General features: G+C 26.3%; 66 protein-coding genes, 5 tRNA genes and 1 pseudogene (2 of these 72 running past the window's edge). 45 read left to right on the top strand and 27 right to left on the bottom strand.

Features of this window, described 5'->3' with window-relative positions; translation table 11 throughout:
• The 3 genes in view from AELL_RS12325 to gpmI are tightly spaced (at most 10 nt apart) and all read right to left on the bottom strand, a layout consistent with a single transcriptional unit that may run on beyond the window.
• Window positions 1-124 carry the beginning of a transglycosylase domain-containing protein gene (locus AELL_RS12325; RefSeq protein WP_118918233.1) on the bottom strand. The gene continues 1,856 nt to the left of window position 1, outside the view, so the window shows 124 of its 1,980 coding nt (coding positions 1-124); the start codon lies at window positions 122-124; its stop codon lies off the left edge, out of view.
• Between the two features lie 2 nt (window positions 125-126).
• Entirely contained in the window at window positions 127-822 is a 696-nt protein-coding gene (locus tag AELL_RS12320) for an ATP-binding cassette domain-containing protein (protein ID WP_192941199.1), read from the bottom strand.
• A gap of 10 nt (window positions 823-832) precedes the next feature.
• Complete coding sequence (gpmI, locus tag AELL_RS12315) at window positions 833-2,308, bottom strand: 2,3-bisphosphoglycerate-independent phosphoglycerate mutase (RefSeq protein ID WP_118918232.1); 1,476 nt, start codon at window positions 2,306-2,308, stop codon at window positions 833-835.
• Between the two features lie 67 nt (window positions 2,309-2,375).
• Between gpmI and mraY the strand changes: the two genes are divergently transcribed.
• From mraY to AELL_RS12205, 22 genes are all read left to right on the top strand, one after another.
• Window positions 2,376-3,437, top strand: a complete 1,062-nt coding sequence (gene mraY / locus AELL_RS12310) for a phospho-N-acetylmuramoyl-pentapeptide-transferase (RefSeq protein ID WP_118918231.1) — start codon at window positions 2,376-2,378, stop codon at window positions 3,435-3,437.
• A gap of 9 nt (window positions 3,438-3,446) precedes the next feature.
• The gene (murD, locus tag AELL_RS12305) at window positions 3,447-4,625 is read left to right on the top strand and encodes a UDP-N-acetylmuramoyl-L-alanine--D-glutamate ligase (protein ID WP_118918230.1); all 1,179 of its coding nucleotides are present in this window, start codon (window positions 3,447-3,449) and stop codon (window positions 4,623-4,625) included.
• A 35-nt stretch (window positions 4,626-4,660) separates the two neighbouring features.
• Window positions 4,661-4,736: transfer RNA gene (locus AELL_RS12300), tRNA-Phe, on the top strand.
• Between the two features lie 15 nt (window positions 4,737-4,751).
• A tRNA-Thr gene (locus tag AELL_RS12295) sits at window positions 4,752-4,828 on the top strand.
• Window positions 4,829-4,889: 61 nt separating this feature from the next.
• Window positions 4,890-4,974, top strand: a tRNA-Tyr gene (locus tag AELL_RS12290).
• 10 nt (window positions 4,975-4,984) lie between these two features.
• Window positions 4,985-5,061, top strand: a tRNA-Gly gene (locus tag AELL_RS12285).
• Window positions 5,062-5,281: 220 nt separating this feature from the next.
• Entirely contained in the window at window positions 5,282-6,490 is a 1,209-nt protein-coding gene (gene tuf / locus AELL_RS12280) for an elongation factor Tu (protein ID WP_118918229.1), read from the top strand.
• A gap of 11 nt (window positions 6,491-6,501) precedes the next feature.
• Window positions 6,502-6,672: a 50S ribosomal protein L33 gene (gene rpmG / locus AELL_RS12275; protein ID WP_118918228.1), complete on the top strand. Its 171-nt coding sequence runs from the start codon at window positions 6,502-6,504 to the stop codon at window positions 6,670-6,672.
• 41 nt (window positions 6,673-6,713) lie between these two features.
• Window positions 6,714-6,789: transfer RNA gene (locus AELL_RS12270), tRNA-Trp, on the top strand.
• Between the two features lie 82 nt (window positions 6,790-6,871).
• A complete protein-coding gene (gene secE / locus AELL_RS12265; protein WP_118918227.1) occupies window positions 6,872-7,054 on the top strand; it encodes a preprotein translocase subunit SecE in 183 nt (60 codons plus the stop codon).
• Window positions 7,055-7,063: 9 nt separating this feature from the next.
• Window positions 7,064-7,591 carry a transcription termination/antitermination protein NusG gene (gene nusG / locus AELL_RS12260; RefSeq protein ID WP_118918226.1) on the top strand — a complete coding sequence of 176 codons (528 nt, stop codon included), beginning with the start codon at window positions 7,064-7,066 and terminating at the stop codon, window positions 7,589-7,591.
• A gap of 94 nt (window positions 7,592-7,685) precedes the next feature.
• Complete coding sequence (rplK, locus tag AELL_RS12255) at window positions 7,686-8,111, top strand: 50S ribosomal protein L11 (RefSeq protein WP_118918225.1); 426 nt, start codon at window positions 7,686-7,688, stop codon at window positions 8,109-8,111.
• Window positions 8,112-8,190: 79 nt separating this feature from the next.
• The gene (gene rplA / locus AELL_RS12250) at window positions 8,191-8,889 is read left to right on the top strand and encodes a 50S ribosomal protein L1 (protein WP_118918224.1); all 699 of its coding nucleotides are present in this window, start codon (window positions 8,191-8,193) and stop codon (window positions 8,887-8,889) included.
• A gap of 164 nt (window positions 8,890-9,053) precedes the next feature.
• Window positions 9,054-9,542 (top strand): 50S ribosomal protein L10, encoded by a 489-nt coding sequence (gene rplJ, locus AELL_RS12245; protein ID WP_118918223.1) that lies wholly within the window; start codon window positions 9,054-9,056, stop codon window positions 9,540-9,542.
• 48 nt (window positions 9,543-9,590) lie between these two features.
• Entirely contained in the window at window positions 9,591-9,962 is a 372-nt protein-coding gene (gene rplL / locus AELL_RS12240) for a 50S ribosomal protein L7/L12 (RefSeq protein WP_014475174.1), read from the top strand.
• 169 nt (window positions 9,963-10,131) lie between these two features.
• Complete coding sequence (rpoB, locus tag AELL_RS12235) at window positions 10,132-14,280, top strand: DNA-directed RNA polymerase subunit beta (RefSeq protein WP_118918222.1); 4,149 nt, start codon at window positions 10,132-10,134, stop codon at window positions 14,278-14,280.
• Window positions 14,270-18,796: a DNA-directed RNA polymerase subunit beta' gene (gene rpoC, locus AELL_RS12230; protein WP_118918221.1), complete on the top strand. Its 4,527-nt coding sequence runs from the start codon at window positions 14,270-14,272 to the stop codon at window positions 18,794-18,796. The genes rpoB and rpoC overlap by 11 nt, the downstream gene beginning before the upstream one ends.
• A 243-nt stretch (window positions 18,797-19,039) precedes the next feature.
• Window positions 19,040-19,222: a hypothetical protein gene (locus tag AELL_RS14380; protein WP_226805990.1), complete on the top strand. Its 183-nt coding sequence runs from the start codon at window positions 19,040-19,042 to the stop codon at window positions 19,220-19,222.
• Window positions 19,223-19,288: 66 nt separating this feature from the next.
• A complete protein-coding gene (locus tag AELL_RS12220) occupies window positions 19,289-19,576 on the top strand; it encodes a YciI family protein (RefSeq protein WP_118918219.1) in 288 nt (95 codons plus the stop codon).
• A gap of 140 nt (window positions 19,577-19,716) precedes the next feature.
• Window positions 19,717-21,036: a tyrosine-type recombinase/integrase gene (locus tag AELL_RS12215; RefSeq protein WP_226805989.1), complete on the top strand. Its 1,320-nt coding sequence runs from the start codon at window positions 19,717-19,719 to the stop codon at window positions 21,034-21,036.
• 19 nt (window positions 21,037-21,055) lie between these two features.
• Window positions 21,056-22,426 (top strand): DUF3696 domain-containing protein, encoded by a 1,371-nt coding sequence (locus tag AELL_RS12210; protein WP_118918217.1) that lies wholly within the window; start codon window positions 21,056-21,058, stop codon window positions 22,424-22,426.
• Window positions 22,419-23,405 carry a hypothetical protein gene (locus tag AELL_RS12205; RefSeq protein WP_118918216.1) on the top strand — a complete coding sequence of 329 codons (987 nt, stop codon included), beginning with the start codon at window positions 22,419-22,421 and terminating at the stop codon, window positions 23,403-23,405. Before AELL_RS12210 ends, AELL_RS12205 begins: the two co-directional genes overlap by 8 nt.
• A gap of 217 nt (window positions 23,406-23,622) precedes the next feature.
• Here AELL_RS12205 and AELL_RS12200 read toward each other — a convergent pair whose 3' ends face one another.
• Entirely contained in the window at window positions 23,623-23,913 is a 291-nt protein-coding gene (locus AELL_RS12200) for a hypothetical protein (RefSeq protein ID WP_118918215.1), read from the bottom strand.
• A gap of 596 nt (window positions 23,914-24,509) precedes the next feature.
• Here AELL_RS12200 and AELL_RS14375 point away from each other — a divergent pair.
• Window positions 24,510-24,908 carry a hypothetical protein gene (locus tag AELL_RS14375; RefSeq protein WP_152031920.1) on the top strand — a complete coding sequence of 133 codons (399 nt, stop codon included), beginning with the start codon at window positions 24,510-24,512 and terminating at the stop codon, window positions 24,906-24,908.
• Between the two features lie 4 nt (window positions 24,909-24,912).
• Entirely contained in the window at window positions 24,913-25,563 is a 651-nt protein-coding gene (locus tag AELL_RS12190; RefSeq protein WP_118918213.1) for a hypothetical protein, read from the top strand.
• Window positions 25,564-25,634: 71 nt separating this feature from the next.
• Here the strand turns inward: AELL_RS12190 and AELL_RS12185 are convergent, their stop codons facing one another.
• From AELL_RS12185 to AELL_RS12175, 4 genes are all read right to left on the bottom strand, one after another.
• Entirely contained in the window at window positions 25,635-26,555 is a 921-nt protein-coding gene (locus AELL_RS12185; protein WP_118918212.1) for a DUF6414 family protein, read from the bottom strand.
• A gap of 2 nt (window positions 26,556-26,557) precedes the next feature.
• The gene (locus tag AELL_RS14330; RefSeq protein WP_164967262.1) at window positions 26,558-26,695 is read right to left on the bottom strand and encodes a hypothetical protein; all 138 of its coding nucleotides are present in this window, start codon (window positions 26,693-26,695) and stop codon (window positions 26,558-26,560) included.
• On the bottom strand, window positions 26,688-27,098 hold the full coding sequence (locus AELL_RS12180) for a hypothetical protein (RefSeq protein ID WP_118918211.1): 411 nt from the start codon (window positions 27,096-27,098) through the stop codon (window positions 26,688-26,690). Before AELL_RS12180 ends, AELL_RS14330 begins: the two co-directional genes overlap by 8 nt.
• A 73-nt stretch (window positions 27,099-27,171) precedes the next feature.
• Window positions 27,172-27,882 carry a hypothetical protein gene (locus AELL_RS12175; protein WP_118918210.1) on the bottom strand — a complete coding sequence of 237 codons (711 nt, stop codon included), beginning with the start codon at window positions 27,880-27,882 and terminating at the stop codon, window positions 27,172-27,174.
• 329 nt (window positions 27,883-28,211) lie between these two features.
• Here AELL_RS12175 and AELL_RS12170 point away from each other — a divergent pair, with 329 nt between their 5' ends.
• The 6 genes from AELL_RS12170 (at window position 28,212) to AELL_RS12145 (ending at window position 31,160) form a co-directional block, all read left to right on the top strand.
• Window positions 28,212-28,541, top strand: a complete 330-nt coding sequence (locus AELL_RS12170) for a hypothetical protein (RefSeq protein ID WP_014473649.1) — start codon at window positions 28,212-28,214, stop codon at window positions 28,539-28,541.
• Window positions 28,542-28,615: 74 nt separating this feature from the next.
• Window positions 28,616-29,227, top strand: coding sequence for a hypothetical protein (locus AELL_RS14370; RefSeq protein WP_226805988.1), 612 nt, complete (start codon window positions 28,616-28,618; stop codon window positions 29,225-29,227).
• Window positions 29,224-30,048: a metallophosphoesterase family protein gene (locus tag AELL_RS12160; protein WP_118918209.1), complete on the top strand. Its 825-nt coding sequence runs from the start codon at window positions 29,224-29,226 to the stop codon at window positions 30,046-30,048. Before AELL_RS14370 ends, AELL_RS12160 begins: the two co-directional genes overlap by 4 nt.
• A gap of 1 nt (window position 30,049) precedes the next feature.
• Window positions 30,050-30,529: a hypothetical protein gene (locus AELL_RS12155; RefSeq protein WP_118918208.1), complete on the top strand. Its 480-nt coding sequence runs from the start codon at window positions 30,050-30,052 to the stop codon at window positions 30,527-30,529.
• A gap of 54 nt (window positions 30,530-30,583) precedes the next feature.
• Window positions 30,584-30,883 carry a type II toxin-antitoxin system RelE/ParE family toxin gene (locus AELL_RS12150; protein WP_118918207.1) on the top strand — a complete coding sequence of 100 codons (300 nt, stop codon included), beginning with the start codon at window positions 30,584-30,586 and terminating at the stop codon, window positions 30,881-30,883.
• Complete coding sequence (locus AELL_RS12145; protein WP_014473653.1) at window positions 30,876-31,160, top strand: addiction module antidote protein; 285 nt, start codon at window positions 30,876-30,878, stop codon at window positions 31,158-31,160. Before AELL_RS12150 ends, AELL_RS12145 begins: the two co-directional genes overlap by 8 nt.
• An 89-nt stretch (window positions 31,161-31,249) precedes the next feature.
• On the opposite strand, the gene AELL_RS12140 is transcribed toward AELL_RS12145, so the two are convergent.
• Both AELL_RS12140 and AELL_RS12135 read right to left on the bottom strand, forming a co-directional pair.
• On the bottom strand, window positions 31,250-32,203 hold the full coding sequence (locus tag AELL_RS12140; protein ID WP_118918206.1) for a nuclease-related domain-containing protein: 954 nt from the start codon (window positions 32,201-32,203) through the stop codon (window positions 31,250-31,252).
• Window positions 32,204-32,290: 87 nt separating this feature from the next.
• A complete protein-coding gene (locus AELL_RS12135; protein ID WP_118918205.1) occupies window positions 32,291-32,668 on the bottom strand; it encodes a hypothetical protein in 378 nt (125 codons plus the stop codon).
• Window positions 32,669-32,757: 89 nt separating this feature from the next.
• On the opposite strand from AELL_RS12135, the gene AELL_RS12130 reads away from it, so the two are divergent.
• On the top strand, window positions 32,758-33,201 hold the full coding sequence (locus AELL_RS12130; RefSeq protein ID WP_118918204.1) for a hypothetical protein: 444 nt from the start codon (window positions 32,758-32,760) through the stop codon (window positions 33,199-33,201).
• 17 nt (window positions 33,202-33,218) lie between these two features.
• Here the strand turns inward: AELL_RS12130 and AELL_RS12125 are convergent, their stop codons facing one another.
• From AELL_RS12125 to AELL_RS12075, 11 genes are all read right to left on the bottom strand, one after another.
• Window positions 33,219-33,710, bottom strand: coding sequence for an SHOCT domain-containing protein (locus AELL_RS12125; protein ID WP_118918203.1), 492 nt, complete (start codon window positions 33,708-33,710; stop codon window positions 33,219-33,221).
• A gap of 72 nt (window positions 33,711-33,782) precedes the next feature.
• Window positions 33,783-36,272 carry a hypothetical protein gene (locus AELL_RS12120; RefSeq protein ID WP_118918202.1) on the bottom strand — a complete coding sequence of 830 codons (2,490 nt, stop codon included), beginning with the start codon at window positions 36,270-36,272 and terminating at the stop codon, window positions 33,783-33,785.
• Window positions 36,269-36,889 carry a hypothetical protein gene (locus AELL_RS12115; RefSeq protein ID WP_118918201.1) on the bottom strand — a complete coding sequence of 207 codons (621 nt, stop codon included), beginning with the start codon at window positions 36,887-36,889 and terminating at the stop codon, window positions 36,269-36,271. Before AELL_RS12115 ends, AELL_RS12120 begins: the two co-directional genes overlap by 4 nt.
• The gene (locus tag AELL_RS12110; RefSeq protein WP_118918200.1) at window positions 36,886-37,185 is read right to left on the bottom strand and encodes a hypothetical protein; all 300 of its coding nucleotides are present in this window, start codon (window positions 37,183-37,185) and stop codon (window positions 36,886-36,888) included. The genes AELL_RS12115 and AELL_RS12110 overlap by 4 nt, the downstream gene beginning before the upstream one ends.
• A 10-nt stretch (window positions 37,186-37,195) precedes the next feature.
• Window positions 37,196-37,768 carry a hypothetical protein gene (locus AELL_RS12105; RefSeq protein WP_118918199.1) on the bottom strand — a complete coding sequence of 191 codons (573 nt, stop codon included), beginning with the start codon at window positions 37,766-37,768 and terminating at the stop codon, window positions 37,196-37,198.
• Between the two features lie 5 nt (window positions 37,769-37,773).
• The gene (locus AELL_RS12100; RefSeq protein WP_118918198.1) at window positions 37,774-38,577 is read right to left on the bottom strand and encodes a P-loop NTPase family protein; all 804 of its coding nucleotides are present in this window, start codon (window positions 38,575-38,577) and stop codon (window positions 37,774-37,776) included.
• An 11-nt stretch (window positions 38,578-38,588) separates the two neighbouring features.
• The gene (locus tag AELL_RS12095) at window positions 38,589-39,299 is read right to left on the bottom strand and encodes a P-loop NTPase family protein (protein WP_118918197.1); all 711 of its coding nucleotides are present in this window, start codon (window positions 39,297-39,299) and stop codon (window positions 38,589-38,591) included.
• Between the two features lie 118 nt (window positions 39,300-39,417).
• Window positions 39,418-39,786 (bottom strand): hypothetical protein, encoded by a 369-nt coding sequence (locus AELL_RS12090; RefSeq protein ID WP_118918196.1) that lies wholly within the window; start codon window positions 39,784-39,786, stop codon window positions 39,418-39,420.
• Window positions 39,787-39,902: 116 nt separating this feature from the next.
• Window positions 39,903-40,244, bottom strand: a complete 342-nt coding sequence (locus AELL_RS12085; protein ID WP_118918195.1) for a hypothetical protein — start codon at window positions 40,242-40,244, stop codon at window positions 39,903-39,905.
• 129 nt (window positions 40,245-40,373) lie between these two features.
• Window positions 40,374-40,577, bottom strand: a complete 204-nt coding sequence (locus AELL_RS12080) for a helix-turn-helix transcriptional regulator (RefSeq protein WP_118918194.1) — start codon at window positions 40,575-40,577, stop codon at window positions 40,374-40,376.
• 11 nt (window positions 40,578-40,588) lie between these two features.
• Window positions 40,589-40,846, bottom strand: a complete 258-nt coding sequence (locus tag AELL_RS12075) for a hypothetical protein (protein WP_118918193.1) — start codon at window positions 40,844-40,846, stop codon at window positions 40,589-40,591.
• 350 nt (window positions 40,847-41,196) lie between these two features.
• Here AELL_RS12075 and AELL_RS12070 point away from each other — a divergent pair, with 350 nt between their 5' ends.
• Together AELL_RS12070 and AELL_RS12065 are read left to right on the top strand one after the other, a co-directional pair.
• Window positions 41,197-41,598, top strand: a complete 402-nt coding sequence (locus AELL_RS12070; RefSeq protein WP_118918192.1) for a helix-turn-helix domain-containing protein — start codon at window positions 41,197-41,199, stop codon at window positions 41,596-41,598.
• A 180-nt stretch (window positions 41,599-41,778) separates the two neighbouring features.
• Window positions 41,779-42,315 (top strand): hypothetical protein, encoded by a 537-nt coding sequence (locus AELL_RS12065; protein ID WP_118918191.1) that lies wholly within the window; start codon window positions 41,779-41,781, stop codon window positions 42,313-42,315.
• 215 nt (window positions 42,316-42,530) lie between these two features.
• On the opposite strand, the pseudogene leuB reads toward AELL_RS12065, so the two are convergent.
• Both leuB and AELL_RS12055 read right to left on the bottom strand, forming a co-directional pair.
• Window positions 42,531-43,594: pseudogene (gene leuB, locus AELL_RS12060) on the bottom strand (3-isopropylmalate dehydrogenase).
• Between the two features lie 20 nt (window positions 43,595-43,614).
• Window positions 43,615-44,409: an SDR family NAD(P)-dependent oxidoreductase gene (locus AELL_RS12055; RefSeq protein ID WP_118918190.1), complete on the bottom strand. Its 795-nt coding sequence runs from the start codon at window positions 44,407-44,409 to the stop codon at window positions 43,615-43,617.
• A 148-nt stretch (window positions 44,410-44,557) separates the two neighbouring features.
• Here AELL_RS12055 and AELL_RS12050 point away from each other — a divergent pair, with 148 nt between their 5' ends.
• The 3 genes from AELL_RS12050 (at window position 44,558) to AELL_RS12040 (ending at window position 49,213) form a co-directional block, all read left to right on the top strand.
• Entirely contained in the window at window positions 44,558-46,441 is a 1,884-nt protein-coding gene (locus tag AELL_RS12050; RefSeq protein WP_118918189.1) for a methyl-accepting chemotaxis protein, read from the top strand.
• Between the two features lie 130 nt (window positions 46,442-46,571).
• Window positions 46,572-46,961: a PAS domain-containing protein gene (locus AELL_RS12045; protein ID WP_118918188.1), complete on the top strand. Its 390-nt coding sequence runs from the start codon at window positions 46,572-46,574 to the stop codon at window positions 46,959-46,961.
• Window positions 46,962-46,969: 8 nt separating this feature from the next.
• Window positions 46,970-49,213 carry a methyl-accepting chemotaxis protein gene (locus tag AELL_RS12040; RefSeq protein WP_118918187.1) on the top strand — a complete coding sequence of 748 codons (2,244 nt, stop codon included), beginning with the start codon at window positions 46,970-46,972 and terminating at the stop codon, window positions 49,211-49,213.
• A gap of 36 nt (window positions 49,214-49,249) precedes the next feature.
• Here AELL_RS12040 and AELL_RS12035 read toward each other — a convergent pair whose 3' ends face one another.
• Both AELL_RS12035 and AELL_RS12030 read right to left on the bottom strand, forming a co-directional pair.
• Window positions 49,250-49,927, bottom strand: coding sequence for a response regulator transcription factor (locus AELL_RS12035; protein ID WP_192941198.1), 678 nt, complete (start codon window positions 49,925-49,927; stop codon window positions 49,250-49,252).
• A gap of 24 nt (window positions 49,928-49,951) precedes the next feature.
• Window positions 49,952-50,944 (bottom strand): prephenate dehydratase, encoded by a 993-nt coding sequence (locus tag AELL_RS12030; RefSeq protein WP_118918186.1) that lies wholly within the window; start codon window positions 50,942-50,944, stop codon window positions 49,952-49,954.
• Window positions 50,945-51,094: 150 nt separating this feature from the next.
• On the opposite strand from AELL_RS12030, the gene AELL_RS12025 reads away from it, so the two are divergent.
• Both AELL_RS12025 and AELL_RS12020 read left to right on the top strand, forming a co-directional pair.
• A complete protein-coding gene (locus AELL_RS12025) occupies window positions 51,095-52,231 on the top strand; it encodes an MFS transporter (protein WP_118918185.1) in 1,137 nt (378 codons plus the stop codon).
• Window positions 52,232-52,242: 11 nt separating this feature from the next.
• Window positions 52,243-52,629: a VOC family protein gene (locus AELL_RS12020; protein WP_118918184.1), complete on the top strand. Its 387-nt coding sequence runs from the start codon at window positions 52,243-52,245 to the stop codon at window positions 52,627-52,629.
• On the opposite strand, the gene AELL_RS12015 is transcribed toward AELL_RS12020, so the two are convergent.
• Window positions 52,626-52,895 carry a hypothetical protein gene (locus AELL_RS12015; protein WP_118918183.1) on the bottom strand — a complete coding sequence of 90 codons (270 nt, stop codon included), beginning with the start codon at window positions 52,893-52,895 and terminating at the stop codon, window positions 52,626-52,628. The genes AELL_RS12020 and AELL_RS12015 overlap by 4 nt on opposite strands.
• A gap of 1 nt (window position 52,896) precedes the next feature.
• Entirely contained in the window at window positions 52,897-53,493 is a 597-nt protein-coding gene (locus AELL_RS12010; RefSeq protein ID WP_118918182.1) for a nucleotide-binding protein, read from the bottom strand.
• Window positions 53,494-53,720: 227 nt separating this feature from the next.
• Between AELL_RS12010 and AELL_RS12005 the strand changes: the two genes are divergently transcribed.
• The 7 genes from AELL_RS12005 to AELL_RS11975 form a co-directional block, all read left to right on the top strand.
• Complete coding sequence (locus tag AELL_RS12005; protein WP_118918181.1) at window positions 53,721-54,443, top strand: DUF4198 domain-containing protein; 723 nt, start codon at window positions 53,721-53,723, stop codon at window positions 54,441-54,443.
• 8 nt (window positions 54,444-54,451) lie between these two features.
• Complete coding sequence (cbiM, locus tag AELL_RS12000; RefSeq protein ID WP_118918180.1) at window positions 54,452-55,057, top strand: cobalt transporter CbiM; 606 nt, start codon at window positions 54,452-54,454, stop codon at window positions 55,055-55,057.
• Window positions 55,051-55,539, top strand: a complete 489-nt coding sequence (locus AELL_RS11995; protein WP_118918179.1) for a hypothetical protein — start codon at window positions 55,051-55,053, stop codon at window positions 55,537-55,539. Before cbiM ends, AELL_RS11995 begins: the two co-directional genes overlap by 7 nt.
• A complete protein-coding gene (locus tag AELL_RS11990; protein ID WP_192941197.1) occupies window positions 55,536-56,183 on the top strand; it encodes an energy-coupling factor transporter transmembrane component T family protein in 648 nt (215 codons plus the stop codon). Before AELL_RS11995 ends, AELL_RS11990 begins: the two co-directional genes overlap by 4 nt.
• Window positions 56,180-56,830, top strand: coding sequence for an energy-coupling factor ABC transporter ATP-binding protein (locus AELL_RS11985; RefSeq protein WP_118918178.1), 651 nt, complete (start codon window positions 56,180-56,182; stop codon window positions 56,828-56,830). Before AELL_RS11990 ends, AELL_RS11985 begins: the two co-directional genes overlap by 4 nt.
• Window positions 56,831-57,025: 195 nt before the next feature.
• Window positions 57,026-57,469: a cache domain-containing protein gene (locus tag AELL_RS11980; RefSeq protein WP_118918177.1), complete on the top strand. Its 444-nt coding sequence runs from the start codon at window positions 57,026-57,028 to the stop codon at window positions 57,467-57,469.
• Between the two features lie 113 nt (window positions 57,470-57,582).
• Window positions 57,583-57,671 carry the 5' portion of a methyl-accepting chemotaxis protein gene (locus AELL_RS11975; RefSeq protein WP_118918176.1) on the top strand. Its footprint extends 1,786 nt past the window's final position, so 89 of the gene's 1,875 nt are visible here — the first part of the coding sequence; its start codon is at window positions 57,583-57,585; its stop codon lies off the right edge, out of view.

The raw sequence follows: 57,671 nt of genomic DNA, 5'->3' as shown, positions 1-57,671 counted from the left end.
TTTGTTTTGGTGAATAATTTACAACTGAATCAACATCGTGTTTAATCTCTTCATATAAATTATAAAGCCAACCAAAAACGGCCAATCCAGCAATAACTAAAAGACCAAAAATATATTTCATCATAATTAATTCCTAAAATTTTTATTTTTAAAAGTTGAGTTAATCAATCTTTTTGTGTAATCTTCTTTTGGTGAAGATAAAACAATATTTGTTAAACCATTTTCAATAACTTTTCCATTTTTAATAATAACTATCTCGTTACAAATATCTTTTATTGAATCTATATCATGGGTAACAAAAAGTATTAAAACATTTAATTGTTTTTTTAAATCATTGATAATATTAATGATATTGTTTTTGTTCTCAAAATCTAAAGCAGTTGTTGGTTCATCAAGTAAAAGTATTTTTGCATTTCTACTTAAGGCAATTGCAATTACAACTCTTTGAATTTGTCCACCACTTAGTTGAGGAGGAAATTTATTTAATATTGATTTATCTAAATCTAAAAGTTTTAATACTTCTTCTTTTTTTTCTTCACTACAAAAAAATTGATTTTTTATTTTTGTCATTGATGACAAAGAGGTAAAAGGATTTTGAGGAATAAAAGCAATTGTGTCATAATTTAATTCAAAATCAGAATCTATATCTTTATCAATTTTCATTGAACTTGGAAGAAGATTCAATAAAGCTTTTAGCGTTAAAGATTTTCCACTTCCACTTTCACCAATTAAAGCAGTTGAATTAGTAATATTAAATGATAAATTTACTAATGTTTTCTCATTTGTATAAATTTTTAAATTTTTTATATTTATATATGACACAACAAATCTTTTATATTAATGGTTCATCCATCTCTTGAGGGATTTCTAAATTCATCAATTTTAAAACTGTTGGAGCAATATTATTTAAACTACCAGTTTTAACCTCTTTAACCCCATTTGCATAAACGAAACAATAAACATCTCCAACAGTATGATTAGTTAGAATATTTCCATCTTCATCTTTCATCATTTCGCAATTTCCATGGTCAGATGTTAATACAATATTGTAATTTTGTTTTTTTGCTAGTTCAAAAATTAAACCTAATTCAAAATCAACAGCTTCAACAGCTTTTACAGCTGCATCAAATACACCTGTATGTCCAACCATATCACCATTTGCAAAGTTTACTACAATAAAATCTGTATTATTATTCATAGCAGTTCTAACAGCATCTCCAACTTGAGGTGCAGACATTTCAGGTTGTAAATCATATGTTGCAACTTGAGGTGAAGGAATTAAAACTCTTGTTTCATTTAACATAGGTTCTTCAACCCCTCCATTAAAGAAAAATGTAACGTGGGCATATTTTTCTGTTTCAGCAGTATGAAGTTGAGATAAACCAGCATTTGAAATTACTTCAGCTAAAGTATTTTTTGGAGATTCTTTAGGAAATAAAACAGGAATAGGCGTATTTTTATCATATTGTGTCATTGTTGCAAGATTTAATGAACCTTTAAATGTATCAAATTCATTAAAATTTTTATTTGCAAAAACAGAAGAAATTTCTCTCATTCTATCACTTCTAAAATTACAGAAAATTATTCCATCATTCTCTTTTATACCTTCATATCCTTCAAATGCAGTTGGAACAATAAACTCATCAAAGATTTGGTTTTCATATGAATCTTTTAAATAAGATGAAATGTCACTTGTAGTTAAAGGAGTTGCAAATGTTATTGCATCATAACCTTTTTTAACTCTATCCCATCTATTATCTCTATCCATTGTATAATATCTTCCAGCAATAGTTGCAATTTTTATATATTCATCACAAATCTCTAAAATTTGATTTATATATTTTTGTGCACAATCAGGAGCTACATCTCTACCATCAGTAATAATATGTATAAATACTTTTTTATTGAATTCTTTTGCAATTTTTGCCATTGCAATAATGTGGTCAATATGAGAGTGAACACCACCATCACTTAATAATCCTAAAAGATGAATATTGTTTGAATTATTGATTGTAGTTTTTAATACTTCATTATCTTTTAAAGTGTTTTTTTCAATAGCAATATTTATTTTTACTAAATCTTGATATAAAATTCTTCCACTTCCAATAGTCATGTGTCCTACTTCACTATTTCCCATTTGTCCATCTGGAAGACCAACAAAATTTCCATAAGTGTGAATTAAAGAGTATGGGACATTTTTAAATAAATAATCATATGTTGGAGTATTTGCACTGAAAAAAGCATTATATTCATTTGATGAGTTATATCCAATTCCATCAGTTATTATAAGTAGCGTTTTATTTGTCATTATTTAAACCTTTTAAAAAGTATTATATATTATAATCGCGCAATTATATCAAAATCAAGGTTCAAGTTTGTTTTATTGGTTTTACAGACATCTAGATATCAATATCTTTCAATACATTTCAGTTAGAGCTGGAATGAGTTTTTTTATAGCTTTTGTTTTAACAATGTATTTAATGCCAAAATTTATTCGTTGGGCAAGAGCAAAAAAAGCTTCTCAACCTATATATGAATATGCTCCCGAAACGCATCAAACAAAAGTAGGGACACCAACTATGGGTGGAGTTGTATTTATATTTGCAACAATTATTGCAACAATATTAACAGCAAAATTAAGTAACTATTATGTTGTTGGTGGATTACTTTGTTTAGCACTTTTTTCATTAATTGGTATACAAGATGATTATTCAAAAATATCAAAAGAAAAAAATTCTGCTGGTTTAAGTGCTAGAGCAAAATTGATGTTACAATTTCTTTGCGCAGCAATTATCTCATTTATAGCTTATCATTATGGACATTCAAGTGAATTATATACACCATTTTACAAATATCCAGTTTTTGATATGGGAATTTTAGCAGTTGTATTTTGGATGTTTATTATTGTTGGTACATCAAATGCTGTTAATTTAACTGATGGACTAGATGGTTTAGCAACAGTTCCATCAATACTTGCATTTTTTACATTATCAGTTTTAGCTTATGTAACAGGTCATGCAATATTTTCAACTTATTTATTATTACCAAATATTCAAACTGTAGGTGAATTAGCAATTATGGGAAGTGCAATATGTGGAGCTTTGATTGGATTCTTATGGTTTAACTCTCATCCAGCAGAGATATTTATGGGGGATTCAGGTTCTTTACCTTTAGGTGCATTTATGGGTTACATGGCAATAGTTGCAAAATCAGAAATATTATTATTAGCAATTGGATTTATATTTGTATTAGAAACAGTATCTGTAATATTACAAGTTGGTTCTTATAAATTAAGACAAAAAAGAATATTTTTAATGGCACCTATTCATCACCATTTTGAAAAAAAAGGTTGGAAAGAAAATAAAATCATTGTAAGATTTTGGATTATTGCATTTATGACAAACTTAGTAGCTTTATTAAGTTTAAAAATCAGATAAAGAAAAGTAATGAAAATAGATAATAAAAAAATAAGAATTTTAGGTAAAGGTATTACGGCATTAGCTTTAAAAGATAAATTTCCTAATGCTGTATTATATGATGATAAAGATTTTGATACTTATGATAAAAATTCTGATGAATTAACAGTTGTAAGTCCTGGAATTCCACCTTATAATCAAATGGTTTTAAATTCAAATAATGTGATTAGTGACTATGATTTATTTCAAGAAATTATGCCTTTTTCTATTTGGATATCTGGAACTAATGGAAAAACAACTACAACACAAATGTGTCAACATTTATTAAATGAGTATGATTCAGTTTGTGGTGGAAATATTGGAATACCATTAAGTCATCTAGATGAAAATAAAAAGATATGGATTTTAGAAACTTCATCTTTTACATTACACTATACTCATAAATCAAAACCTAATATTTATTTATTATTACCAATTACTGAAGATCATATTACTTGGCATGGTTCTTTTGAAGAGTATAAAAATGCAAAATTAAAACCACTTGAGTTAATGAATGAGAATGATGTAGCAATTATCCCATCTGAATTTAAAGATTTTAAAACAGATGCACATGTAATTACTTATAATAATAGTGATGAATTGTGTAATCATTTTGGTTTTGAAAAATCTAAAATAAATTTTAAAGAACCATTTCTTTTAGATGCAATATTAGCAATGGCAACTAGAAAGATTATATTTGATGAAATTAATTACGATTTAATAAACCAATTTAAAATAGATAAACATAAAGTTGAAGAATTTTTTGATAAAAAAAATAGATTATGGATTGATGATAGTAAAGCAACAAATGTTGATGCGACAATAAATGGTTTAACTCCATATAGAAAAGATAATTTACATCTTATATTGGGTGGCGATGATAAAGGTGCAAATTTAAGACCTTTATTTGAAAATATTAAAGAACTAGATTTAACTGTTTATGCTATTGGAAGTAATACAGATAAAATAGTTGATTATTGTAAAGAATATTCAATAAATGTTGAAAAATGTGATTTTTTAAATATTGCAGTTGAAAAAATAAATAACAATATGAATAAAAAAAGTATAGGAATATTGTCTCCAGCTGCCGCTTCATTGGATCAATTTAAGTCTTATGCTCATAGAGGTGATGAATTTAAAAATTTAGTAAACAGTTTAAGTTTAAATTAATAAATTAGCTAGTATAATCACACTCCAATTTCAGTGGTTCGATAGCTCAGTCGGTAGAGCAAAGGATTGAAAATCCTTGTGTCGACAGTTCGATTCTGTCTCGAACCACCATTTTTATTTTTTGGCGCTGGTGTAGCTCAGTTGGCTAGAGCAGCTGATTTGTAATCAGCAGGTCGGGGGTTCGACTCCCTTCACCAGCTCCATTTTTATGTCGTGCGTAATCTTTTAAGAACAGCGCTTGACCAGAACAATAATATTTTAATCGGTGAGGTTGGAGAGTGGTCAAATCCTGCGGACTGTAAATCCGCCGCCTACGGCTTCGAAGGTTCGAATCCTTCTCTCACCACCACGCAAATGTTGCGGGAGTAGCTCAGTTGGCTAGAGCTTCTGCCTTCCAAGCAGACTGTCGCGAGTTCGAGTCTCGTCTCCCGCTCCATTTATTTTTATTGATTACTGGGAGCTGAGTTATAAGCACAGATTTTTTATAACTCTATAATAATTTATCTCCCATTAAAGTTTTTTTTAGTATTTTTTAAATATAATACGCAACACGATTTTATTTTTAATAAAATTGATAATAAATCCCCTCTGAATAGAGAAGCCTAGTGGCTTATCTACTCAGAGGGCAATAACCAAAAATTTAGAAGGGGAATTCTATGGCAAAAGAAAAATTTTCAAGAAATAAGCCACACGTTAACATCGGTACAATTGGACACGTTGACCACGGTAAAACTACTTTAACAGCTGCTATTTCTGCTGTTCTTGCAGTTAAATATGGTGGAGAGATGAAAGATTATGATCAAATCGACAATGCTCCAGAAGAAAGAGAAAGAGGAATTACTATTGCTACTTCTCACATTGAGTATGAAACAGATAAAAGACACTATGCTCACGTTGATTGTCCAGGACACGCGGACTACGTTAAAAACATGATTACTGGTGCTGCTCAAATGGACGGAGCAATCTTAGTTATTGCTGCAACAGATGGACCAATGGCACAAACAAGAGAGCACATCTTATTATCTAAACAAGTTGGGGTTCCATATATCGTTGTATTTATGAACAAAGAAGATCAACTTGACCCTCAAGATAGAGATGAAATGTTAGAATTAGTTGAAATGGAAATTAGAGAATTATTATCTACTTACGATTTCCCAGGTGATGACACTCCAATTATTGCAGGTTCTGCATTCCAAGCATTAGAAGAAGCTAAAGCAGGTTCTGTAGGTGTATGGGGAGAAAAAGTTGTTGCTTTAATGGAAGCAGTAGATACTTATATTCCAACTCCAGAAAGAGATGTTGACCAAGATTTCTTAATGCCAGTTGAAGACGTATTCTCTATCTCAGGAAGAGGAACTGTTGTTACTGGAAGAATTGAAAAAGGAACAATCAAAGTAGGTGAAACTATTGAGATCGTTGGATTCTCTGATACTAAAACAACTACTGTAACAGGTGTTGAAATGTTCAGAAAAGAAATGGAACAAGGTCAAGCTGGTGATAACTGCGGTATTCTTTTAAGAGGTATCAAAAAAGAAGAAGTAGAAAGAGGACAAGTTTTATGTAAACCTAAAACAATTACTCCACATACTAAATTCAGATGCGAAGTGTATATCCTTTCTAAAGAGGAAGGTGGAAGACATACTCCATTCTTCTCAGGATATAGACCACAATTCTATGTAAGAACAACAGACGTTACAGGTTCTTGTACTTTACCAGAGGGTGTAGAAATGGTTATGCCTGGTGATAACGTAGAAATGACAGTTGAATTAGTTGCTCCAATTGCTCTAGACAAAGGTACAAAGTTTGCTATTAGAGAAGGTGGTAGAACTGTAGGTGCTGGAGTTGTTGCTGAAATCATTGAATAAGGATTTAGTAAATGGCAAATGCAGTAAGAATTAAAATTGGATTAAAATGTCAAGAGAGTGGAGATATTAACTACACTACTTGGAAAAACCCAAAAACTCACACTGAAAAGTTTGAAGTTAAAAAATATTGTCCAAGATTAAAAAAACATACTTTACACAAAGAAGTAAAATTAAAATCTTAATATAAAAGACTTGTAGTTTTCTACAAGTCTTTTAACCTAGTAGGTCAGTAGCTCCAATGGTAGAGCGCCGGATTCCAAATCCGATGGTTGTGGGTTCGAATCCCCCCTGGCCTGCCACTAAATTTTTTTAAAAGAAGCACTCTCTTTTTTTGAAAGAATTTAAAAGCTTAAATAGTAGTAATCAAAATTGGAGCCAGTTGTGAATAGATTTAAAAATTATTATGCTAATGCAAAAGCAGAATTACTAAAAGTAATTTTTCCTATAAAAGAACAAATTAGATCAGCATATTTATCTGTTTTTATTGTAGTAACTGTAATTACTTTGTTCTTAGCTCTAATTGATGGAATAATGTCATTAAGCTTATCTTCAATAATAAATTAAGGGAACGAAATGGCACATAAATGGTATGCAATACAAACTTATTCTGGTAGTGAATTATCTGTAAAAAAAGCTTTAGTTAAATTAGCTGAAGAAATGGCAGATGATAGAATAGCTGAAGTTTTAGTTCCAACTGAAGATTTAATTGAAATCAAAAAAGGTAAAAAAACAATAGTTGAAAGACCTTTGTATCCTGCATATGCTTTTGCTAAAATTGATTTAGATACAGGATTATGGCATAGAATTCAGTCAATGCCAAAAGTAGGAAGATTTATCGGTGAATCTAAAAAACCAACTGCACTTTCTGAAAAAGATATTAATTTAATTTTAGAAAAAGTTAAAAATAGAGCAGCAGCAAAACCAAAAGTTTCATTTGATGAAGGTGAAATGGTAAGAATTAATGAAGGACCATTTGCAAACTTTAACGGAATAGTTGAAGATTTTGATATGGTTTCGGGATTATTAAAATTAAATGTTTCTATCTTTGGAAGAAACACTCCAGTGGAAATATCTTATACTCAAGTAGAAAGAGTTATTTGATATTTCAAATATAGGCATTAGGCAAAAAAACTAGCTTCTTAAAATAGTTTTCTTGCCTAATGTCTAATCATTAAAAAATTTTTAAAGGAATAGCATGGCTAAAAAAATTCAAGGGCTAATTAAATTACAAATACCTGCGGGTGCTGCAAATCCATCACCACCAGTTGGACCAGCATTAGGTCAAAGAGGTGTTAACATTATGGAATTTTGTAAAGCTTTTAATGAAAAAACAAAAGAGAAAGCAGGGTATAGAATCCCTGTTGTTATCACTGTTTATACTGACAAAAGTTTTACATTTGAATTAAAACAACCACCAATGACAGATTTAATTAAAAAAATCTCTGGTGTTAAATCAGGTTCAAGTAATCCACTTAAACAAAAAGTTGGAAAACTTTCAAAAGAGCAAATTATGGAAATCGTTGATTTAAAAATCAAGGATTTAAATACAGATGATAGAGAAGTTGCTGCAAAAATTGTTGCAGGTTCAGCTAGATCAATTGGTATTGAAACAGAATTATAATAAACATTCTGTTTTAAATAAGTCTTACCACCGGACTCTATAATGGCGGTAGCAAAATAATAAACTTGCGGAGAAAAAAATGGCAAAAATTTCAAAAAGATATAAGGCATTAGCTGAAAAAATTGAGAATAGAAAATATTCTTTAACTGAAGCTTGTGCAGCAGTAAAAGAATTAAAATCAGCAAAATTTGACGAAAGTGTAGAAATCGCACTTAACTTAAATGTTGATCCAAGACATGCTGACCAAATGATTAGAGGTGCAGTTGTTCTTCCAAATGGTACAGGTAAAACTGTAAGAGTTGCAGTATTTGCAAAAGGTTTAAAATTGGATGAAGCAAAAGCTGCTGGTGCAGATGTTGTTGGAAACGATGATTTAGCTGAAGCAATTCAAGCTGGAAATATTAACTTCGACGTATTAATTGCAACTCCTGATTGTATGGGAATTGTAGGAAAAGTTGGAAGAATTTTAGGACCAAAAGGTTTAATGCCAAATCCTAAAACTGGAACTGTAACTATGGATGTTACTAAAGCTGTAAATGATGCTAAAGGTGGTCAAGTTACATATAGAGTTGACAAAAAAGGTAATATGCAAGCAGGAATTGGTAAAGTTTCATTCTCTGCAGAAGCAATTAGAGAAAATGCAGCAGCATTTATCGCAGCTATTAATAAAGCTAAACCTTCAACTGCAAAAGGAAGATATATTACTAATGCAGCTATATCGTTAACAATGAGTCCATCAATCATTTTAGATAACATGGAAATTATGGAAATTAGATAAGGTTTACCTTATCTAATTTTTTTTTAGCATTCAATAATGAAGATTAAATCTTTATTATTGAGTGTTATTCAAAGCACTGAAATAAAACTGAAGGCAGCTGGTAAGAAACACCTCCGTTTCTTGTAAGTCCCGCCTAAGTCGATGTTTTGAAGGGAGGAGAAAAAATGACTAGACAAGAAAAATCAGAAATTATTAATTTTTTAACAGAAGAGTTCAAATCTTCTTTAGCAGTTGTTGTTTGTGATTACAAAGGACTTACTCATAAAGAGTTAGAATCTTTAAGAAAAGAAGCTAGAGCTAATGGAACAAAAGTTCAAGTTGCTAAAAATACTTTAGTTACTGTTGCTGTTAAAAATGCAGAACTTGGTGATGTTGAATTAAGTGGTACAAATATTTTCTTATGGTCTGAAGATCAAATCTCAGCTTGTAAAGTAGCTGATAAATTTGCATCTGCTAACAAAGAAAAATTTGCTATTAAATCAGGTATCATTGAAGGTAAAATTGCTGACTTTGCTACTGTTAATGCGTTTGCTAAATTACCATCAAGAGAAGAACTTCTTGGTATGCTTGCATCTGTATGGATGGGGCCTGTTAGAAACTTTACTATTGGTCTTGATGCACTTAGAAGAAAAAAAGAAGAAGAGGCAGCTTAATTATTTAAGCTATTAATATTAAAATAAAAAAATAATAAGGAAAATGAAATGGCAATTTCTAAAGAAGACGTTTTAGAATTTATCTCTGGTTTATCTGTATTAGAATTATCAGAATTAGTTAAAGAATTTGAAGAAAAATTTGGTGTATCTGCTCAACCTGTAGCAGTTGCTGGTGGTGCTGTTGCTGCTGTTGAAGCTGCAGAAGAAAAAACTGAATTTGATGTTGTTATCTTAGATTCAGGTGACAAAAAAATCAATGTTATTAAAGAAATCAGAGCACTAACTGGTTTAGGATTAAAAGAAGCTAAAGATGCAGCTGAGCAAACTCCTTCTACAATTAAAGAAGGAATCTCTAAAGCTGACGCTGAAGCAGCTAAAGCAGCTTTAGAAGCAGCTGGTGCTAAAGTAGAAATTAAATAATTATTTATAATTATTGACTGTTATACAGGGTTTTCCCTGTATATAAGTTCAGCATCTTTGAGGGTTAAGGTTAAAATTTTGTGAAATTTTAACCTTATCCTTTATGGATGCTTTTGTGCTTTATATAAATAAAAAGCAAACTTAACCAAATTTTATAACAAGGCCGACAATGTTAAACTCTTTAAAATCTGGTAATAGACTTAGAGTTGATTTTGCAAAAAATCCACAACAAATTGAAATTCCAAACTTACTACAATTACAACAAACTTCATATGATACTTTCTTAATGATTGGTCAAGAAGATAGATCTGCTGCTGGAATTGAAAAAGTATTTAAATCTATTTTTCCAATACATGACATTCAAAACAGAATAACTCTTGATTACTTAGGTTCAGAAGTAGGTAAACCTAAATATGATGTAAGAGAATCTATGGTTAGAGGATTAACATATTCTATTCCTCTTAAAATCAATATCAGATTAACATTATGGGATTTAGACGAAAAAACTGGTGAAAAAATCGGTGTTAAAGATATGAAAGAACAATCTTTATTTATTAGAGAAATTCCTTTAATGACTGATAGAACATCATTTATTGTTAATGGTGTTGAAAGAGTAGTTGTTAATCAATTACATAGATCACCTGGTGTAATTTTTAAAGAAGAAGAATCTAATACAGCTGATAATAAACTAATCTATACTGGACAAATTATTCCAGATAGAGGTTCTTGGTTATACTTTGAATATGATGCAAAAGATGTATTATATGTAAGAATTAACAAAAGAAGAAAAGTACCTGTAACAATTTTATTTAGAGCATTAGGTTACTCTAAAGAAGATATTATTAAATTATTCTATCCAATAGTTAATATTAAAGTTAAAAATAATAAATTTTTAACTGAATTTAATCCTGACGATTTTATGGGAAGAATTGAATTTGATGTTAAAGATGATAAAGGTAATTTAGTTATTGGAGCTGGAAAAAGATTAACAGCTAGAAAAGCTAAAGCATTAATTGAAGGTGGATTAAAATTAATTGAATACCCATTAGAACAATTAATGGATAGAAGTACAGCAAACACTATTTATGACCCAGAATCTGGAGAAGTATTATTTGATGCGTTAACTAATCTTGATGAAATTAAATTAAAAAAACTTTTAGATTTAGGTTTTGATTCATTTGATATTGCAAATGATTTAGCACCAGGAATTGATAGCTCAATCATCAATGCATTTAAAGCTGATGCAGAGTCTTTAAAACTTTTAAAACAAACTGAGCAAATTGATGATGAAAATGATTTATCTGCAATCAGAATTTATAAAGTTATGAGACCAGGTGAACCTGTTACTAAAGAAGCTGCTAAAGATTTCGTTAAAAAATTATTCTTTGATCCAGAAAGATACGACTTAACAAAAGTTGGAAGAATGAAAATGAATCATAAATTAGGTGTTAATGTACCTGAGTATGTTACTACTTTAACTTATGAAGATGTTATCAAAACAGTTCAATATTTAGTAAAAGTTAAATCTGGACATGGTCATATCGATGATAGAGATCACTTAGGAAATAGAAGAATTAGAGCAATTGGTGAATTATTAGCAAATGAATTACATGCTGGTTTAATCAAAATGCAAAAAGCAATTAGAGATAAAATGACTACTTTATCTGGTACATTAGAAGATATTATGCCACATGATTTAGTTAACTCTAAAATGATTACTTCAACAATTACTGAATTCTTTACATCTGGGCAATTATCTCAATTTATGGATCAAACTAATCCATTATCTGAAGTTACTCACAAAAGAAGACTTTCTGCACTTGGAGAAGGTGGACTTGTAAAAGAGAGAGCTGGATTTGAGGTAAGGGACGTTCACCCAACTCACTATGGAAGAATTTGTCCAGTTGAAACTCCAGAGGGACAAAATATTGGACTTATCAATACTTTATCAACTTTCTCAAAAGTTAATGATTTAGGATTTATCGAAGCTCCATATAAAAAAGTTGTTGATGGTATAGTTACAAATGAAATTTCATACTATACAGCTACTCAAGAAGAAGGACTTGTAATTGCTCCTGGTTCAACAAAAGTTGATGAAAATGGAAAAATTATTGAACCTCTAATTGAAGTTAGAAAAGATGGTGAAATCTTACTAATGGAAAGAAGTAGTGTTGATTTAATTGACATCTCTTCTCAAATGGTTATGGGGGTTGCAGCTTCTTTAATTCCTTTCTTAGAACACGATGATGCCAACAGAGCACTTATGGGATCGAACATGATGAGACAAGCTGTTCCATTATTAAGACCAAATGCTCCAGTTGTTGGAACTGGTTTAGAAAAAATTGTTGCACGTGATGCTTGGGAAGCAATTAAAGCAAAAAGAGCTGGACTTGTAGAAAAAGCTGATGCAAAAAATATTTACGTAAGAGGTGAAGATGAAAACGGTGCTTTCATCGACCACTATATTGTAAATAAAAATGTAAGAACAAATAATAATACTTCATTTGGACAAAGAATTGGTGTTAAAGAGGGTGAATTTGTTCAAAAAGGTCAAGTAATTGCTGATGGTCCATCAATGGATAAAGGTGAATTAGCTGTTGGAGTTAATGCAATGGTTGCCTTCATGCCATGGAATGGATATAACTACGAGGATGCTATTATCCTAAGTGAAAGATTAATTGAAGAAGATGCATTTACATCAGTTCATATTTATGAAAAAGAAGTAGAGTGTAGAGAATTAAAACATGGTAATGAAGAGATAACTAGAGATTTACCAGGTGTTAAAGAAGAATCAATTGTTCATTTAGATAATTCAGGTATTGTAAAAATCGGTACTTATGTAAAACCAGGAATGATTTTAGTTGGAAAAGTTACACCAAAAGGTGAAATTAAACCAACTCCTGAAGAAAGATTATTAAGAGCAATCTTTGGTGAAAAAGCTGGTCACGTTATTAACAAATCTTTAGTATGTCCTACATCAATGGAAGGAACAGTTGTTGATGTTAAAGTATTTACTAAAAAAGGTTATGAAAAAGACGAAAGAGCAATAGCGGAAATTGAAGCTGAAAAATCTGAACTTGATTTAAAACACCATGATAAACTATTAATGCTTGATAGAGAAGAGATTTTAAAAATTAATGATTTATTATTAAAATCAACATTAATAAAAGACCTTGAATTAGACGAAGTTACATATAAAAAAGGTGAAACTATCCCTGTTGATGTGTTAAATAATGTTAATAGATTTGCAATGAAAAAAGTTGTTTCTTCTTATTCAAAAGAGATTGAAAAAACTTATAATGATATAAAAGAGCATTTCATTAAACAAAAAGCACAATTAAGAGATGAGCATGAAGAAAAACTTCAAATTTTAGAACATGATGATATTTTACCAAGTGGTGTTATTAAACAAGTTAAAGTTTATATTGCTACTAAGAGAAAAATCAAAGTTGGGGATAAAATGGCGGGAAGACACGGAAACAAAGGTATCGTTTCTAATATCGTTCCAAAAGTTGATATGCCTTACTTAGAAGATGGTTCTACAGTTGACGTTATTCTTAACCCACTAGGGGTTCCATCTAGGATGAATATTGGACAAATTCTTGAAGTTCACTTAGGATTAGTAGGTAAAAAATTAGGAGCTCAAATTCAAGAGATTTTTGAAGCTAAAAAAGCTGATTTTATTGCTGAATTAAGAACTAAAATGAGTGAAATAGCATCAGTTGCAAAATTAATGAATGGTAAAGCATTTATGGATTCTTTAAGTGATGAAGAATTAATCCAATATGGTCAAGATTGGGCAAAAGGTGTAAGATTTGCTACACAAATTTTTGATGGTGTAAAAGCTGAAGAATTTGCAAAATTATTTGAATTAGCAAAAATTGATACTGATGGAAAATGTGTTCTATTTGATGGTAAAACTGGTGATAAAATGAAGGAAAGAGTAAACGTAGGTTATATGTATATGCTTAAACTTCACCACTTAGTTGATGAAAAAGTTCACGCAAGAAGTACAGGACCTTACTCTTTAGTTACACAACAACCAGTTGGAGGAAAAGCTCTATTTGGTGGACAAAGATTCGGAGAGATGGAGGTTTGGGCACTTGAAGCTTATGGTGCAACAAATGTTCTAAAAGAGATGTTAACAACGAAATCTGATGACGTTGAAGGAAGAACAAAAGCTTATAGAGCGATAGCAAACGGTGAAAATGTTCCAAATTCAGGAGTACCTGAAACATTCTTCGTATTAACAAAAGAGTTAAAAGCTCTAGCTTTAGATGTAGAGATTTTTGGAGAGGTAGAAAACAATGAGCAATAATGAAAAAATGTTGTCACCAATTGAAATTAAAGAATTAGAAAGACCGCAAGATTTTGCGGCTTTCCAATTAAGATTAGCAAGTCCTGAAAAAATTTTATCTTGGTCTTGTGGTGAAGTTAAAAAACCAGAAACTATTAATTATAGAACATTAAAACCTGAAAGAGATGGTTTATTTTGTGCTAAAATTTTTGGACCAGTAAAAGATTATGAATGTCTTTGTGGTAAATACAAAAAAATGAGATACAAAGGTGTTGTTTGTGAAAAATGTGGAGTTGAAGTAACTTCATCAAAGGTACGAAGACACAGAATGGGACATATTGATTTAGTATCTCCTGTTGCTCATATTTGGATGGTTTCATCACTACCTACAAGAATTGGTACATTATTAGGTGTTAAACTTAAAGATTTAGAAAGAGTATTATATTATGAAGCATATATCGTAAGTGAAGCTGGAGAAGCTTATTATGATAATGAAAAAACTAAAAAAGTTGAAAAATATGATATTTTAAATGAAGAACAATATAGAACTATTTCTGATTTATTTGAACACACTGGTTTTGAAGCTAGTATGGGTGGACAAATTGTAAGAGATTTATTAGAAAATCTTGATTTATTTAACTTATTAACAGTTTTAAAAGAAGAGATGGAATCTACTAAATCTGAAGCAAAAAGAAAAACAATTATTAAAAGATTAAAAGTTGTTGAAAACTTCTTAAATTCAGGAAATAGACCTGAGTGGATGATGCTTACACAACTTCCAGTTCTTCCACCAGATTTAAGACCACTTGTTTCACTTGATGGTGGAAAATTTGCAGTTTCAGACGTTAATGACTTATATAGAAGAGTAATTAATAGAAATAACAGATTAAAAAGATTAACAGAACTTGATGCTCCTGAAATCATTATTAGAAATGAAAAAAGAATGCTTCAAGAGGCAGTTGATGCTTTATTTGATAATGGAAAAACTGCAAATGCAGTAAAAGGTGCAAATAAAAGACCTTTAAAATCTTTATCTGAAATCATCAAAGGTAAACAAGGACGATTCAGACAAAACTTACTTGGTAAAAGGGTTGACTTCTCAGGAAGATCTGTTATCGTTGTTGGACCTACATTAAATATGGACCAATGTGGTATTCCTAAAAAAATGGCTTTAGAGTTATTTAAACCACATTTAATGGCTAAATTAGAAGAAAAAGGTTATGCAACAACTTTAAAAGCTGCAAAAAGATTAATTGAATCAGAAGCAAATGAAGTTTGGGAATGTTTAAATGAAATCGTTGATGAGTATCCAATTTTATTAAATAGAGCTCCAACTCTTCATAAACTTTCAATTCAAGCATTCCACCCAGTTTTAATTGATGGAAAAGCTATTAGATTACACCCATTAGTTTGTGCTGCCTTCAATGCGGACTTCGATGGGGATCAAATGGCAGTTCACGTGCCTTTATCACAAGAAGCAGTTGCAGAAGCAAAAATTTTAATGATGTCTTCTATGAACATTCTTTTACCAGCATCTGGAAGAGCAATTGCTGTTCCTTCTCAAGATATGATTTTAGGTATCTATTATCTATCATTAGAAAAAGATGGTGTGCAAGGTGAACATAAATTATTCACTGATGTAAATGAAGTTAAAATTGCATTAGATATGGGTAAAATTGATTTACATGCAAAAATTAGAACAAAATTAAATGACAAAGTTATTCATACAACAGTTGGAAGATTAATTATTCATGAAATTTTACCTGATTTTGTACCAACAAATTTATGGAATAAAATTTTAAAGAAAAAAGATATTGGTTCTTTAGTTGATTATATTTATAAACATGGTGGTTATGAAGTAACTCCAAGATTTTTAGATAACTTAAAAAATCTAGGTTTTAAATATGCAACAACAGCTGGTATTTCAATTTCTATTGATGATATTAGAGTTCCTGAAACAAAAGTTGGACATATTGGTAAATCTAAAAAAGAGGTTATTGAAGTTCAAAAACAATTCTCTCAAGGTTTATTAACTGAGCAAGAGAGATATAATAAAATTATCGATATCTGGACAGAAGTTAATAATAAACTTGGTTCTGAGATGATGGAATTAGTAAAAACTGATAAAAATGGATTCAACTCTATTTATATGATGGCGGACTCAGGAGCAAGGGGATCTGCTGCGCAAATTAGACAGTTATCAGGTATGAGAGGACTTATGGCTAAGCCAGATGGTTCTATTATTGAAACTCCAATTATTTCAAACTTTAGAGAAGGTCTAAACGTTCTTGAGTACTTTATTTCTACTCACGGAGCTAGAAAAGGTCTTGCGGATACAGCGTTAAAAACAGCAAATGCTGGATATTTAACAAGAAAACTGATTGACGTTTCTCAAAATGTAAGAATTACAATTGAAGATTGTGGAACTCACGAAGGTATCGAAATTACAGATATTACATCAGGAAATGAATTAATTGAGTCTTTAGAAGAAAGAATTACAGGAAGAGTAATTGCTGAAGATATTATTGACCCAATTTCAAATGAGATTTTATTTGCTGAGGGTACATTAATAACTGAAGAAGATGCTAAAGTCGTAACTGAAGCAGAAGTTAAATCAGTTGTTATTAGAACTCCTTTAACTTGTAAAGTTGAAAATGGTTTATGTTCAAAATGTTATGGTCTAAACTTAGGTGAGCAAAGAAAAGCTAAACCAGGTGAGGCTGTTGGAGTTGTTGCTGCTCAATCAATTGGGGAGCCTGGAACTCAGCTGACACTTAGAACATTCCACGTTGGGGGAACAGCATCTGCTACTCAAACTGAAAGAGAATTAAAAGCTGATAAAGAAGGATTTATTAGATATTACAATATTAAAAAATATGTTAAATCTGATGGAAAAATCATTGTTGCAAATAGAAGAAATGCTGGATTATTATTAGTTGAGCCAAAAATTAATGCACCATTTAAAGGAAAAGTTACTGTTGAAACTTTACATGAAGAGACAATTTTAACAATTACAAATGGAACAGATACAAAAAGATATTATTTAAGAAAAAATGATGTTGCAAAAGCAAACGAGTTAGCTGGTATTTCTGGGAAAATTGAAGGTAAATTATATTTACCATACAGAGATGGTGAAGAAGTAGAGAAAAATGAATCTATCGTTGAAATGATTAAAGATGGATGGAATGTTCCAAATAGGATTCCATTTGCTTCTGAATTAAAAGTTGAAGATGGTGCTCCAATTACTTCAAAAATTATTTCTGGTTCAAAAGGTTTTGTAAAATACTATAAATTAACTGGTGATTATTTAGAAAGAAGACCTGATATTAAAGCAGGTGATGAAATCAATGAAAAAGGTGTATTTGCTGTAATCGTTGATGGTGATGATAGAGAAGCATTAAGACACTATATTGCTAGAGGTTCTTTAATTGTATTAAATGATAGTACAGAAGTTGAAAAAGATTCAATAATCTCTCAACCAGCAACAAGTGAGCAAGTTGTAATTGCAGAATGGGATCCATATGCAAATCCAACTATTGCAGAAAAATCAGGGATTATCTCATTTGAAGATATTATTCCAGGTGTAACTGTTTCTGAACAATTCGATGAATTAACAGGAACTTCTAAATTAGTTGTTAATGAATATATTCCAAGTGGATATAAACCAACAATTATTTTAGCAACAGATGACAAAGAGATTATTAGATACTCTTTAGACCCTAAAACTTCGTTAAACGTTGCAGAAGGTAAAAGAGTAGAAGTTGCAGATATTATTGGTAAAACGCCAAAAGCTACACAAAAATCAAAAGATATTACTGGAGGTCTTCCAAGAGTATCTGAGTTATTTGAAGCTAGACGTCCAAAAAATATTGCGATTCTTGCATCATTTGATGGTGTAGTATCATTTGGTAAATCTTTAAGAAATAAACAAAAAATTGTTATTTCTGATACAGCTGGAAATACAGCTGAGTATTTAGTAGAGAAATCTAAACAAATTTTAGTTCACGAAGGTGAGTTTGTTCATGCTGGTGAGGCTTTAACTGATGGTCAAATTTCTCCACATGATATTTTAAGAATTCTTGGAGAAAAAGCTTTACATTACTTCATCGTATCTGAAGTACAACAAGTTTATAGATCTCAAGGGGTAAATATTGCTGATAAACATATTGAGGTTATTACATCTCAAATGTTAAGACAAGTTTCTATCTTAGATGGTGGAGATACTAAATTTATCGTTGGAGATATGATTTCTAAAAAGAAATTCAAAATCGAAAATGAAAAAATTATAAAATTAGGTGGAAATCCTGCAATTGCTGAACCTTTATTATTAGGTATTACAAGAGCGGCTGTTACATCTGATTCTATTATTTCTGCTGCATCATTCCAAGAAACTACAAAAGTTTTAACAGAAGCTGCAATCAGTGCTAAAATGGATATGTTAGAAGATTTAAAAGAAAACGTTGTAATTGGTAGAACAATTCCAGTTGGAACAGGTTTATATAAAAACCAAAAAATTAAATTTTCTGAACAAGCATAATTTGAACAATAAGGCTTTTTAAGCCTTATTGGAATAACTACAATGGAAATTACTCTTTTACTTTTTATTTTTGTTTTGCTTGAGTTATTTGAAACTACTTGGCAAAAATCTAATACTCTACACGAATTATTACAGAACAATTTTTTTATATTTAAGAAAAATATATTTTTATACTTTATTTTTCATCCATCATTTTTTTATACAATTTTTTTATCTTTTTATTTTAATAATTTTGGATTTCTTATGAGTTCAATTTTAATTTTGAAATTTTTTGATATTAGTTTTAAATTAACACTAATGAAAAATCTTTTAAATGGAAAAGATATAAATGAGTTATTACAAATAAATGTAACTATTACTCCTTTTTTTAGATATTTGAACGTTATAATTTATCCATTAACATTTTTATTTGCAACTACTTTGTAATAATTTAATTTTGTCATTTTATTTTTATGATAGAATGCTAAAATTAAATAAAAAAGGATATATACCATGCAATATTTAGTAATTGCTTATGATAACGATAACGCTCTTGAAAGAAGACTAGCTGTAAGAGATGCACATGTTGAAGGTACTAGAAAATTAATGGCTGAAGGTAAAATTATTAATGCTGGTGCATTAATTGAAGATGAAGTAATGGTTGGTTCAACTTTATTAGTTGATTTTGCAACTGATGATGAAATTGACGAGTGGTTAGAAAATGAACCATATGTTAAAAACAATGTTTGGAATATGGACGAATTCCAGATAGTTCCTGTTAAATTGCTCCCAAAAAACTAATTATCTAATCAAATAAGCCCATAATATCGGGCTTATTTCTACTTTTGAATATCATATTACATCATACTAAATCATAATAAATTAGACTAAATCAAGTTTCTTTTAGGTAATATTTCAGGTACTATAAGAATTATTAAAAGATGAGTACCTTAAAAATGCCAAAAATATCAAAACCTCTTAGTGATACAGAGATTAAAAATACTAAATACACTACTGATGAAGAATTTGAGCTATTAAAGAAAGAATTAGAGAAATCTAATTCAAATGAAAAAGCAATAAGAAAAAATAAATTAGCAGATGGGAAAGGTTTGTATCTTATTATAAAAGCTAATGGCTCTAAAGTATGGAGATATGATTTTAGATATGGAAACAAAAATCTTAGTATGTCTTTTGGTGTTTATCCAGAAGTAACTTTAAAAGAAGCTAGAGAAAAACGAGAAGAAGCTAGGCAATTATTATCTAATCATATTAATCCCATTTCTGCGAAACGAATAAAAAAAGCTTCTGAATCTTTAACTTTACAAAATGTAGTTGATGAATGGATTGAATTAAGAAGAAAAAGTTCTAGTGAAGCAACAATTATTCAAAACACAAGAATTTTAAAAAATATCACAAATTGGTTAGGTAGTGTTGCTATTAAAGACATTAAAAGAGTTGATATTATAACTGCATTAGAAAAAATGCAAAATAAAGGAATTATTGAATCTGCTCATAGGCTTTTATCGATAATAAATAAAATATATATGTATGCAGTTACTAAAGAATATATTGAGAATAATATAATTGCAAATATAGATAAAAGTACGATTTTAGTTCCAAATAAAAAAGACACTCATCTTCCTGCATTAATAGAACCAAAAGATATAAAACAATTACTTTTTGATATAAATTCAATAGGTGAGAAATTAAGAAGTGATATAAGTACAGTATTTATATTTAAATTAATTCCTTATGTATTTGTTAGAAGTGAAAATATAAGGCTCATGTGTTGGGATGATGTGGATTTAGAAAAGGGTATTTGGGAAATACCAAAAGAAAAAATGAAAATGAAAGTTGATTTTGTTTGTCCTTTGCCTATTCAAGCAATAAAGATTTTAAAACAAATAGAACCATTTTCAAAATACAGAGGTAAATATGTATTTCCATCTCCATATAAAAATGATAGAGGAGTTTCAGGGGCTACATTATCTGATACATTAAATAAGCTAGGTTATCAAAATAAACACACTTTCCATGGTTTTAGAAGTATGTTCTCAACTATTGCACATGAACTATACAAAGAACATGGTTTCCACTCTGACATTATTGAAGCTTGTTTAGCTCATAAAGAAAAAAATAAAATTAAAGCAGCTTATAATAGAGAATCTAAATATAAACATTTTGACGAGAAAAAAGAATTAATTCAATGGTATGCTGATTGGTTAGATAAAATAATGAATAAAAGCAATAAAATTATATAATTAACCAAATATAAAAAGGATGTTAATGTTAAAAAGGATTAAAATAAAGAATTATAAATCTCTTATACTGGAGGATTATTTGGAACTTAATAATCTTACAATTATTTCTGGTATAAATAATGTAGGTAAAACAACAATTTTAAAATCAATATTAGATATTTACGATTATAGAAATAATAATAGTGATACATTATTATCTCCAACATATTTTCCTCCTTTAACAAGTTTTCAAACAAAAATAAATAATAATGATTTATCAAAAAAAATTGAATTTAATTTTAAGACATCAGAAATTAATGACCTTAATTCCGAAGTAAAAATGGAATACTATTTTGATACTGATTTAAAAGAAGGACAACTTTGTTATTTAAAAATTGAAAATTTTGTTAGAAATAAGTTAGATTCTAGTTTAGAAATTAGTAGAAAAAGCGTTAATGATAAATTTAATGTTGATGCATTTAATTTTTTGAGTCCTTATTATGTAAGAATAAAAGAGGATATGAAAGAAAAAATACCTACCCATTTTAAAGGCATTGCAGATTTTATATTTATTAAATCTCTACCTTTAGAAGGATATTTTTATTTAAATGATAATCCAAGTTTGTATGATTATTTTGAGATAGAAGAAAATGTTGATAAAGTAACTTTTGGTGTTTCTAAGAAAGTAGAAATGATAGTAAAGAGTATTTCTCAATTAAAATATTTAGAGCCTTTACGAAGTCATCCAAGAGAATATTATCATTTAATTGGTGGGCAAAATATAATGTTAAGTAATGGTGATAATGCAATTGATATTTTAGTAAAATTTCGAGATAAAAAAGTTTCTTATTTTAGGAAATTAAAAGATAAAGAATTAAAACATGAGACATTAAACGAAGGTTTAAATTATTGGTTTAAATATTTTTTTAATGAAGTAGATTTTAATATAAAACATGTTGTAGATGATGTTCTAATACAAATATTAATAAATGGTTTTTCAATAAACAATTCAGGATTTGGAATAAGTCAAATCTTACCTATTATTATTCAAGGATTGCTATTAGAAGAGAATGAGTTATTTGTTCTTGAACAACCTGAAATACATTTACATCCAGAGTTAGAAATGAAGTTAGCTACATTTTTATTGTGCTTAGCAAAAAACAATAGACAAATAATTGCAGAAACGCATAGTGAACATATTATAAATCAGATAATACTTGAAAAAATGGATATTCCTGAAATTGAAAGTCTATATAAAATTTATTTTTTACATCGTAATGAAGATAATGTAGAGTTTGAAAATATCGAAATTGATTCAGAAGGTGAAATTCTTAATTGGCCAGATGGTTTTTTTGATCAATATATGAATTTCACAAAAAAATTAATGAAAAAAAGAATTGGTATTGATTAATATTTCTATAGATCCTAATATATATATTTCAGAAATCTCAAAAATAAAAGAAAATAATTATTTAATAAGTGAGATTTTTGATAATATAAAATGTAAAACTATCAAAATTATTTATAATAAATATTTAGATCAATATAAAGAGTTAAGTGGATATAAAAATTTATTCAATATTGATTTAAATTCAAAATTAACTTTTAGTGAAATATATTTTGCTAGAAATAGCCATAAATTAAAATATATTAAAGAAGTATATTCATATCAAGATACAGATAATTGTTCTTTTATTGAAAAATTACCTAATGAAATACATGGTTTTATATCTAGTGCACTAAGAATTCAATATAATGATTATTACAATAATATAATAATTAGCAATAAAAATTCTGAAAGCGTTTGTGAAAATAAATTTGAGTTATTCAATAATATTGACATATTAAAGTGGCAAATGGATAAAAATTTAAGAATTATTAGCAATAATGAATTATGTCAAAAGATATTAGAAAAAGAATTCTTTTATTATTTAGATACTGTTAAAGTATTTTTGGGAATTAGATTAAAAGAAAAAAAGAATATTATTTTTAGTCAAAATTTTATTAATAGTGTAATTAAATGCGAGAAAGATTCAAAAAATTTTATCACTAGTTTAGTTAGAGGAATTTATTATCCAATGTATTTATTTTCTAATGGGCAATGTAATAGCCCATATATTATAGAAGCACATCCTCATAGTCCAAGATATAAAAAAGATAAAAATATTTATATTAACAAAAAACAAACGACTCTTTACGGAGTATACGTTTTAGCAATAAATGCAGTAACTAAAGCACAAGATAATAAATATAGAATTTTTTATGTATTTTTTAATGATATTTATATTATATTATCCTATACAGATGAACATGATTTTAACTATGATGATTTCAAGGTAGAAGAAAAAATCAGTTTTGAATCAATAGAGTATGTTATTAAGAGTAATTAAAGTTCTTTTTATAAAAAAAAGGTATAATTTTCATACTAAAAAGTATATATTTTAGTTAAAAAAGGTAAATTTATGAATCAATTAGACTTAGAAAGACCAACAATCATAAAAAAATAGAGTTGGATTTATATTTAAAAAGGTGTTCAGGGGTTATTCTCTGGGCACCTTTTTTTATTATTCCCTTAAATAAAAAACTTTTAAAGTACTTTATATAAAATTAACATTCTTTTTTCCAGTAATGTGATTTTGCTATTTCAACGTATTTATTTACAGATGATTCAGAATCTACACAAAGAGGATTCAAATTTACATAATATGCATCACCATCCTCAGCATGGATAATAATTTCTTCAATTTTAGTAATATCATTTCTGTGCCAAGCAGTATCATCCACTATTGCACCAATTACAGGAGAAATTTTCCAATTATATTCTTTAAAAACACAATTAGAGATAAGACCTCTTTCTTGAGAATGGCAATATATTGTTCTACGTAATATAACTTTCATTTAATTATCCTTTTTTTATTTTATATAATTGTTTATTTTATCATTATTATTATTATTTAGAATTAACAAAAATATTATACTTTTTCTCAAATTTTTTTGATTTATGTTTATAAATTGTTTACATTAGAGTAATTTCATTTTTTAATTAAATATTATAAATCAAAAAGAGATAGGTGAAAAATTAGAGATAAAGTAAAATAATCATATATTACATATTGTAATATTTTTGATCAGTTAAAAAATTATTATATATAATCTTCTTTCAAATTAAAAAAGAAGGAGAAAAAATGATTGCTAATTATTTAAAATTAAATAAAAAGCCCGGATTAAAAGAATTATTTCTTTTAATAATTTTATTGATATGTTCAATTTTAATAACATACGTATTTACTAGTATTGTTAAAACAAATTTTACATCATTTTCATTTAATATATTTGATGTTATTAGTATAGAACACTGGATAGGTGTTTTTTTATCAGGAGTATTTTTAATTGCTCTATTTAGACCGCTATTTTTGTCCTTGTTATTAAAAATCAAGGTAATTGATAATTATTATGCTTTGTTTCTTCACATAGTAAAGTATGGATTATTTGCTATGCCATTTTTTATATTGACAATTATGATTATGTTAAATAATCAAATTTTAGAAACGTATAACTTTGAGTATGAAAATAATTTAAAAGTTTTATTATGGATAACATTTTTTTCATTTTTTATAATATGGATAGCTTTTTTGGGGACTACTATAAAAAGTTCATTAATGAAAAATTATTCTTTTATTAAATCATTTGCAAAAAATTTACTTGCGTCAATATTAACTGGATTAATCTTATCAGGAATTTCTTTTCCTTATATACTTGATATCAATAAATATGAAGAACCTTTTTATAATAGTGTTTTAGCATTACATGTTAAAAAAAATAGAATTTCAACTGAGCAAAAAGAAATATTTTTAATAAAATTAAAAGAAAATAAAAAAGAAAGGATAAATTAATATAATGGAAACATCAAAACTTGAAAAATTTGCAAATATTAAATATTTACTGTTAATTGTATCATTTGTATTATTTTTAGATATTTTTTTATTAGAAAATAATTTTGAAAATATTTATTGTCTAAAATTAGATTTTTTTAAAAATAGTGTAGGATTTTTCTTAGTATTCTTATGTCTATACTCTTTTTATATTGCAATTGTATCAAAAATGATATTTGCTTTTTTTACTATGATAGTAGAATTAAAAGTTAAAAAAAAGAATAGTGCTTACTATATCGAATATTATAAATTATTGACAAAATCATTTAAAGATAATAATAGTGTAATGTTCAATTATACTCAAGAAAAATGGAAAGAACAAACTCAATTATATGAATCACTTTCTATTTATTATGGAACAGTTTGTTTATTCTTATTTGACTACTTATATTATAAAAATTCAATAATAGATTTATTTTTAAAAAAAATAACAACACATTTTTTACAATCTATAAATTTGATAGATACATTTATTTTTCTTATTATAATTGGTTCTGTTTTTTTCTTACTATTTCTTTTGCCATATTTTCTTTTAAAAGAATACCTAGAAGAGAGAGGTTTTATTCGAATTAATAATCTTATAAAAAAGGAAATTTTAGAAAAAAAATATAAATAATAGAAAATAATGTAATTTTTAATTAAGAAGTTTAGATAAAGTTGTTAATTTTTAACAACTTTATTATTTTTTTATAATTCAATATAAACAGCAATAGGATCAATAATAATTTCATTTGAAGCTTTACCAAATAAAGATAGTTCAATATTTGCTAAATGTTCAATAATATTAGATAATCCCTCTTTTAAATTCTTTCCTTCAATATTTTTAATTTCTAAAGTATTTTCTTTCAAAGTTTGTGTAATTATTCCTAAAATTACAATTTCTTTTTCTGATTGTCTCGAATACTTTTTAATTAAACTTTTCTCACTTTCTCTTAAATTCTCTCTGTTTAATGTAGAAGTAAATAAAAAATTATTAACTTTTTGTTGAATCTCAAAATCTTCAGAAAAGCCATAATTAGTAATCAATGATAAGTTTTTTAAGAAATCATCATCTCTTCTCAAATTATTTGTTTCAGCTAATTTAATTATATTTTCCTTTTTTCGTAATCTTTTAATTTCTTGGTTAAATTGATTTTGTTCTTTTTCTGATAAATTATTTTTATTTTGTAATATTTTTTCTATTTCTGATTCAATATTTAAATATGTAAGAGCTTCACCTAGTGAATTAAAATTTTCAAATAATTCATTAATTTTATTTATATCATTAAAAATAGCTCTTGCTTTTACTTTTACAAATGAAAATTTTTCAAAATCTTCATTTTCAAAAATTGTCTTTTCATCAATATTTAAAATATGCTTTCCTTTTAATAATTCATTTTCCAATAGAATAAAAGAATGATCATGTAAAAATCTTTTTTCAGTTGATTTTATAGTTGAATTAATAACATCTGCCATAATTCTACCACTAGCTAAAGGACCATTTTGTTTTGTTTCTTCACTTTCACTTGATTCATTTTCATTTAAAATATATTCCGTTATTCCTTCAAATAATTGAGAAGATAATGAATACATTTTTTGTTCATCTAAATATAAAAATTGTTTAAACATATTTACCTACTTTTCTTTTTTCTTTTATCTATAAAATCATTATAATATTTATCTCTAGTATTTTTAAAAGACCAAAAACTTATTCCTAAACCTATTATTGATATAATTACACTCATCCATATTAATATTGTTTCAAACATTACTATCCTTTAAATAAATAGCATTTACTCTATGAAAAACTGATGAACTTAAAAAAAACGAAGTTACTACTAGAATAACTGATAATTTTAAAAGAATAGACTTATCGATCATATTTGGTATTTCATCATTTAATATTCCTAAACAAAATAATACACTATAAGCTGCTATATAAACTATAGACATTCCATTTTGTATTGTTTTCCAATTTATATCATTTTTAACATGTTCTAATTCATTAATAATAGAAATATGTAATACTAAACCTAATGCAATAAAATCTGTTGCAACAAAAAAAGTTACATCTTCTTTATTAATGATTGATGTAATTAATAATCTTGATATTATAGGTATCATCCCAACTAAAACAGTATAAATAAACCATTTAATTTTTTTATTTGCCAAATTAACTCTTTGAATTAAATTATTTCAAATTATATAAAAATAATCTTAATTATTAATGTTGAATTTTCAACATTTAAAATATATAATATTTATTTATAAAATTTAAAAACTTGTTATATACCATATAGTTTTCTTTTATTTCAGAGACAGCTTTTTGATGCTGACCTAAAAAATCTTTTCCTACTATTGTGTCTTCAGAGTATTTAAATGTTTTTAAATTTCTTACACTTATCGTATGTCCAAAATCTTGGTAATTTTTATTTAAATCAAAATAATAAGGACCTACAACTTCGCAGATTGTGAAATGATAATCATCATGATGATTGTCAAATGAATGTTTTGGGATAAAAATTATATCTTTTGGTTTTGTATTTAACATTACAGATGAAAGCATTTTCATCCTACCTGCTGCTTCATGACAAGGTAAATGACTTTCATTGTATCCACTATTTGGATCTAAAGGATCTATATTCCAATATTTTTTTAATCCCAGTACATAATTCTTAATCCAACGATTTTTTTCTGTATCATCTGCATCATTATCTACTCCTATTAAATCTAATCCTTCAATTCCCCATCCTTGTCTTAGTTTTCCACATTGCCAAAGTTCACGATGTAAAAAATCAATATAATTATTTGTTTCATATGGAATTTGACCAAGGTCTGTATTCAATAATGTTTCTTTTAAAGATGTTTGATACATTTTATTAAAATTTGTAGGACAAGAATCTTCAATAATTCCTCCTTCATGACCTTTTGCAATTCTATAAACAAATAAATTCATTTTTCCCCCTAATAAAAAGTTTTAATTATTTTACTAAAAGAATTACTCATTTATGACTTTTTTTAATTTTTTATATTATTTGTCACCTTTAGTGAACAACGAGAGGTCAAATTGGGAATAAATTGCGTTAGAAATTTGTGACCACATTTGGCATACTCGCTTGGTTTCTTTTTTGATTATTTTAAATTACAAATATAAGATATTAAATTAGGTATAAATATTATTTAGAAGTTTTAATACGATATTATAAGGTAAAATGTAAGATATTTTTATTATAATACTATTTAATAAGATATTAATAGATAATTTATTAAATATAAGGCGATAATATGGATTCTTTATCATTGGCAAAAAAAAGAGCTCAAAAAGAGCAAGGCTTAGGACGAAAATCAAAATTAGATGATCATTTAAAAGCAATTGAATATTTGTTATATGAAGCAAATTTTAGTTTAAAACAAGTACAAAGTTTTTTAGAAGAAGATTGTAATTGTAAAGTTTCTTATTCTAATTTACAAGGATTTTGTAAAAGAAGATTTTCAAATAAAGATGTATCGAATAATATCAAAAAAGAAAATACTACTAATGAAGATATAGTTATTGAAAATAAAATTAATAAAGAAAAAAAAGTTCATGATATATTTGCAAATTTAAAGCAATAGTAAAAATATTATGAATAATTATTTATTTTAACTAAATCTTTGGTATTAAATATAGTGATTAAAGGATTTGAAAAATGTCTAAAACTAATGATAAATTAAAAAGAATATTAGAATCTGTTGATGATATTAATTTTATATTGAAAGAAAATGTTGAAGATAAGATTTTAAAAGCTGCACTTACGATGAATATAATTATTATTGCTGAACAATTTGTAAAATTAAAAGATGATAATGAATTTGATATATTAAAAAACTTTTCAAATGAAAATTTAAAAGCTATAGATAAGATAAAAGATTCTATTTTAAATGATTATGAAAACTCTAATATAAATGATTTTATTCAAAATATATTACCTGGTATTAAAAATTCAATAATGTATTTAAATAAATTTGGAATACAAATACTTATGAATGAAGAAAAAATCATTAATGAGAATAAATATGATTTAAATTCTATCTATAATGAAATTGATAGATTAGCAGAATTTGCAGGAATGAGAAAAATAGATAAATATAATTACACATCTAAAAATGATTCTCCTAGTGAATTGGGTTGCTTTGTATTTAGTAATTTACAAGAATGTGAATGGTTTATGCAGAATGTTAAAAAAATAACTTGGTTTGATCCTAAAGATGGTATTCAAGATATTCTTGAATATATAAAAAGTAAGAAAAATAAAAAATGAAAATAGATATATTAAGTGATGTACACTTTGATAATTACTTTTACAATAAATATAAAAGTGATGATGTAATCAAATTTTATAGCCAAATTATTGATTTTAATAATTGTGGAGATGTTTTAGTAATTGCAGGAGATATTGGTCATAATAATTTCCAAAATATAAAAATATTAAAGATTCTAAAAGAGTATTACAAAAATATAATTTGTGTTCTTGGAAACCATGATTACTATTTATTAGGGAAAGAGAATAAATCTCAATTCAAAAACTCATTTGCAAGAGTTGAAAATATGAGAGAACTAATCAATAGCGAAGTTGGAATGTATTGTTTAGATGGTTGGATAGTTGAAATAGATGGAGTTAAATTTGGTGGTTGTGATGGTTGGTATAATGATGGATATTTCTTTAGACAATATCCAACAGAAACTTTCACTAGAAAATCAACTAATGTAATGTGGCGAAATATTATGAATGATGCAGAGTTTATTTATGGTGTTGAAAATTTTGATGATATTTTTCAAATTGAAAGACCAAAAATTGAAAAGGTTTTTCAAAAATGTGATGTAATGATTACTCATATAAATCCATCTGCTAAAAATGAACATATAAATATTAGATACCAAAATAATCCATCAAATGTGTTCTTTTGCTTTGATGGAGAAAAATATTTAAAAAATGGAAATATGAAATATTGGATATTTGGACATACTCACGAAGAACTGGAATATGAAGAATATAATGTTAAATGTATCTGTAATCCACTTGGATATTTCAATGAAAGTGGAAATGGCTCTTGGGTTAAGATTAGACAAATAGAGGTTTAAAATGACTAAAAAAGATATGATAGAACTTTTTGGAGAAGATTTAGAGTTTTTAAAAACTAATAAAAACCTAAAAAACTTACTTGATAATCTATGCCCAGACAGAGCAAAATATTTAATGCAAAAAGCTAATAAACAAACTTTTTTAAGAATATTAGAAAATGAAAAATATTTTACTTCTCAACTTGATTTTGAAAATGAACTTTATTCTCTTTTACTGGATAGAGATACTGCTATTTGGAAAAAATTAGCAAATGATAAAACTCTTTCAAACCAAGCAAGACTTAGAAGTGCATATTTATATGTTTATTTATCAAAAAATCCTCTAAAATTAAATTTTGATATTGAAAAATTTAGAAATCAATTTTCTTTTTATCATGGAAATAGATGTGAAGATGGTGATGGTTATGCAAGAATGTTTGGATTAAAAAATGGTTTAGATAATTTGAGATTTAACCAGTTTAAAAATACAGGAAGTTTTTAGTGAATAAAAATTTTATCTTCTTGACACTATGTATCTTTTAAGATACAATGACTTATGTATTTAATAAAACAAACAAATATCTTTTCAAAATGGTTGTTAAAGCTCAAAGATACTCAAGGTAAAGTTGCAGTATTACGAAGAGTTGAGAGAATGAAATTAGGAAACTTTGGAGACCATAAATCAGTTGGTAATAATATAAGTGAACTTAGAATTCCAACAGGTCCAGGATATAGAGTTTACTATACTCAAAAAGATGATGAAATTATTGTTTTATTAGTTGGTGGTGATAAATCATCACAAAGTGATGATATTAAAAAAGCAAATGAGATTTTAAAGGAGCTTGAAAATGAGTAATGTAGAACTTACAAACTTTGATATAGCACAATATCTTGATAATAAAGAAGTAATAGCAGAATACCTATCTCAAATCTTAGCAGATGGTGATATGGATGAATTACTAGAAGCTCTTGGAAATATTGCAAAAGCAAAAGGTATGAGCCAAATTGCAAGTGAAACAGGATTAGGTAGAGAAAGTTTATATAAAACTTTTCATAAAGGCACAAAACCTAAATTTGACACTATTATGAAAATACTTGGTTCACTTGGAGTTAAAGTTCAAGTTACTGCTTAAATTTTAAAGAGTATTGATTATTCTTCTTGTCAATTCTTGATATTATTTTATCAGATTGACAAGGTTCTAAAACTTACTAATTCTTTTAATTAACACTCACAAACTTTACATAAAACTTTTGTTTCAGTAAATGTTTTAAAACCTTTTTTTTGAGTAGTTTCACATTTTTTACAAATAAAACTTACCATTGGTTTACCCATATATTTATCTGCATGTTTTATCTCTTTAAAAGTTGAAATATCAATATTATTTTTCTTACATAATATTTCTATATCATTAAGTTCTTCATTTTGAATAGTAATGACCTTTTCATTTTCTAAATCATTTTTAGAGTTTGAAATAGGATATTTTTTTTCATAATCAATATTTACTGGTTTATGTTCTTTAATTAAAATATTACCAATATTTTCAATTTCTCTTGTTGTAAGCATTGTGTTTGTAATAAGTTTAGAAATTGCTCCTAAAATTTTCATAGGACTTCTTTGAAAATTAGTAACTATTGAATCATAAAATGAATCAGCTCTATAAAAATATTTTGGCAACTCTTTATTTGTTATAACAACATCAGGAAGAAATACTACATAAGATTCAATATGCATTTTCATATTATATTTTTCTAAAATCTCATGTAAAATTTGTTCATGTCTTTTTGATTGTTCTAGTGGATTAGCTTGATTGAATGATTTTCCATTACCATAATCATAAAGCATTGTTCCATCATCATTTATTGTAACTTTTGCTTTTGTATGTTTTGTTTCAACTAAGATGATACCAATTGCTTTATTTATTAATAAATGATCTATTTGAGCTGAAAATTTTTCAGTTTCAAATCTTAAATCATGAAGTACTACATAGTTATCACTATCATTCAATTTAAAATCTATAAAATAAGCTGTATCTTTTTCTCCCTTTAAACCAGTTTCTAGTTTTGAAAGTTCTTTTTTTATTAAAATTTTTTGATTTTCATTTTGAGAGAGATTTAATAAATTCTTTAAAATAGTTATTTGTTTTTCTTTATGTTCATCAATATTCTTTAATGTCATTCAATATACCTTTTATTCAAAAAAATTTATTATGTATTAATTATAGTTATAAATAAATAATACAATGATTATTTTTATAGAAATAATTTAATTTTTAAAATACCTAATCATAAAATGCTTATAATCTTCTATTGTTAAATCTAATTTAGTATTTCCATTTATATACCCAGTAAAATTTAATTCATGAAATTGAAATTCTATAATTGTGTATATTTTGGCTATTTCTTTTATTTTTGAAATTCTTGTTTTAAAATATAAATTCTTTTTATATTGTTCATACTCTTTTGGTAAATATTCATTTAAAAATTTCATATATGTAGTATCTGATACACTAAAATTGCTTTTATTGTTTTGGCTAATATAAGCTAATTGTTTAGGAATAGTATATAAATTTATTAAAAGAGTTTTTATTACTTCAATATTTGAAAGTAAGATATCATTTTTTGTTTTTCTTTTTGTACTCAATTTGTACTCCTTTTTTTATTTCAATATGTAATATTTTAAAATTAAACAAAAATAACATTGTATAATTTTAAAAAATTAAAGGCTTTATCATGTATGAAGAATTAGAACCTAATTATGAAATCCAAGTTTTTGAAAAAAATAATCATCATTTTATAGATAATTATTACACTTATAGTGATGATAAATCTGCTGCATTATCTCAAGGTATCAAACATTTTGAAAATCAATATCCAACTAATAATTATGATTTTGTAGTTGAATATTTAGGTGAATTTCAAAGTGATAGAGGTTTTGAAATGTCATTAGATTCTGAACAATTTAAAAATGATGATCTTGAAAAATATAAACTTGATATTCAAAGAATTTCAAGTATGTTAAAAGAATTTGCTTTCTTTTCATCTGTTGAAGATGATTTAAAATTTGTAAATGAAAAAATAGCTGAAGTTGAAAACTCAAATTTATCAACTACAGATAAAGCTCTTCAAATTAAAGTTTTAAGAGATACTATTGAAACTCTAAGAGAGATTCAATAATCTCTCTTATGTGAAATTTATTTTAAAAATTCTTTCTTTTTTGCTTCATACTCTTCTTGAGTAATAGCACCTTTTTCTTTTAACTCAAACCAATAGTTTAAATCTTTTGTTTCTTCAAAGCCATATATATTTTTAATATGTTGATTTGCTTCATATTCCATTTGAGCATTTTTATTAGCTTCCATTTGTAAAAGTTCTAATGAAATGTTTTTATAAATTGGTAAATTGTTTTTTCTTCTAAATCTTCTAATTGACCATTCTTTTAGTGATAATAATAGTAATGCAGGTAAAGATGCAATTAGAAATAGAAAGAAGTAACCAATAGATCTATTATTAAATAAAGAAAAATGATATATGATTGATGTTGCCTTACTATCTAATGATAGTAGAACAATAAAAGATATAAAACTAAATATAAAAAAATAAATAAATAATCTTATAAAAATACCTCCAGAGAAAAGAACTCCACCTATTACTGCACCCTGTTTTACGTTATTTGAAAAACTCATTTAATTTCCTTTTTTAATTTTAAATAATTATAATATAAGAAAGTAATATTTTTTCATATTACTTTCTTTGATTTATATTCTACTTCCCCAACCAGTTGCTTCATTTTTCATTGATTCAATTGCATTATCAAGTTCTTTACTTCCTTGAACTTCAATTACTTCAAATAAAGTACTATGCAGAGAAACAATTATTTTATAAATAATCACAATACTAAACACAGCAATTGCAATTTCTATAAATCCATCAAAAACATAAATCTTTAGTTTACTTGTCCATTCCCAATGATTGGTGTTAGATGCTTGGTGTTGCAAAGAGTTGTTTTCTAACATTCCGATAATGATTTTCTTACCAAAAATATCACCAATTGAATGTATTAAAGAACTTGCAGTCATTGCCAACCAAACAGCTAAAACAAATATTGGAAGTTCTAACATAGTTGCAAATATTTTCATCGTAAATCTTGATATTGCTTCTATATTTTGTCTTGCAAACATAATAGGCATCATAAATAAACTAGCAAAATGAAAACTAAAAATCTTTATCATAATAACTATAAATCTAAGTAATCCAATTACAACTAATCCAACTATTGGAGTAAGTTCTAGTACTGTTTTTGCTGTTTCATAAGCAAAATACATACCTAATATTCCTCCTCCTAGAGTACCAACTGCTGCTCCTGCAATAGTACCAACTGTTCCACTTAACCAACTTAATATTCCACCACCTGCAGCTGCACCTCCTGCACCTCCAATAGCACCTCCAATTTTTCCAGAGTTTTCAGTAACAACATTAAATATTGTTCCTGCTCCTGGAACAAACATATATGGAATTGAACTCATAATCATATGAGTTCCCCAAGAATCTTCTTTTACTTCATCATTTAGTTTTTCTAAAACTTCACTTCTTTTTGTTTTATATAATCCGCCAATATACTCCGTTTGAAGTTTTGTAACGGGTAATCCAAGAACAGCTAAATATCCAAAGTCTCTATATAACTCATATTGAAATTTTATGAGTCCTTGTAGCATTGGAATTTTATTAGAAGAGTTAGATAATAACTCCATTGATTCATTATTGCTTTTTAGTTTTGAGAGGTTTTCTTGATCTGCATAATAGTTTTTACCACATAGACTTAAACTATATTCAGGATAATAGTTGTCTAAAGGATTATTTCCATTTACTTTATTTAAAACATTTTGATTATAAGCACCACTACTTTTTACTTCTCCATCAACAACTGAATAGTATAAGTTTGAAGTATTACTTCTAATTTTGCTATTTGCATATGCCCATTTTTCACTTGTAGGATATGCAACATTTGGATCTATTGAATATTGATGTCTTCCTTCACTATCAATTAATCCATCATAGTTATAGATATTATTTTCACAAATTTCTGTCACTATTCTTGTAAAGTTTTTTAATTCTTCTGCTTGAGTTTTACTTGCACTTGTTTGAATAATTTGTTCTTTTGTCCCAACTCCACTTTTTTTAATGATTGCGTTTATTTCTGCATCAATAATTACTTTAGCAGCTGCATCAGCCCAATCACTAAATAAGTAATATCCACTTTTTTCAAAATCCTGGTATTTTGTTTTCATGATGTCATACTCTGCAACTACTTGGCCATTGTTTGAAACTTGCTCTTTAAATCCAGTTGGAAAGAATAGTAAGATACCTAATACAATACCTGTAACATATGGAGATACTTTTTCATGATTTTGTTTTTCTTCAACTTTTGAAGAAAGATGAGATAAAGTTTTACTTCCTAATCCCCAGATTCCAAAAAATGCTATTAACAAAATAAGATATATCATACCTACATCACTTAGACCTGTATAAACACTAAAAATTGTTTCTGCATCTGTTAAAATATACTCTTTATTGTCAACAAATTCATTAGAACCTGAATCAAAGTAACTTGATACAAAATTATCTTTTAGTTGTAGTTTACCTGCTGTTTTAGTTGCATCAACATCAACAATATCAGTATCACTCAAAATTGCAGCAGTTAATAGTCTAGGAATAGTTAAATAATTTCCAGTTTGATTTAAAATTGAGCTTTGAATAGAACTTACTGAATCTTGTAAAGGTTTAAATTGATTATCTGCATTATCAATTAAATTTTTATTTTTTTCTTCTGCTTTTTTTAAATCTAACGCAAAGGCTTCTTTTAAATTTGGATAACTTATATCAAATACTCCAATAGGATTATATAAATCTCCTTTTTTTGCAACCATACAAGTAACTATCCCACTTTGAGCATTTATTGAATAAACAGTTGCAGTCCAATCATTACCCACAAAAGAACAAGTTATACTTGATCTTATATTTGCACTATTAATTGGAGTTGCAATTTGTCTTGTTAATTGGCTTTCATTAGAGATAATTCCTCTACTTATAAGAGCTTCTTTAGAAATTGGCAATAAATCATCATTTTTATATTTTTCCATGTCTCCTTTTCTATAATCTTCCATTACATTTGATGTACTTATTTCTGTATATGCAAAAGATTTAAGAGCAAATATAAAACTAAATAGGAAGATTAAAAATGTTTTCATTGTAAGCTCCTATTTTTTCTTACGAAATAGTCTAAAACCAAAGTGAAGATGAAATATATACCTGTAAAACATTTGATAACAAAATCATAATCGTAGAGAAATTTAATATAAATCTCTTTTGATGGATTAGGATAAACGTTAAAAAATGCACTAACCAAAATATCTTCCAAGAGAAGATATAGAAAGCAGTAAATTCCAATATATAATAAAATCCTAATAAATCCATGTATATTTCTTAATCTGTATTTTTCAAGTTGGTTTTCTCTTATATATTGTTTCTTTTCTCTTTGTTGTTCCAGGTGTTTATCAACATCAAAATTGCTACTATATAAATTCTCATACGAAAAAATTCCCATAGTAAAAATTACACTTAGTGCTTTTATACCAAAGCCAATTAAGATTAAAAGGCTTTGGATAAATACAGGAATAGATGTATATGATCTAACATCAATAATAGCTCCTAATTTTACGATAGTAAAATATAGAGCTGTAATTAAAGATACATAAAACAAATATCGTAAATAAACTGGAAGAGTTCTCAAACTTTTAAATAAAAATTGAGACTTGTCAAAGCTACTAAGCCACCATAAACCAAGAGTTGTACCTATATTTTTCATGCACTTGCTCCTGATTTTATTTGTTGTTTTATGAAACTAATTTGTAAATATAAAAGTGGTAATTTTTCAAGGATTATCATCTTCTTTTCTACTTTTTCATTTTTATCTTTGAAAAGGTTTCTAATTTGGATAAACATAGCAAGTAATTCTTGACCATTTTTACCTGCAAGAAAAGGAATATTTATATCTTTTAATAAAGATGCCACAATTTCAATATTTTCATTTAAAGTTTTGATTTCATCAGATATAGCAAGTTGTGTAGCCATATCTGTTTTTGATTTTTGACGCATTACCATTTTTTATCCTTTATTTTAAAAAGAAATAAACAAGTGAACCGATTACAGTACCACCACCTAAAAAACTTATAATTCCTGTCAATATGTTATTTTTTAAATAAGATTTTTCCATTTTTTGATGAAAAATATCAAAATTCTTAATTGCATCTTTTACATTTTGATTTGCATTTTCAAATTTTTTTAAATCAACATCTTTTAATTTTTTTGAGATTTCTTTTTCAAGTTCACTTTTGAGAGTATTTAAATTTTCCCCTAATTGTTCCGTCCAAATTGTTGCTCTTAGTTCGAGTGTATCTTTCAAATTTTCAGCTTTCAATATTTGTTCATCAAGTATTTTTTTATAATTGACTTCGAAATTTGTGAAGTTTTTTAATATTTCTTCGCTTTTAAGACATAAGTCATCAAGTGTACTTACTGTATCAGTAAGATTTGCTATTTCATCATTGATATTTTTAAGTTCTTTTACTAATCCACCATCTTGATCATTTTTTAATGTTGATAAAACTTTCAATTGAAGAAATTTTAATGTGTCAATAAGTTCTTCAATTTGTGATTTATCAATTGCAATTAATTTGTTTTCCATAGTTATTACACTCCTAATGATTTTTTGAGTGGTTGTAGTTGTTCAACTAGTTGTAAAACTTTTTTAGCAAATCTAAACATTTTCATATTTCTCATAAATTTTTCTTCACCTTCTTGTTGCCAAGCAATATGATATGTATCTTTATTTGCAACTAAATCAGCAGCATTAATATAACTATCAAGTAATGCAATTTGATAGTGAGATTTTAAAAGTGAAAATATATTTGTATTTGGTATAAAGAATAGATTGTCAAATTCTAGTTGCTCAATTCTTGATGGAAGATCAATTTCATCATCACCGAAAAGCGAAGAAAATTGTTTTTTAATTTCTGTTTTATCCATACTAATACATCTATTAAGAATTAAATTAATAGTAGGATTAGAATCAAAGCTTTTGATTAATCTAATAGTGGTTTTTACATTATCAACTTGATCGTAATCATCATTGATTGGAATGTAGTAGTTAAGAGAATTCATATCACTTTGAGCAAGAGAATTTAAAATTGCTTTTGTGTCATTTCCTCCTCCACAATCTATGATATTTATTTTATTTAGATCTTGTGAAAAACTATCAAAATATACTTGGTCTAATACATCTTCACTTTCTCGAATTTGAATGCTTTTAAATTTAATGTGATTTGATGAAATAGAAATTTGATTATTATCATCTATCTCATATACTGAAATTTGTTTGTCCATAGAATGTAAAATAAGAGGTAAAATCATCGAACCTGTTATTGTTTTTCCAACGCCACCTTTTGTGTTACATACAACATGTGTATTAATATTTGTTTTTTGATTCTTTTTCATTTGTTTTCCTTTTAAAACGATTTTTTTAAATCTTGTATTTTTTGAACAAAATGTTCAACTTCTTGATTAAATGCTTCATTTTTTTGATTATTTGAATTTAGATAATCAAGTAGATTGCTTTTTGTTAGTGAGAATTCACTAAATATTTTAGATGTTGGAATATAGAAGATATTATCAACAGTTATTTCATCTATTCTTGATTTTATTCCTATTTTTTTATCCCCGAACAAGCCTATAAATTGTTTTTTTATCTCATTTTTATTTAATGAATTACATTTATTCAGAATCAAATATATTTTTGGATCGATACTAAATTCTTCGATTATTTCTATTGTCTTGATTGCAAGATCTACTTCAATTGCATTATCAGTTAGTGGAATATAATAATTAACTCCCATACCTAGTTCTTCTAGTAACTCAAAAGCATCTTTATTTATATCAACAATGTTTATATTTCTTGTTTTTTTGAAAAGAAAATCAATATACTCTGAACTAATTTTCTTACCAAAATTTTGTAATTGAATTGATTTTGTACCTATATGAACCAATTCGAAATTTTGTTGCTCATCATCAATAACATTGAAACTATCTGGGTGATAAATAGTTAGTGTTCTATCTTCTTTATGTAATAATGTAGCTAATATTTCAGATAAAGTTGTAGTACCAACTCCACCTTTTAAACTACACACTACAAATGTATTTGTATTTTCTTTTTGTGACATCTTTTGCCTTTCTTCTGTTGTTTTATATCGTGTTAATTTTGCTTGTCTTTGATTTTGCCGTAGGGATTAAAGGGTAGGCAAAACAAAATTAACCATTCCCTTAGCTCATAAATATTGGCTAACTATTTTCTTTGTGAACTAAATTTTGTATTTGAGCTAATTGATTAAATTTACATTTTATGTTGGCATTTAAAGCTAGATTTTTAAGTGTAAATTCTTCAAGATTTTTATTTACTACTACTTCATCAATGGTAAATAATTGATTTTGATAATTTATTGTTTGACTTTGTAAGTTTTCGATATCTTGTATCTTTATATCTTCTAAAAAGTCTTTAAAATTATCTAGTGTCATTTGATTATTGTTAAGTAAAGAACTAAATATCTTTTTTCGATGCAGTCTTTCACTTGTTTTAGGCTTCAATCCATCTGCTTTTAACCAATCATAAAATTTATCAAAGAGTTCAATTTTTTGATTTTCATCAATCATTTTCTTCTTCCTCTTCTTCTTTATGGATATTGTTATATATATTATTATATGTGTCCGGATTCCGGATTATTTAATTCATTTTCCGAACAGTTATAATTCGTTTTATGGATTCTAGTTCACTTTCCGGACAACTGTCCAATTTCAAAATTTACAAATTCATCCCACCATTTATTTGTTGTTTTTAAAAAACCACTTTCTGGGTCTTTTTCTACTAGATTTTTTTCAGTTAATTTTTTAATTGATTCATATGTAGCAGTTCTTCCAAAATTAAACATTTGACCTAATGTTTCAATTTTTCCATAATACCAACCTTTGAATTTACTATCTGGGTTATTACTAAGATGATATATTGCATTTGCAATGCAATAATCATTATTTGAAAGGTCATATTTAACACGTGGATGATGTTTTATTGTTGTATAGTCCGCTAATCCTGTTTGCTTATCTTTTTCACTCATATATTTATCCTCACATGTGTGTAATTGTAAAAAACTAAGTTACTATGTTGTAGTATTCACTTAGTTAAAGCCTTAAGCCGTTTTAACAGCTCTCTCTTAGCCACTTCGCCAAAGTCTTTTAAGAGGGAGTTACTTTTTTATATTTCTTTTTTGTTTTTGGTCATCCATCCATTTTTGTATCTCCAGGACACTATATAAGCTATGAGCAAACCCTTCAATAGGTATAGGCTCAACAAAATTACCATTCTTTATTATTTCATCAAGTTTTGTTTCTCCTATCTTTATATATTCAGTAAGTACTTCTGCTTTTTTAATAAATTTATCTTCATTCATTCTTTTACTCCCTATTTTTTTGATAAAAATTCAGCAATATCAAAAATATTAAATTGATATTTAGTGCTTTTCATACCATCTTTCCTTTTCACTTCTTCGCTTTTAAATGGTGGTAATTTACTCCATTCTTCAGCCATTATTATTCTAGAAAATGTCCTCAAACTTATTCCTATTGTTCTTGTCATTTGAGTCGCATTTAAAACCATTTTGTTTGGGTACATAGCTTTTATTTCATTTATAATCATTTTTACTTTTTCCGAATTTGTCATTATTCTTCCTTATTTTGTTTAATCCTAAATCTTTGAAATTAATCAAAGTAAATTGATATATGCCTTTGACCATATATCCCCGCATAACAGTTGACCCTTTAATTAAAAAGTAAAACAACCTTAAAAACAGTCACTATTGTTTCTAAGCACTAATATCCAGTCCGAAGTGGCTATTTATATCTATTAGCTTTGCATATTAAAGAACTTGTTATAATCAACTTGTTATAATCAAAAAGCCAAGTGACTCATTTTGGCTAATCATTGAGTGTATTATACATTCTTTTAGAATGTATGTCAAGTTCTTTTTGAACTTTTTTATTAAATGATATTATTTGATAAGGGTAAAAGATATGGATGTTAAAATTACAACTGAAAAAATGAAAATTGCAATGGATGTTACTTCATATTCAGAGTTAGCAAGTCAACTTAATATAACTCTTTCTACAATAGATAGTTGGAAAAAAAGGAATGCCATACCAAATAAGTATTTACTTAAAGTTGCAGAAGAGACAGGTGTTTCTCTTGATTGGCTTTCAAGTGAAGATAAACCAACTTTTCATATTTCAGGTGGAACAAAAAATATATCTCAAGTAAATGGTGGAACAATTAATCAAGGTTCTGAAAATGAAGATGAACTTGAACTTTTTGAAGAATTTAAGAAAATTGAAAATTTAGCAAAAATGACAAAAAAAATGAATTTTTTAAAAGAAGAATTGGAAAAAATAAAAAAAGAATTGATAAATTATCTGTAGATGCTTCAAACTTTAAAAATAAATTACAATTAGCAATTCTTATAATAAAATGTAACGTAAATCAAATTATGTTGATAATTAAAATATAAGGGATTAATATTTAAAAATTATATTATATTCTATGAAATTAAAAAAGATAAAATACTTATATTTAAATATTTCTAAATGGATGTATAAATAATGGAAGAGTTACTAAAAAAAATCAATGGAAATCTAATTGAAATTAAAAGTAAATTAGATAAAGATACTTTTAATATAAGTGGTGGGAATGGTAATATTGGACAAAATAATAATAACTACTATCTAGCTCAAAGTATTTTAACTAACCATTTTTTTAAAGAGTACTTTAAAATTAGAACTAGAAAATCTGTAAATGAAAAATCTAATAAAGAATATAATTTAACAATAGTAAAACTATTTAGATATATAGTTTGTTTTTTAGGATTTTTATTTTTTGCTTTTGCTATTTTTTTATTATTTTCAGATTTTAATAATTTCATTGGAATAGATCGTAAAGCTGAATCTATATTAAATTTGTTAGCTTCTTCTTTGATTATATTTTTAATTACATTTTTTCATTATATGATAGATAAAGCGTTTACAAACGACAAAAATATAATTGAGCTAAATCTAGAACCATATGATAAGGGAAAATTTTATTTTAAGATAGATTTGATTTTTCTTGCAATAATATTCTGTGTAGTTGTTTTTATTTAAGAGTATAAATAAAAAAAGATAAAGGTACTTTTTCAGGTATCAAAAAAGTAATTCAATCTTGAAAAGCCATAAATTGGCTAGTTTTATTAATAAATTTAGTTCCAGATAGTTCCTATAAAATTACTCCCAAAAAACTAATTATCTAATCAAATAAGCTTTTAAAGCTTATTTGATTTATATATTATATATATAAATATATATTTATATAGAAAAAATTATCTACTTACGTATCTAGCAACAATATCACCCATAGCAGTTGTATTTAACACCTCTTTTGCATCAAATGCTGCTAAATCTTTTGTTCTATATCCATCTTTTAATACTGCTTTTATTGCTTCTTCTATCATATCTGCTGCTTTTACTTCATTTAAAGAGTATCTTAGCATCATTGCTGCACTTACGATTGTTGCTATTGGATTTGCTATTCCCATTCCTGCTATATCTGGTGCTGAGCCATGTATTGGTTCATATATTGCTGTTTTATCTCCTGTTGAAGCACTTGGAAGTAATCCAATTGAACCAACTACCATTGAAGCTGTATCTGAAAGAATATCACCAAAGATATTTCCTGTTACGATAACATCAAATTGTTTTGGGTTTCTTACAAGTTGCATTGCTGCGTTATCTACATACATATGAGTTAATTCAACATCTGGGTAATCTTTTGCTAATTCATTCATAGTATCTCTCCAAAGTTGAGAAACTTCTAAAACATTTGCTTTATCAACAGAACAAACTCTTTTACTTCTTTTTCTTGTAAGTTCAAATGCTGTTTTACCAATTCTTACAATTTCTGGTTTTGTATAAACCATTGTATTAAATGCTTTAAATCCATCATTTTCTCTTGGTTTTCCAAAATAGATTCCACCAAATTCTCTTACAATCATAATATCAACACCTTGAATTACTTCAGGTTTTAAAGTTGATGCATTTACTAATTCGTCATAAATAATTGCAGGTCTTAAGTTTGCGTATACACCCATTTCTTCTCTGAATTTTAATAATCCAGTTTCTGGTCTTAATTCTCTAGGAAGTGTATCCCATTTTTCTCCACCAATTGCACCAAACAAACAAGCATCAGAGTTTAAAACTCCATCAACTGTCTCTTGTGGAAGTGGAACACCAGTAGTATCAATAGCATACCACCCATTAAATACTCTTTATAATTTAATTCAAAATCACATTTTTTTGCAGCTGCGTTTAATACTTTTATTGCTTCATCAACGATTTCTGGACCTATCCCATCACCTTTGATTATTGATATATTATAGTTTTTCATTTTTTATTTCCTTTTTATAATTAGAATGCAGATTGAATTACTCCACCATCTGCTCTTAAAATAGCACCATTTGTTGCACTTGATAAAGCACTTGCTATATATACAATCATATTTGCATCTTCTTCAACTTGGGCAAATCTTTGAATAAGTGATGTTGGTCTTACATTTTTGAAAAAATCTTTTTCAACTTCTTCAAATGTTAAATTATTTTGTTGTGCAAACTCTTCAATAAATTGTACAACACCTTCAGATTTTGAAGGTCCTAATAAAATGGCATTTGAAGTAACATTTGTTCCACGTGTAAGTTCAGCAATTCCTCTTGATACAGAGATTTGAGCTGTTTTTGTCATACCATAATGAATCATCTCTTTTGGAATTTGAATAGCTGATTCGCTTGAAATAAATATAATTCTTCCCCAATTTTCATTTATCATTGAAGAAAGATAGTGTTGAGCTAGTCTTACTCCACTCATTACATTTACATTGAACATATGTAGCCACTCTTGTTCAGTAATATCTTTAAAATTTTTTGGTTCAAAAATACCTAGATTATTTATTAAAATATCAATATGAGGAATTTTAGATATTAATTTATTGCAACCAATATTATCTTTTAAATCAGCAGTTATTCCTATTATTCTTCCTTTAGGAAATTCATTTTTTAGTTTTGAAACAGCATCATTTACTTTTTTTTCATTTCTTCCATTAATTATTACATTTACACCTTCTTGTAATAATTTTCTAGCAGTTTCAAATCCAATTCCTTGAGTTGAACCTGTAATTAAAGCAGTCTTATTTGCTATTTTTAAATCCATATAATAATCCTTTATGATTTATGAAATAAATATATATAAAAAAAATCGCATAGTAATCGCTTTTTGTAATTTCCCAATATTGCGAATTTTGTGCGATTATAATTAAATAAGATTACATTCTTGGAACAAAAACAATAAGGCAAAATGAATGAATAAAATAAATGATTTAAGTATTAATATAAAAATAATCTTTGGATTTTCTATACTTATTTTTATGATAATTTTTATAAGTAGTTATTCTATTTCTAAAATAGAAGATTTAGCATCAATTACTTCAAGATTTTATAATTATCCTTATCAAGTGAGTAATATAACAAAAGCAATAAGTTTTAGAATTACTTTAGAAATAAGTGCTGTTAAAGATATCGCTTTAACAAATTCAAAAGAAGAAAAACAATTAGCTATTGAAAAAATTAGTAAAATTGATAAAGAGATATTTGGTTTATTTAAAGAGTTAGAAAACTCTTTTTTAGGGGATAAAACAAAACTTAATGAAGCAAAAAAACAGTTTATTACTTGGATTCCTTTACGAACAGAAGTTGTAGATGCGATGATTAGTGGAAATATGCAACTTGCTGGAAAACTTATCAAAGAAAAAGCTATGCCCCATGATGTGATTTTATATAAACAAATGGATGAATTGACAAAATTGGCTGAAAAAAATGGAAAAGAGTTTTATGAAAATTCAAAAAAAATAAAAGAGAATATTTTAAATATCATACTTGCAATTTTTTTAATTAGTATAGTTTTAGCAGTTTTGATTACTTATACAATTTTTACAGATATTAAACGTTCTTTAAAAACTTTTCAAGAAGGATTACTCTCTTTTTTTAGGTACTTATCAAATGAGTCAAAAGATATTGAGTTTATGAAAGAGAGTGATACAAATGAGTTTGGAAAGATGTCAAAAATTATAAATGAGAATATATATAAGATAAAAGATGGAATACAAAAAGATAATGAAACAGTTGAAAATGTTTTAGCTGTGGTTTCTCAAATTAATAAAGGTTATTTGAATGTTAAAGTAGAAAAAGTCCCAAATAATCAACAACTTAATAGTTTATGTGAAGCTTTTAATTTGATGATAAATGAATTAAGATTAAATATAGAATCAATTTCTGTTGTTTTAAAAGAGTTTAGTAGTTATAAATTTATAAACAAAGTTGAAATAAGAAATCAAAAGGGTGAAATCGCTGAGTTTATTGAAAATATTAATTTTTTAACAGAAGAGATTTCAGAATTATTAAAACAATCTTTATTAAGAGGAATTACTTTAGATTGTGCTTCAAATAGATTAATTGAGTATATAAATACTTTAAATGATTCTACAAAAGATACAATTATCTCTTTGGATAAAACAAATGATTCTTTAAAAAATATTACAAATGTAATTGTAGAAAGTAATGGAAATATTTCTCAGTTGAGCAAATATGCACAAGAGTTAAATATTTCTGCAAAAGAGGGACAAAAATTAGCTTTAAATACTTCTAACTCTATGGATGAAATTACTAATCAAGTTAATTTAATAAATGAAGCAATAATGATAATTGACCAAATTGCTTTTCAAACAAACATATTATCACTAAATGCAGCAGTTGAAGCAGCAACTGCTGGGGAAACAGGGAAAGGGTTTGCAGTTGTAGCAGGAGAAGTTAGAAATCTTGCAAGTAGAAGTTCAGAAGCTGCACGTGAAATAAAACAATTAGTTGAAAATGCCACAAATAAAGCAAATGAAGGTAAGTCTATTTCAAGTAGTATGATAAAAGGTTATGATGAACTACTTGAAAATATAAATAAATCAACTTTGATGATAAATACAATTACTAATTTAAGTACAAACCAAGAAAAGGATATTTTAGAAGTTAATAATATTATTGATGATTTAGATTCTCAAACAAAACTTAATGGTTCAATTATGAATCAAACTTATGATATCGCAATTCAAACTGAAAAAATCGCAAAAAATATATTCAATGAAGCAAATAATAAAAATTTTATAGGGAAAGAAGAGATTATGAAAATAGATAGGTAAAAACCTATCTTAAAACTATTTTTCCCAAGATAAATTTTTAATTTCTCATATATAAAAGGTAATTATTGACTTCAATCAATAATTACCTTTTACTATTTAAGTACTATTCGAAAAAATTATTTTAGGAAAAATGAATTTGGGAAAAGAGATTAAATTGAGTCTTGAATCTTTTTTATTGTCAGAAACTGATGAAAAAGGAATTATAAGATATGCAAATGAAGAGTTTTGTGAAGTTTCCGGTTTTAAATTAGATGAATTAGTAGGAAAACCACATAATATTGTAAGACATAAAGATATGCCAAAAGCTGCATTTGAAGAGTTATGGAAAACAGTAAAAAGTGGTAAACCTTGGAAAGGTTTTGTAAAAAATGCTACAAAATCGGGGGATTATTATTGGGTTTTTGCAACAGTATTTCCTTTTACTTCGTGTGATGGTTCGAAAGGCTATATCTCTTGTAGAAGAATTGCTTCAAGAAATGAAATAGAAAAATATGAAAATATTTATAAAAATATGAAGTAGGAAAGATAATGGGAATAATAAAATTTTTAAAAACAATGTCTATTAGAAATAAAATAAAAGTTATAAGTGTTTTTCCTTTGATATTTATAATTATTTTATCTTTTTTTCTAAATTTTAACACATACAAAAAAGTAAACCAATTAGAAGATATGAAAGAGTTAGCAAATCTAAATGTTAAAATATCTTTATTATTGCATGAAACTCAAAAAGAAAGAGGAATGAGTGCAGGTTATATAGGAAGTAATGGCGTTAAATTCAAAGATAACTTAACAGAACAAAAAGAACTTACAAATAAAAATATAAATGAGTTTAAAAAAACTGTTCAAACTTTAAACTCTGAGATTTTTCCTTTAAATGCTTATACTTTAATATCAAAGATATTAAAAGAGTTAGCAACTTTAGAAGAAGTTAGAAATGATATAAATAATTTGAAAATAAAAAGTAGTACGGCTCTAGTTTATTATACAAATATAAATTCTATGCTTTTAGATTTTATTGCACTTACAACAACTAAAGTAGAAAAAGAGAAAGATACAAGAACATTAATAGCCTATTATAATTTTTTGATGGCAAAAGAGAGAGCAGGTCTTGAAAGAGGGATTGGTTCAAATATTTTTGCTTCAAAAAGTTTTGCTCTAGGAGCATATGAAAAATATGCTGGATTAGTATATGAACAACAGATTTTTATTGATGGATTTTTAAAATATTCATCAGATGAAAATAAAAAGTTTTTCCTAGATAAAATTAATCACTCTTCAATAGATGAATTAAAAGAGATAAGAAAAAATCTGTTATCTTATGTGGATAATAAAGATGTAAAATTAGATTTAGAACCAACTCTTTGGTTTAGTAAAATGACAGAAAAAATAAATATTTTAAAACAAATTGATGACTATCTTTCACAAAATTTAATAGAACAAATAGAAAAAGATTTATCAACTCAAACTAAGTTCATGTATTTTTTAGTAATCATTAGTTTAAGTATTATTTCTTTAATAATCTATTTTATAATCTTCTTTAATTCAAGTATAACTCGTGCTATTGATAAAATATACAAAGGTATTGAGCAGTTTATGAAATACCTAAATAGAGAGATAAATGAACTTGAATATATAGACTTAAATACAAGAGGTGAGTTGGGAAAACTTGCTAAAATGGTAAATTTTAATATAGATAGAATAAATGGAGATTTAGAAAAAGATTTACTTTGTGTAGGTGAAGCAACTATTACTTTAGATAAATTTCAAAAAGGTTATTATTCTTGTAGAGTGAACTCAAAAGCAGCTAATCCACAAGTTCAAACTTTAGCAAAAACAATAAATAAAATGCTTGATACTCAGCAAAAAATTAACTCTGATATTTTAAAAGTTTTAGCCCAATACTCAAACTATAACTATCTAAATAGTATAAATAATAATGATATTTATGGGGAATTAAAAGAGTTAGTAGATGGAATAAATAATTTAGGTGAAGCTATTACATCAATGTTATTAGAAAATAAACAAAATGCATTGATCCTTCAAAAAGGTTCAAATCAATTAACAAAAAATGTAAATCAATTAAATAAAGCTTCAAATGATGCAGCAGCAAGATTAGAAGAAACAGCAGCAGCTGTTGAAGAGATAACAAGTAATATAATACAAAGCACTCAAAATGTAGCAATGATGGCAAAAAATGCAAATGAATTAAGTAGTTCAGTTATAAGTGGAGAAAAATTAGCTGAACAAACTGTTAATTCTATGGAAGAGATAAATATTCAAGTAAATGCAATAACTGAATCAATCTCAATAATTGACCAAATAGCATTTCAAACAAACATTTTAAGTCTAAACGCAGCTGTTGAAGCAGCAACTGCTGGAGAAGCAGGAAAAGGATTTGCTGTTGTTGCTCAAGAGGTGCGAAACTTAGCAAATAGAAGTGCAGAAGCAGCCCATGAAATAAAAACTTTAGTTTCAAATGCAACATTAAAAGCAAATGATGGTAAACAAATAGCTGCTTCTATGATAGAGGGTTATAATCATATAAGTCAAAATATAAATAACACTATAAGTTTAATAAATGATGTATCAAATGGCGCAAATGAACAAAAAGTTGCGATGGAACAAATCAGTGATGCTATAAATAGTTTAGATAAACAAACTCAAGTAAATGCAAATATTGCAAACCAAACAAATGATATTGCAACTCAAACCTCAGTATTAGCAAATAATATTGTAACAGCTGTTAATACAAAAGAATTTAGAGGAAAATAAGAAAGGAGAAAATAGTAATTTTCTCCTTTTCTAATTTTAAAAAAGTTCTATTTTATATCCAGTGTTATTTTGATTACTAATTAAATCTTTATGAACTTTATTTCTAAGTCTAAATAATACAGATCTAAAAGCAGCATAACCTGCTGGTTCATCTTGCCAAATTGCATATTCAAGTTGTTCTTGAGATACATTATGACCTGGACTGTCACAAAGATATTTTATAATTTTTGTCTCTTTTGTAGTCAATTTAACAGGTTCATCACCATAATATAAAATCTCTTTTTCTTTATCAAATAAATAACCATATTTTAATTGAATAGTACGTGACCTTTGTTCATTGTTTAGTTCTAGTTGATGAAGTAAAGTTTTATTTACATTTTCAACAGCTTCAAGTTTTTTTATTTTGGCATTATCTTCTGCAGATTTTTTCAGAGCAATTTCTATTGCAGCGTGTAGATTTGATTTTTTGTAGGGTTTTAAGATATACCCATAAGCAAAAGTTTCAGAAGCTTTTTTTATAGTTGCTACTTCTGAATTTGCTGTTAAAAAAACAACAGGTGTAGTAGGAATTATATTTTTTAATTCTTTAGCAAGTTCAATTCCTGTTGTAGGTCCTTTTAAATAATTAATGACAAAGCTGCAATTAGACTTCTCTTTGTAAATTTTTTCATACCATACCTCTCTTGTTAAATTATGAAAGGTAAGATTATTCAAATCCAATCGCAAATTTATCGCAAATTAAATATCTTCAATCTCTTTTTTATAAGAGCCTAAAACTTTTATATTATTACTATGCTTATTTAAAATCTTTTTTACATTAGAATCATCTTTATGACCATCAAATTCAATAAAAAATGTAGATATTCCTTTTACAATATGTGATTTTATTTTATTTAGATTTATTTTATTCTCTTTAAAGTCATTTAAAAAATCAATCAAACAACCATATTTATTAGGCAATTGAACTATAATTGAAGTTTTATCATTTTTGGTTTTTTTTGTTGATTCTTTACTAATGATAAAAAATCTAGTTTTATTATTTTTATTATCTTCAATATCATTAAATAAAATTGGTATATGATTTGTTTTAGCAGCAAGTTTAGAACAAATTGCCGCACTATTTGGTATTTGTGAAGCCAATTTAGCTGCTTTTGTTGTTGAATCAACATATTCATATTTAGTCTCATTTAGATGATAATTTTCTAAAAAGATTGAACATTGGTCAAAGGCAATATCTTTTGAATAAATTATTTTTATATCTTCAATTTTATTGCAATTACTAACAAGTGTATGATGAATATCCAAAATAGTTTCACCAATTATATTTAAGTTATAAGTATCAAAACAGTTAATTGTATCTCCAACTATTCCATTAGAACTATTTTCAATTGGTACAACTCCATATTTTGCTCTATCTTCATTTACTTCATAAAAAATATTTTTTATAGAATTAACTGAATAATATGTTTTACCTATACCAAATTTATTTATGGCAGCCTCTTGAGTATAACTTCCTTCAGGACCTAAATAAACAATCTTTTCATCGATTTTTTCATGTTCTAACTCTAAAAACATTTCATTTTTAATATTTTCAATAAAGTTATTATTGTATGAAAAGAAATTGGTATCTTTAAAATCTTTTAAGAGTTTATTTCTTTTAGACAAAAGTTTTAATATTTTTTTATCAATTTCTTGAAGTTCTTCTTCTTTTTTAGTTGATTTATTACTCAAAGTTAATTCCTTTTTTATATAGTTATTAACAATAATATAAAAAAAGAATCGTAAAAAAATCGCTTTTTTAATATATCTGTTTTAACCCTTTCTTTATGGATATTGCTCTATATTATCACTTTTTTATATGTTTGATTGGAAAGAGATGAGATGAAAAGATTTGATTTATTTATTATTGTTTATTGTATTATCATAGTTTTATCTGTGATGTATGCAACGCAACCACTACAACCACTGCTTGCACGTGAATTTAATGTTTCTATAACAAAAGCTTCGCAGTTTACAGCAATTATCATGCTATTTTTAGCAATTTCACCAATAATTTATGGATATTTATTAGAAAAAGTAAATGCTAAAAAAATGTTAATAAACTCTTCAATAGTTTTATTTGTTACAAATATTTTTTTAGGATTATCTACAAATTACGAGTGGTTTTTACTTTTTAGAACAATTGAAGCCTTAGTTGTTCCTGCAATTCTTACTTCACTTATGAGTATTTTGGCAAGTATTGATAAAGAAAATGTCAAATTTAATATGTCAATTTATGTTGCAGCTACGGTTTTTGGTGGTTTAGTTGGAAGAATTTTTTCAGGATTTATAGCAACTAATTTTTCTTATCAATATGTATTTTACTCTTTATCTCTTGCTATTTTAATATCAATTTATTTTGTAAATAAATTATCTTATGAGGGTGAAGCAACGATTGTAAAACCTAAAATAAGTGATGTATTATCAATATTAAAAGATAAAAGATTTTCAACTATATATTTATTGATGTTTTGTGTATTTTTTGTTTTTGCAGGAGTTTTAAATGTATTACCTTTTAGGGTAAAAGATATCTCTTCTCAAACATCTGAATTTCAAATATCTTTACTTTATTTAGGATATGGAATGGGAATTTTAGTCTCTTTAAATTCAAAAAAGATTATCAAATATTTTAGAAATGAAATAAACACTATTTTAATTGGTTTGATATTCTTTTTATTTATAACTATATTTTTAACTGTTCCAAATATTATTACAATGTTTATGTTGTTATTTTTATTTTGTTTAGGAATGTTTACGGTTCATACTGTAAGTACAGGTTTAGCAAACTCAATGAAATCTTCACAAAAATCTTTAACTTCAGGAATGTATCTTACTTTTTATTATTTAGGTGGAGCAATGGGTTCTTATATTCCTTCAATTATTTATGAAAAATTTGGATGGAATGTTGTTATATATATGTTTTGTGCCATTTTATTTATGATTATGCTTTTAATTGTAAAAAGAAGAAGAATATTTTAAAAGGAAATAATATGTTCAAAATAACAAATATTGACCATTTGGTTTTGACAGTAAAAGATATAAATAAAACTGTTGAATTTTATGAAATATTAGGAATGAAAAAAGAGATTTTTGGTGAAAATAGAGTTGCTTTAAAATTTGGAAATCAAAAAATAAATTTACATAAATTAGGAAATGAATTTGAACCAAAAGCCTTTAATGTAAAAGAGGGGAGTGCTGATTTGTGTTTTATTATTGATTCAAAACTTAGTGAAGTAAAAAAATATTTAGAATCAATTGGTCTAAAAATAGAAGAGGGGATCGTTAATAGAACAGGTGCAAATGGAAAAATTGAATCTATTTATCTACGTGACCCTGATATGAACCTAATTGAACTATCAAATTATATTGAAGTTTAATTCTCTGGCATATCTTTTAATAGAGTCATTCTCATCCAAGCAGAAGTAGTGATTTTAACTCCTACTTCTTTTGACATTTTTAAAGCTTGTTCTTCTATCCAATCTTTCTCTTTTTGATTAAGTGCAACAGGAATAGCTGTATTTCTAACCTCTTCAATAGCTTTTTTAGGGCGACCTGATATTTTCTTTTTTGAACTCTCTTCTAAAACTTTTTCATCAGTTTTGATTTTTGATGAATTTAGTTTTAATTTATCTGCATATCCCATTTTAAGCCTTTAAAACTTTTTTTAGATTAATCATATCTTCTATTGCATTTCTATAAATATGTCTTTTAAATCTATTATTTCCTGCTTTATTTTCTACATATTCACAATCAAATAAAGAGTCTTCTAATATAGATGATTCTCTTACAAATATGATTGGAATTTCAACTTTTCCATAAAGTTTTTTTAATTCTTCTTCTAAATACTCTTTTAGTTCAGTGGCTTTATTATTGTTTTTTGTTCTATTTACTACAATGATGATATTTTTATTTATTTCCATAACATCTTTAAGTGTAGCAAGGGTTGCTTGAACATCAACGATTGAGGTTAATGTAGGAATGATTACTTTATTAACTTGTTTTATTACTTCATTTATTCTTTTATCTTTAAATCCACCAAAATCATAAACTACATTTTCATCAAAAGGAATCTCTTCATACTCTTCACTTGAAACTAAAAAACCTTTTTCTTCAGGCATTAGGTTGTGAGCTGATGAATGTGAGTCATTTGTTACATATGTAAATTCTAACATTTGAGAGATTTGAACAGATAATGTTGTTTTCCCAACACCACCTTTAATACTATAAACAACGTAAGACATGTATTTCCTTAATTATTTCTATATATAAATATATAATATTATATTTTATAGATTGAAATTATAACAAAATATATATTTATATAAAATATATAACTTATATAAAAATAATATATAGTTCTATATATAAATATATTTTGTTCTAAAAATATATAAGAATTACTGTAATTTATTTTTATGTAACTAGCATATAAATATAATCCTACTAGAATTTTAGACAAGGAAATTTAATGAAAAAAAGTTTTATGATTTTAATTATGGGAATATTTGCAAATGCACATTTTTTAACATCAATTCCTAGTAGTGATTATATTAATGAAAAAAAAGATTCAAATTTAAAAATTGATGTTATGTTTATTCATCCATTTGAACAAACTGGCATGACAATGGAAAAACCAATTGGAGTTTTTTTAGAATCAAAAGAGAATCCTTTAGTTTTAGTTGAAACTAAAAAATTTGAGCATAAAGCTTGGAGTACAAATTATCAAATTAAAAAACCTGGTATTTATAAATTTTTTACAGAACCACAACCATATTTTGAAAGAGCAGAAGAAAAATTTATTTCCCATGTTCCAAAATTGATGATTAGTGCTTTTGGAGTAGAAGATGGTTGGGATACACCTCTTGGTTTAAAATATGAAATAATACCTATGGTAAAACCTTTTGGTTTATATTCTGGAAATATTTTTCAAGGAAAAGTTTTACATGATGGAAAACCTGCTTCAAATGTAGAAGTAGAAGTTGAACTTTATAATGAATTTGGTTTAAAAGCTCCAACAGATGCACACATAACTCAAGTAGTAAAAACTGATGACAATGGAGTTTTTTCTTTTGTAATGAATCACAAAGGTTGGTGGGGATTTGCAGCTTTAATAGAAGAGGGTGAAAAAGAGTTTGAAGGTAAAAAATATCCTATTGAAAATGGTGCTTTACTTTGGATAAAAGCTTATTAGGATAATTTATGCATATTTCAGATGGAATAATTAGTGTTGAAGTGGCTATAACAACAGGTGTTGTAGCTACTTTATTTTGTGCTTATGCATTAAAAAAATTATCAAATGAAAAAATAGCTTTAGTTGCAGCTTTGAGTGCTCTATTTTTTGTAACTTCATTTATACATATACCTTTTGGTCCTACACAAATTCATTTGATGTTACTTGGATTTATAGGAATTTTTTTAGGAAATTTAGCTTTTTTATCTATCTCAATTGCTTTAATATTACAAGCTTTACTTTTAGGTTTTGGTGGGCTAACTTCACTTGGTGCAAATATAATAATTATGGCAATGCCTGCATTTATGGTATATTTAATCTTTAAATTAAATATTATGAAAAAGATAAATGAAAAAATTAGATTTTTTTTAGTTGGATTTATTGGTGTTTTTATTTCATCAATTTTTTTATTTATAATTTTAGTTTTATCAAAAGAAGAATATTTAGCAGTTGGATATTCTGTAATCGCTGTAAATATTCCAACAATGATTTTAGAAGGTATAATAACTCTTTTCTTATTACTTTATATAAAAAAAGTAATGCCTACTCTTTTAAAGGATACTAGTTTATGTTGAAATATTTAATTTTTCTTTTTTTACCAATATTTTTATTTGCACACAAAATAAATCTTTTTACGGATTTTGAAAATGAAAATTTTTTCATAAGTTCATATTTTGCAAATGCAAAACCTTGCATGAATTGTAAACTTGAAATAAGAGATATAAAAAACAATATTTTATTAAGTGATAGTTTAGATTCAAATGGTGAATATAATTTTAAAACAAATCAAAAAGAGTTAATGGTATTGGTTGATGCAGGTGCTGGTCATATTGTTACAAAAGAGATAAAAGAGATTGTCGCAGTAAAAAATGAAATTATTGAAGATAAAAGTAGTGAAAGTGAAGAACTAAAAAAACTTAAAGAAAAAAATAGAGATTTAGAAAATAAAATAAAAGTTTTAGAAGAACAGCTTGATTATTTTGAAATATTTAAAGTTCTATTTGGATTAATTATTATTGCTGTAATTTTTATGGTTCTAAAAAGAGTGAAAAATTGATAAATTTTAATCCAGCAATTTCACTTATTTGTGCATTTGTTTATAGTTTGATTCTAAGTTTTTCTACTTTTGAGTTTTATTTTTTAATTCCTTTAATTTTTTTGATTATTACAAATTTTGATAATCTTTTTAAAGTATTAAAAAAACTACTATTTTTAAACCTTTTCATATTTGCAATATTTGTATTTGTTTGGATTCAAAATAGTTTAGTTGAAGCTTTAAATATTTATGTAAGAACTAACATGATTATATTTTTTAATCTATTGCTTTTTTATAATTCAAAAGGTTTGGATATTGTAAGAGGATTTTATTTGTTAAAATTCCCAAATAGATTTGTTTCAACATTCTATTTTACATGGAAAATGATAGTTGAGTTGCAAGATGATTTTAAAAATATAAAAACTACACTAGTAACAAGAAGTTTTCATAGTAAAACAAATCTTTTTATCTATCAAACCTATGGTAATATTTTAGGTTTATTATTTGTAAAATCAATCCAAAAAGCACAAAATTTAAAAGATAGTTTTGAATTAAGAGGTTTTAATGGAGAGATTTATTTAAGTGATAGTTTTAATCTAAATAAATTTGATTTTTATTTAATAATTACAGTTTTAATAACATTTATTTTGAAGGTTTTTGCATGAGTTGTTCTATAACATTAAAAAATGTTTCATATTCAAATGGAAGTAATCTTTTATTTGAGAATATAAATCTAAGTGTAGGACATGAAGAAAAAGTAGCAATTATTGGCTCAAATGGTGTTGGTAAAAGTTCACTTCTTAGAATAATTGCAGGACTTGAAGAGTCTTATTCAGGAGAGTTATATCTTTTTCATAATTTGATTAAAAATAAAAAAGATTATAGAAATTTCCGTTTTGAAGTTGGATATCTACCTCAAGATATTAGTAGCTTTTTTTTATCTGCAACTGTTATTGAAGATGTAATGTTTAGTTTAAGAACAACAGGAACAAAAAAAGAAGAGGCTTATCAAAAAGCTTTAGAAATGCTAGAAGAATTAGAAATATCACATCTAAAAGATAGAATAATTTATGAATTAAGTGGTGGAGAACAAAAAATAGTTGCACTTGCTGGTATTTTGATAACTAAACCAAAAATTTTACTTTTAGATGAACCAACAAATGCCTTAGATGAAAGTTCTGAAAAAAGAATTATAAATATTTTAAATTCTATAAAAAAATCAATGATTATTATCTCTCATCACAAATCTTTTATAGAACAATTAACACCTACAATTTATAAACTAGAAAATAAAAAATTAGAGAAAAATTAATTATTTCTAGTTAGTAATATATTTTCTTTTTTTGCTAAAAAATTAAAAAAATAAGCTCAAAAAATGCCTTAGAATAGCAATAAAATAGCATTTTAATAAAAATTTAAGTTTATTAAAAATAATCAATAAATATTAAGATTCAATTAATTATTTTTATGCAAACATTGTTTACAAAAATTAACTAAGGAGAAGGTTATGAGTAAATTATTTAAGTTAGGAGCTTCAATATTATTATGTGCAACATTTGCAAATGCTAATACACAAGATGAAGCAAAAGCCCTTGTTATGAAAGGTGTAGACTTTTGTAAAAAAGTAGGTGTTGCTGCTTGTGTTGAAGAGTTTAATAAACCAGAAAGTGAATTTGTAAATGGTGATTTATATATTTGGGCAAATGATTTTGATGGTATCATAACAGCTCATCCAAAAAAACCTTTAAAAGGGAAAAATCTTTATAGATATAAAGATAAAGCAGGAAATCAATTATTCAAAGAGTTTATAGATAAAGTTAAAGCAGATGGTTCTGGTTGGGTTGATTATGTATGGGATCATCCAACTAAAGGAGAACAAACTCCAAAAACATCTTTCGTTATTGGAATTGGAGAAAATCAACTAATTGGTGCTGGTGTATACAAAGAGTAGAACATTATTTATTTAAAGTCTTGTTTTTCAAGACTTTAAATTTTCTAAAAGTATAGAGTAGTTTTATATTTTTAGAAAATTCTGCATAAAATCTAAATTAAGTAGGATAGATTATGTTTGGTATAAAAAATATGAAATTAGGTAAAAAAGTATTAATTGCTCCAGTTATAGCTGTTCTTTTTCTAATAGTCTTAGCAATCTT

This window comes from Arcobacter ellisii (assembly GCF_003544915.1).
Taxonomy (GTDB): Bacteria; Campylobacterota; Campylobacteria; order Campylobacterales; family Arcobacteraceae; genus Aliarcobacter; species Aliarcobacter ellisii.
The sequence above is the reverse complement of the archived record's forward strand: the minus strand, read 5'-3'. Positions and strand labels throughout refer to the sequence as shown.

Coding starts and splice junctions, on each gene's coding strand:
- gpmI (WP_118918232.1), bottom strand. CDS start 2,308: ATGACAAATAAAACGCTACTTATAATAACTGATGGAATTGGATATAAC.
- murD (WP_118918230.1), top strand. CDS start 3,447: ATGAAAATAGATAATAAAAAAATAAGAATTTTAGGTAAAGGTATTACG.
- tuf (WP_118918229.1), top strand. CDS start 5,282: ATGGCAAAAGAAAAATTTTCAAGAAATAAGCCACACGTTAACATCGGT.
- rpmG (WP_118918228.1), top strand. CDS start 6,502: ATGGCAAATGCAGTAAGAATTAAAATTGGATTAAAATGTCAAGAGAGT.
- nusG (WP_118918226.1), top strand. CDS start 7,064: ATGGCACATAAATGGTATGCAATACAAACTTATTCTGGTAGTGAATTA.
- rplK (WP_118918225.1), top strand. CDS start 7,686: ATGGCTAAAAAAATTCAAGGGCTAATTAAATTACAAATACCTGCGGGT.
- rplA (WP_118918224.1), top strand. CDS start 8,191: ATGGCAAAAATTTCAAAAAGATATAAGGCATTAGCTGAAAAAATTGAG.
- rplJ (WP_118918223.1), top strand. CDS start 9,054: ATGACTAGACAAGAAAAATCAGAAATTATTAATTTTTTAACAGAAGAG.
- rplL (WP_014475174.1), top strand. CDS start 9,591: ATGGCAATTTCTAAAGAAGACGTTTTAGAATTTATCTCTGGTTTATCT.
- rpoB (WP_118918222.1), top strand. CDS start 10,132: ATGTTAAACTCTTTAAAATCTGGTAATAGACTTAGAGTTGATTTTGCA.
- rpoC (WP_118918221.1), top strand. CDS start 14,270: ATGAGCAATAATGAAAAAATGTTGTCACCAATTGAAATTAAAGAATTA.
- AELL_RS14380 (WP_226805990.1), top strand. CDS start 19,040: ATGAGTTCAATTTTAATTTTGAAATTTTTTGATATTAGTTTTAAATTA.
- AELL_RS12220 (WP_118918219.1), top strand. CDS start 19,289: ATGCAATATTTAGTAATTGCTTATGATAACGATAACGCTCTTGAAAGA.
- AELL_RS12215 (WP_226805989.1), top strand. CDS start 19,717: ATGAGTACCTTAAAAATGCCAAAAATATCAAAACCTCTTAGTGATACA.
- AELL_RS12210 (WP_118918217.1), top strand. CDS start 21,056: ATGTTAATGTTAAAAAGGATTAAAATAAAGAATTATAAATCTCTTATA.
- AELL_RS12200 (WP_118918215.1), bottom strand. CDS start 23,913: ATGAAAGTTATATTACGTAGAACAATATATTGCCATTCTCAAGAAAGA.
- AELL_RS14375 (WP_152031920.1), top strand. CDS start 24,510: ATGCCATTTTTTATATTGACAATTATGATTATGTTAAATAATCAAATT.
- AELL_RS12190 (WP_118918213.1), top strand. CDS start 24,913: ATGGAAACATCAAAACTTGAAAAATTTGCAAATATTAAATATTTACTG.
- AELL_RS12185 (WP_118918212.1), bottom strand. CDS start 26,555: ATGTTTAAACAATTTTTATATTTAGATGAACAAAAAATGTATTCATTA.
- AELL_RS14330 (WP_164967262.1), bottom strand. CDS start 26,695: ATGTTTGAAACAATATTAATATGGATGAGTGTAATTATATCAATAATA.
- AELL_RS12175 (WP_118918210.1), bottom strand. CDS start 27,882: ATGAATTTATTTGTTTATAGAATTGCAAAAGGTCATGAAGGAGGAATT.
- AELL_RS12170 (WP_014473649.1), top strand. CDS start 28,212: ATGGATTCTTTATCATTGGCAAAAAAAAGAGCTCAAAAAGAGCAAGGC.
- AELL_RS14370 (WP_226805988.1), top strand. CDS start 28,616: ATGTCTAAAACTAATGATAAATTAAAAAGAATATTAGAATCTGTTGAT.
- AELL_RS12160 (WP_118918209.1), top strand. CDS start 29,224: ATGAAAATAGATATATTAAGTGATGTACACTTTGATAATTACTTTTAC.
- AELL_RS12155 (WP_118918208.1), top strand. CDS start 30,050: ATGACTAAAAAAGATATGATAGAACTTTTTGGAGAAGATTTAGAGTTT.
- AELL_RS12150 (WP_118918207.1), top strand. CDS start 30,584: ATGTATTTAATAAAACAAACAAATATCTTTTCAAAATGGTTGTTAAAG.
- AELL_RS12145 (WP_014473653.1), top strand. CDS start 30,876: ATGAGTAATGTAGAACTTACAAACTTTGATATAGCACAATATCTTGAT.
- AELL_RS12140 (WP_118918206.1), bottom strand. CDS start 32,203: ATGACATTAAAGAATATTGATGAACATAAAGAAAAACAAATAACTATT.
- AELL_RS12130 (WP_118918204.1), top strand. CDS start 32,758: ATGTATGAAGAATTAGAACCTAATTATGAAATCCAAGTTTTTGAAAAA.
- AELL_RS12125 (WP_118918203.1), bottom strand. CDS start 33,710: ATGAGTTTTTCAAATAACGTAAAACAGGGTGCAGTAATAGGTGGAGTT.
- AELL_RS12120 (WP_118918202.1), bottom strand. CDS start 36,272: ATGAAAACATTTTTAATCTTCCTATTTAGTTTTATATTTGCTCTTAAA.
- AELL_RS12115 (WP_118918201.1), bottom strand. CDS start 36,889: ATGAAAAATATAGGTACAACTCTTGGTTTATGGTGGCTTAGTAGCTTT.
- AELL_RS12110 (WP_118918200.1), bottom strand. CDS start 37,185: ATGGTAATGCGTCAAAAATCAAAAACAGATATGGCTACACAACTTGCT.
- AELL_RS12105 (WP_118918199.1), bottom strand. CDS start 37,768: ATGGAAAACAAATTAATTGCAATTGATAAATCACAAATTGAAGAACTT.
- AELL_RS12100 (WP_118918198.1), bottom strand. CDS start 38,577: ATGAAAAAGAATCAAAAAACAAATATTAATACACATGTTGTATGTAAC.
- AELL_RS12095 (WP_118918197.1), bottom strand. CDS start 39,299: ATGTCACAAAAAGAAAATACAAATACATTTGTAGTGTGTAGTTTAAAA.
- AELL_RS12090 (WP_118918196.1), bottom strand. CDS start 39,786: ATGATTGATGAAAATCAAAAAATTGAACTCTTTGATAAATTTTATGAT.
- AELL_RS12085 (WP_118918195.1), bottom strand. CDS start 40,244: ATGAGTGAAAAAGATAAGCAAACAGGATTAGCGGACTATACAACAATA.
- AELL_RS12080 (WP_118918194.1), bottom strand. CDS start 40,577: ATGAATGAAGATAAATTTATTAAAAAAGCAGAAGTACTTACTGAATAT.
- AELL_RS12075 (WP_118918193.1), bottom strand. CDS start 40,846: ATGACAAATTCGGAAAAAGTAAAAATGATTATAAATGAAATAAAAGCT.
- AELL_RS12070 (WP_118918192.1), top strand. CDS start 41,197: ATGGATGTTAAAATTACAACTGAAAAAATGAAAATTGCAATGGATGTT.
- AELL_RS12065 (WP_118918191.1), top strand. CDS start 41,779: ATGGAAGAGTTACTAAAAAAAATCAATGGAAATCTAATTGAAATTAAA.
- AELL_RS12055 (WP_118918190.1), bottom strand. CDS start 44,409: ATGGATTTAAAAATAGCAAATAAGACTGCTTTAATTACAGGTTCAACT.
- AELL_RS12050 (WP_118918189.1), top strand. CDS start 44,558: ATGAATAAAATAAATGATTTAAGTATTAATATAAAAATAATCTTTGGA.
- AELL_RS12045 (WP_118918188.1), top strand. CDS start 46,572: ATGAATTTGGGAAAAGAGATTAAATTGAGTCTTGAATCTTTTTTATTG.
- AELL_RS12040 (WP_118918187.1), top strand. CDS start 46,970: ATGGGAATAATAAAATTTTTAAAAACAATGTCTATTAGAAATAAAATA.
- AELL_RS12025 (WP_118918185.1), top strand. CDS start 51,095: ATGAAAAGATTTGATTTATTTATTATTGTTTATTGTATTATCATAGTT.
- AELL_RS12020 (WP_118918184.1), top strand. CDS start 52,243: ATGTTCAAAATAACAAATATTGACCATTTGGTTTTGACAGTAAAAGAT.
- AELL_RS12015 (WP_118918183.1), bottom strand. CDS start 52,895: ATGGGATATGCAGATAAATTAAAACTAAATTCATCAAAAATCAAAACT.
- AELL_RS12010 (WP_118918182.1), bottom strand. CDS start 53,493: ATGTCTTACGTTGTTTATAGTATTAAAGGTGGTGTTGGGAAAACAACA.
- AELL_RS12005 (WP_118918181.1), top strand. CDS start 53,721: ATGAAAAAAAGTTTTATGATTTTAATTATGGGAATATTTGCAAATGCA.
- cbiM (WP_118918180.1), top strand. CDS start 54,452: ATGCATATTTCAGATGGAATAATTAGTGTTGAAGTGGCTATAACAACA.
- AELL_RS11995 (WP_118918179.1), top strand. CDS start 55,051: ATGTTGAAATATTTAATTTTTCTTTTTTTACCAATATTTTTATTTGCA.
- AELL_RS11985 (WP_118918178.1), top strand. CDS start 56,180: ATGAGTTGTTCTATAACATTAAAAAATGTTTCATATTCAAATGGAAGT.
- AELL_RS11980 (WP_118918177.1), top strand. CDS start 57,026: ATGAGTAAATTATTTAAGTTAGGAGCTTCAATATTATTATGTGCAACA.